Genomic DNA, 55499 nt, shown 5'->3' with positions numbered 1-55499 from the left:
TCTGGATGAAGTCGGTCACGGCCACGGCCAAGAAGCCGCCTACCACCACGTAGATCAGCACCGTCAGGGTGCCGACGATCATGCCCACGGCCGGCGACATGGCGCCCGCGGTCAGCACCGAGAATACCAGGCCCAGCGCCGTGATCTGGGCCGCGACCCAGCCCAGGTAGCTCATGATGATGGCCACCGAGCAGAATACCTCGATGCCCTTGCCGTAGCGCTGGCGGTAGTAGTCGCCGATCGTCAGCAGGTTCAGTTTATACAGGCGGGCGGCGAAGAACATGCCGACCAGGATCAGGCACATGCCGGCCCCGAACGGATCCTCGACCACCGCGTTCAGGCCGCCCTGCACGAACTTGGCGGGGATGCCCATCACGGTCTCGGCGCCGAACCAGGTGGCGAATGTGGTGGTGATCACCATGATCAGCGGCAGGCTGCGGCCGGCGACGGCGAAGTCGCTGGTGTTCTTGATCCGCGTGCCCGCCCACATGCCCAGGGCAAGCGTACCCAACAGGTAGAGCACGACGAAAGAGATCAGGGTGATATTCATGCTGGTGAATGCTCCGAAGTCCAGGAATTATTATCGGGCGGAAAATCCGCGATTATAAATGCAGAAGCCGGCGGCAGGACCAACTTTGCCGTTTTGCCGGTCGATGTTGTTTTGATGGTAGGGCGCCTAGATCGACATATCGCGCAGCAGCTTCGAGGCTTCGCGGTTGGCGCCGATGCAGGCGCCGTCGCGCATGAAAATCTGCAGTTGCGACTGCTCGTCGGCGCGCATCGATTCGACGAAATCGAGATTCACCAGCGCCGAACGGTGCACGCGGATGAAGCGGTGCGGGTCGAGCTGCGTCTCCAGTTCCGAGATCCCGATGCGCACCAGGAAGTGCTGGCCGCGCGCGACGATCACCGTATACTTCGAATCGGCCTTCATGTATTCGATCTCGCCCACGGCGAGCGGGAAGATGCGGCCGCGGTCGCGCACCAGGATGCGGTCCAGCCGCGCCGGACCGCTCTCCACGCGCGCCAGCGCATCCTCAAGGCCGGCGCGATCCTGCTGCTGTTCGGCGCCTTCGAGCAGGCGCGCCACGCTGGCCGCGAACCGCGCACGGGTAAACGGCTTGAGCAGGTAGTCGACCGCGTGCAGCTCGAAGGCGGTCACCGCGTACTGGTCGTAGGCGGTGGTGAACACGATTTGCGGCAGGTAGTCGAGCCGGCGCAGCACCTCGAGGCCAGTCATCTCGGGCATCTGGATGTCCATGAACACGACATCGGGCCGTAGCTGTCCGATGCGTTCGAGCGCGCTGGCGCCGTCGGCGGCTTCGCCGACCAGGCGCAGGTCAGGGTGGGCATAGATGGCGTCGCGCAGCACGTCGCGCGCGAGCGGTTCGTCTTCGGCGAAGAATACAGTCTTGGTCATGGTTTCAGCAGGCACAGGGCAAGGTGACGCAGGCGGCAAAGCCGGCGCCGGGGCGGGAATCGATCGTTAATGCGGCGCGTCCCGCGTAATCGAGTTCGAGGCGGCGGCCGATGGTGCGGATGCCCAGGCCGGGAGAAGCGTCTATCGTCTCTTGCGCGGCGCCCGGACCGTCGTCGCTCACGGTCAGGCGCAGCGTTCCGGCCTGCGGGTCGCGCCGGCTCTCGATGCGCAGCAGGCCGGGTCGGGTGTAGGGATTGAAGGCATGCTTGATGCTGTTCTCGATCAGCGGTTGCAGGGTCAGGGCTGGCAGCACAAAGTCGCCTGCGTCGGGATCGAGATCCCATTGCACCTGCAGGCGCGGCCCGAGGCGCAGCTGCTCCAGCTCCAGGTAGTCGCGCACGAACTGCAGTTCGGCGTCGAGCGTGACGCGGTCGACACCGGCGCGTTCGGTGTCCAGCACGTAGCGCAGCATGTCGGAGAACTGAAACAGCGCCGTCTCGGCTGCGGCCGGATCGCGCTGGGTGAGGGCGATGATCGAGTGCAGCGTGTTGAACAGGAAGTGGGGATTGAGCTTGCTGCGCAGCGCGCCCAGTTCGGCGGCCACCAGCAAGGTTTGCGCCTGCTGGGCGGCCAGGGCCTGGCGCTGGGCGGCGGCATTGGCGCGCACGGTCTGGAAGATACCGGCCATCAGGGCGTAGCCCATCAGGCTGTACATCAGCGGCCAGGCGTGCCAGGACAGCGGTCGTCCATCTCCCTTCTGCAGCGACAGGACGATCAGATGCGCGAAGATGGCGAAGGCGACGGCCGCCACCAGATGGATGGCGAGACGGGTCACGGTCGCCAGGCCACGCCGCTCCATCCAGCCGGTGAGCGGCCACACCAGTGCGAGCAGGACGCCGCCGGAACCCGTGGTGACGAAGGCATAGGCGATCATCATCGGATCGAACTGGCCGGTAGCCAGTTCGTCGGCCTGCACCACGAGGCCGACCAGGACGACGTACGCGATCCAGGCGCCGATATAGATGCGCCACATGGGGGAGGGGAAAGCGGGCTTGGTCTGGTTCATCTGCAAAGTATCGTCGAGATTGCGTCGCTTGCGCCATGCCATGCGCTCGGTTGCAGGAAATACGGCGCCAGTTGCGACTTGGATGCCACGACGAGCATCCATGCGTGTTTTTGCATGTTGTTGCGTGAATTTGCATGTTTGTGTAAAGTGACGCATCAACCGAACTGGAGCGAAATCATGCAATTGCCGGAAGAACGGCGCCAGGCCATCGTCGACGCGGTCGAGCGCGAGGGGCGGGTATTGGCTGCCGAGCTGGCAGGGCGGCTGGCGACGTCCGAAGACACCATCCGACGCGACCTGCGCGACCTCGACGCGGCCGGCCTGCTGCGGCGCGTGCACGGCGGCGCGGTGCGGCTGCGGCGCGCGGCCAGTTTCGGCGAGCGCGCCGAGGCCGACCTGCCGCGCAAGATGCTGCTGGCGCACGGCCTGCGCGCATGCATCCGCCCGGACGACACGGTGCTGATCGACGCCGGCTCGACCCACCTGGCGCTGGCGCGCCTGCTGGAAGACGGCTGCGCGGCGGCCATCGTCACCAACAGTCCGCAGATCGCGCTCGCGCTGGGGCATTTCAGGCGTACGCGCATCGTGCTGCTGGGCGGGACCTATCACCCGGACGAAGGCGCGACCTATGGCGCCGCCACCCTGGCCGAGGTCGGGCGCCTGCGCCCCGACCTGGCGCTGGTGGGCGTCTGCGGCGTGGACGTCGACCGTGGCCTGGCAGCCTCGAATCCCGAGGAAGCGGCGCTCAAGGAAGCAATGCTGGCGGTGAGCGCGCGCTGCGCGGCCGCGGTGCTCAACGAACGTTTCGACGAGCGCGCCGCCTTCATGTTCGGCGCGCTGGAGCGGATCGACCAGCTGGTGCTGGAATCCGATGCGCCGCCGCAGGCCGTTGCGCGCCTGCGCGAACGCCATCCCCAACTCGATCTCACATTGACTGCAAAGGCCGAAGCATGACCCATGTCACCAACGCCATTCCCCGCAGCGTCGAAGCCGGCCGCTGGGCCATCTCGACCGTCTTTTTACTCAACGGCGCCGGCATCGGCCTGTGGGCGGCCCACGTGCCGACCGTGCAGGCGCGCATGGGCATCGATACCGGCATGCTCAGCCTGGTGCTGCTGACGATCGCCGGCGGTGCCCTGATGGCGATGCCGCTGATGGGCGGCCTGACCGGCCGCTTCGGCACGCGCCGCATGGTGCTGCTGTCGGGCTTTGCCTTCGCACTGATGACGGCCGTGATCATGGGCATGCCGAGCCTGCCGCTGCTGTTCATCGCGGCCTTCCTGTTCGGCGTGGCCAACGGGGCGCTGGACGTGGCGATGAACGCCAACGCCAGCGAGGTCGAGACCGCACGCGGCCTGCCCACCATGTCCTCGTTCCACGGCTTCTTCAGCCTGGGTGGCCTGTTCGGCGCGAGCCTGGGCGGCGTGCTGGTCGGCCAGGGCCTGGGGCATGGCGAAGGCGCGCTGATGGTGGCGGTGGCGAGCGCCGTGGTGCTGGCCTTGACGGCGCCGCGCGTGCTGGGCTTCGCCGCGCATGCGAGCGGCAGCCATTTCATGCTGCCGCGTGGCGCCGCCCTTGGCCTCGGCCTGCTGGCGCTGCTGTGCTTCGCGGTCGAAGGCGCGCTGGTCGACTGGAGCGCGCTGCTGTTGGAGGAGCGCACCGGCGCCTCGCCGGCGTCGGCGGCGCTGGGCTACTCGGCGTTCTCGATCGCGATGGCGGCCTGCCGCTTCGCCGGCGACCGCATCATCCTGCGCGTCGGCGCGACGCGGGTGATGGTGATCGGCGGCCTGGCCATGTTCGCCGGCCTGGCGCTGGCGGTCCTCAGCACCAATTTCGTGATGTCCAGTTGCGGCTTCGCCCTGGTCGGCCTGGGCGCGGCGAACGTGGTGCCGCTGCTGTTCGGCGCCGCCGCGCGCATCCCCGGCATGCATCCCGGCGCGGGCGTGGCGGCGGTGGCCACGCTGGGCTATGGCGGCCTGCTGCTGGCGCCGCCGGTGCTGGGCTGGGTGGCGGTGCACTCGAGCGTGATGGTGGCGCTCGGCGCGCTGTCGCTGTCGGGGATCGTGATCGCGCTGAGCGCGCGGGTGCTCAAGAAGTAAGGCGCATTAACTGTATTCGCGCAGGACGGTGTAGACGCCGTCGCGCGATTCGACCAGCGCGTATCTGTCGGCCTGCCACGTGATCGGCGGACCGTTCTCCGGCACGGCGACGCCGCCGGCGCGGCGCGCCATGGTGACGTGCGGCCGATAGCTGCGCTGTTCCGGCTGCAGGCCGAGGCCGACCAGAGGACGTGGGGTCAGGTCTGACATTCGGACACGGGCTCGACAGTGGGTTTTTCTTGATAAGGATGAGGTCGTGTCCGAATGTCAGACCTGACCCCGCTTCTGTGACCCCGCTTCTGACCCCGCCTCTGCATCCCCGGCATGCATCCCGGCGCGGGCGTGGCGGCGGTGGCTATGCTGGGCTATGGCGGCCTGCTGCTGGCGCCGCCGGTGCTGGGCTGGGTGGCGGTGCACTCGAGCGTGATGGTGGCGCTCGGCGCGCTGTCGCTGTCGGGGATCGTGATCGCGCTGAGCGCGCGGGTGCTCAAGAAGTAAGGCGCATTAACTGTATTCGCGCAGGACGGTGTAGACGCCGTCGCGCGATTCGACCAGCGCGTAGCTGCCGGCCTGCCACGCGATGGCCGGACCGTTCTTCGGCACGGCAACGCCGCCGGCGCGGCGCGCCATGGTAACGTGCGGCCGATAGCTGCGCGTCTCGGGCTGCAGGCCGAGACCGACCAGCGCATCCGCCAGCCGCGCGTGCAGCGCCAGCAGTTCGGGCGGTACGGCCAGCGGTTCGAGCACCGCGATCCCGTGCGGCCACAGTACTGGCGTGCCGAGATCGATCCGGAATGCTTCGAACGGGACTACGAATCCATCGAGGAGTTCGGGCAGGCGTTCGGAGGGAACGTCGCCCAGGAAGTGCAGGGTGAGGTGCAACTTGTCGGCATGGACCGGCGTTGCTTCACGCGGCCAGGGCCAGGCATCGCGCCAGATGCGCAGCTCGTGGCGCACGGCGGGATCGGGCCACAGGGCCAGGAACAGACGTGACGTCGATTGCTGGCCCATGACGCTCACCCTAGAAGCAGTGCTCCGGCGCCGGGAAGCTTCCGTCCTTCACGGCCGCCACATAGGCCATGACGGCCGCGTCGATGCTGGTCTGGCCATCCATGAAGTTCCTGACGAAGCGCGCCTTGCGGCCCGGGAATACGCCCAGCAGGTCATGCATCACCAGCACCTGGCCCGAGCAATCGGGACCGGCGCCGATGCCGATGGTCGGTACCGACAGCATCTCGGTGACTTCGCGGCCCAGGGCCGCCGGTACCGCTTCGAGCAGCACCACGGCGGCGCCGGCCGCCTGCAGCGCCAGCGCGTCGTTCTTCAGGCGCTCGGCGCCTTCGCCGGTCTTGCCCTGCACCTTGAAACCGCCCAGCTGGTGCACGAACTGCGGGGTCAGGCCGATGTGCGCGCACACCGGGATGCCGCGCTCGACCAGCAGGCGCACAGTGTCGGCCAGCCAGGCGCCGCCCTCGATCTTGACCATGTGGGCGCCGGCGCGCATCAGCTGCACCGCGCTGTCATAGGCCTGCTGCGGGTTGCCATAGCTGCCGAAGGGCATGTCGGCCAGCACCAGTGCGTTCTTGTTGCCGCGCGCGACCGAGGCCGTGTGGTAGACCATGTCGGCCACCGTCACCGGCAGGGTCGAGTCGTGGCCGGCGCAGACCATGCCCAGCGAATCGCCGATCAGGAGGATCTCGACGCCGCAGCGGTCCATCAGCGAGGCAAAGCTGGCGTCGTAGCAGGTCAGCATCGCGATCTTGTCGCCGGCTGCGCGCTTGGCGAGCAGCGCGGGAACGGTCACGGCCTTCGGCAATGCGGGCACCGGCGTCGGCACCGTGGCGGCGCCGGTCGCGGCCATATCGTTACCCTGCAAATAAGAGCTCATACAAATCCTTTGGTAAAACTGGAACGTCCAGATCCGCGTAGTGTAATGCGGCGCCCGCGAAGCTGCAGGCAAATGGTCATGAACGGAAGATGAAGTAGACGGCGCCGACCAGGCACAGGCCCGCCCAGACGTAATCGAGCTTGAACGGTTCGTTCATGTAGAACATCGCGAACGGGACGAACACGGTCAGGGTGATCGCCTCTTGCATGATCTTGAGCTGGGCCAGCGAGAACTGGGTGTGGCCGATGCGGTTGGCCGGCACCTGCAGCAGGTATTCGAACAGCGCGATGCCCCAGCTGATCAGGGCCGCCACGTACCAGGCGCGGTGCTGCAGGCCTTTCAGGTGGCCGTACCAGGCGAAGGTCATGAAGACGTTCGACAGGATCAGGAGGCCCGTGGTCTGGGCCCAGACGGGCAGGTTCATGGCGTGCGCTTTCTACGCGAGCTTGGCGATGGTCTGGCCGGCCACCAGCGCCGCAAAATTGCGCGCCGGGCCGTGGCCGGGGATGACGATGTCGGGGGCGATCTCGAGCAGCGGCTGCAGCACGAAGGCGCGTTCATGCATGCGCGGATGCGGCACGCTCAAGCTTGGGCTGGCGATGACTTCGTCGCCGTACAGCAGCAGGTCGAGGTCGAGCGTGCGCGGCGCGTTGTGGTAGGGCCGCTCGCGGCCATGGGCCTGTTCGATGCCCTGCAGCGCCGTCAAGAGGTCGTGGGGCGCCAGGGTGGTGTCGAGGCAGGCCACGGCATTGATGTAGTCGTCGCCGCTCGAATCGATCGGGGCGGTGCGGTACAGGCTCGAGGTGTGCAGCAGCGTGCTGCCACCCATCCGCGCCAGGCGCGCCAGCGCGTCGAGCACGTTCGCCTGCGCGTCGCCCAGGTTGGCGCCGATCCCGACCCAGGCGATCATTCTTCGCTACCGCCTGCTGGCGCCGGGCTGCCTTCGCCGCCGCCTTCACCAGTATTCTTGCGCGGACCGCGGCGCGGACGACGCTTCTTGGGCGCGCCATTGGCGGCGCCGCCTTCGCGCTCACGCGTGCTGGCCGAGGCCACCAGGCGCTCGCGGTCGCCGCCCTCGGCCGCATAGAACTCGGTCCACCACTCGCCCACTTCTTCCGGCAGTTCGCCCGAGGCGCAGCGCAGCAGCAGGAAGTCGTAGCCGGCGCGGAAGCGCGGGTGTTCCAGCAGCTTGTATGGCGCGCGGCCGGCGCGGCGCTCGAAGCGCGGCTGCATGGCCCAGATGTCGCGCATATCGGTGGCGATGCGGCGCTGCAGGGCCAGGTTCTCGGTTTGCGTTTCCAGCACGGCGTCGGCCGCCAGGTGCAGCGCGGGGATCGGTGCTTCGCCGGCGGCGCGGTAGGCGGTCCATTTTTCCAGCACCTGGTGCCACAGCAGCGATGCGAACAGGAAGCCGGGCGAGACGCCCTTGCCGGCTTTTACGCGCGAGTCGGTGGAGTCGAGCGCCAGGGTCACGAACTTCATGCCGATCGGCTGCTCCAGCACCACGTCCAGCAGCGGCAGCAGGCCGTGGTGCAGGCCGGCCGAGCGCAGCTCCTTGAGGCAGGCCAGGGCGTGGCCCGACAGCAGCAGCTTGAGCATCTCGTCGAACACGCGCGCCGCCGGCACATTGTCGATCAGCGGGGCCATGACGGGGATCGGCGCGCGCGTGGTCGGCTCGATCGTGAAGCCCAGCTTGGCCGCGAAACGCACCACGCGCAGCATGCGCACCGGATCTTCGCGGTAGCGCGCTTCCGGCATGCCGATGATGCGCAGCAGCTTGGCGCGGATGTCTTCCATGCCGCCGTGGTAATCGAGCACGCTCTGGCTGGCCGGATCGTAGTACATGGCGTTGATGGTGAAGTCGCGGCGCGCCGCGTCTTCGTGTTGCGGGCCGAAGCTGTTGTCGCGCAACACGCGGCCGTGTTCGTCCTTCGGTGCGTTGTCGCTGCCGTTGCCGCGGAAGGTCGTTACCTCCAGCAGGTCCTGGCCGAACATCACGTGCACGATCTGGAACCGGCGCCCGATGATGAAGGCGCGCCGGAACAGTTTCTTGACCTGCTCGGGCGTGGCGTCGGTGGCGATGTCGAAGTCCTTGGGCTTCACGCCCAGCAGCAGGTCGCGCACGGCGCCGCCGACCACGAAAGCCTTGAAGCCGGCTTCCTGCAGGGTTTGCGTGACGCGTATCGCGTTGGACGAGACGTTCTTGGGGTCGATGCCATGTTCTTCCGGGCCGAGGATGGTCGGTTCGGTTGCGTCGCGCTGGTCTTTCACACCCAGGATTTTACGGATGAATTTTTTAATCATTGAATAGTTGGATGGTTGGCCAGCCCTGTTGCTGCGCGTGGCTCGCGAGCGCGGCGCTCGGATTGGTCGCGACCGGATGGGAGACGATGGACAGCAGCGGAATGTCGTTGTGCGAATCGCTGTAGAAATGGCTGCGGCCGAAGCTGCCGAACGGCTGCCCCAGGCGCTCCAGCCAGGCGTGCATATGCGTGATCTTGCCTGGGCCCGAGGTCGGGGTGCCGGCCAGGCGCCCGGTCAGATTGCCGTCGGCGTCGCGCTCGGGCATGGCCGCGATATGGTGCTCGACGCCGAAGGCGGCCGCGATCGGCGCCGTGAGGTAGTGGTTGGTGGCGGTGATGATCGCCACCAGGTCGCCGGCGTCCTGGTGCTCGCGCACCAGCCTCAATGCTTGCGGCTTGATCGCGGGCTCGATCACTTCGCGCATGTAACGCGCGTGGAGCGATTCGAGCTCGTGGCGCGGAAAGCCCGCCAGGGTGCCGAGCGCGAACTCGAGGTATTCGACCGGGTCGAGCACGCCGGCGTTGTACTGGGCGAAGAAGGCGTCGTTGCGGGCGCGGTAGGCAGCGCCGTCGACCGCGCCGACCCGCGCCAGGAATTCGCCCCATTCGTGGTCCGAATCGAGCGGCAGCAGGGTGTGGTCGAGGTCAAACAGGGCAAGGTTTTTCATTCTTTGGGTTCAAGCGGCAGGTTCTCTTGCAACAGCAGGTCGCGCAGCAGGGGCAGCGTGACCGGGCGCTGGGTTTCGAGCGAATACTGGTCCAGCGCGTCCAGCATGGTCGACAGGGAACGCATGTCGCGTTTGAAATGAGACAACAAATAGGGTAACACGCTGGCCGACAAGGTCAAACCGCGCAACTCGGCGGCGTGCGTCAGGGCGGCGATCTTCTGGTCGTCCGACAAGCCGTGGATCTGGTACACCAGGCCCCAGCCCATGCGCGTGCGCAGATCTTCGCGCACTCCCAGCACCGCTGGCGGCACCGGACCGGTGCAGACCATATAGGCGCCGTGCTCGCGGATCTGGTTGAACAGGGCGAAGGCGTCGATCTGGCGCTGCGGGCTCAGGCGGTCGCAATCGTCGAGCAGGTAGAGCGTGACGTCTGGCGCGTGCAGGAAATCGGCGGCAGGCGCGTCGGCCGCGATATAGCGTGCGCCGGGGCTGGCCGCCAGCCCGTGCAGCAGGTGGGTCTTGCCGGCGCCGGTATCGCCCCACAGGTATGCGAAGTGCTCGCGCGAGCTGCGCTCGGCGAACAGGTGCATCAGGTGCGCCATCTCGGCATTCGCCCCCACCTGGAAGGTGTCGAGGCTCTGGGCCGGTTCGGCGCCTAAATCGAGCACCAGCTGTTTCATGGCGTGGGCCGTTTCATGCCTGACGTGGGGAAAAATGGCATGCCAGTAAGGTCAAGTTTCGATGTTATATTCGTTAAACGGGATATTGGATGAACCGTTTTGCTAAAATAGTGGATTGACCAGTTTTGCCGGTCGCCTCCTATTTTACCGCCTCCGCTGCCAAATACCATGAGCCAACCATCTAATGTTTCTCTCTCCTACCGCGACGCGGGTGTCGACATCGATGCCGGTGACGCCCTGGTCGAAGCCATCAAGCCGCTCGCCAAGCGCACCATGCGCGAAGGCGTGCTGGGCGGGATCGGCGGCTTCGGCGGTCTGTTTGAGATCAGCAAGAAGTTCAAGGAACCGGTCCTGGTCTCGGGCACCGACGGCGTGGGCACCAAGCTCAAGCTGGCGTTCGAACTGAACCGCCACGACACGGTTGGCATCGACCTGGTCGCCATGAGCGTCAACGACATCCTGGTGCAGGGCGCCGAGCCGCTGTTCTTCCTCGATTACTTTGCTTGCGGCAAGCTGGACGTGGCGACCGCCACCGCCGTGGTCTCGGGCATCGCCAAGGGCTGCGAAGAGTCGGGCTGCGCGCTGCTGGGCGGCGAAACCGCCGAAATGCCGGGCATGTATCCGGACGGCGAATACGACCTGGCCGGCTTCGCCGTCGGCGCGGTCGAAAAATCGCAGATCATCGACGGCTCAAGAATCGTCCCGGGCGACGTGGTGCTGGGCCTGGCCTCGTCGGGGATCCACTCCAACGGTTACTCGCTGGTGCGCAAGATCATCAGCGTCGCCAAGCCCGACCTCGAGGCAGACTTCCACGGCCGCAAGCTGTCCGACGTGCTGATGGCGCCGACCCGCCTCTACGTCAAGCCGCTGCTGGCGCTGATGGCCTCGATGGAAGTGAAGGGCCTGGTGCACATCACCGGCGGCGGCCTGGTCGAGAACATCCCGCGCGTGCTGCAAGACAACCTCACTGCGGTGCTGGACGCGTCGTCGTGGACCATGCCGCCGCTGTTCAAGTGGCTGCAGCAGCACGGCGGCGTGGCCGATGCGGAGATGCACCGCGTGTTCAACTGCGGCATCGGCATGACCGTGATCGTCTCGAAAGAGAACGCGGACGCCGCCTTCGCCCAGCTGGAAGCGGCCGGCGAGACCGTGTACCGCATCGGTGAAATCCGCGCCCGCGAAGAAGGTCAGGCGCAGACCGTCGTCCTGTAAGGGCACGTCTGCCGGAAGCGAAACGGGCGCCCGAGGGCGCCCGTTCTTCGTTTGGCGCTGTTGTTATCGCGCGGCGCCGCTGCCGATATGGCGGTCGAGGAATTTCTCGACCCGCGTATAGAAGTCGATGCGGTTCTTTTCCAGCGCCCAGCCGTGGCCTTCCTCGGGATACTGGACCCACTCGACCTGCTGGTTGGTGCGCATGACCGCGTCGCGCAACTGCGTGCCATGGTTGAGCGGCACCCGTTCGTCGACCCCGCCATAGGCCAGCAGCAGCGGCCGGGTAATGCGCGCCGCCTGCTGGATCGGCGAGGTCGCCTTGAAGCGCTCCGCATCCTTGACCGGGTCGCCCAGCATCTGCGGCAGCTGGTAGGCCTTGATTTCATCGGTCGCGTCCGAGCTGTACATCCAGCCGTTGTCGAACAGCAGTCCCAGGTCGGTGACGCCGACCCAGTTGATGCCGCATTTGTACAGCTCGGGATCGTTGACCAGGCCCATCAGGGTGGCATAGCCGCCGTAGCTGGGGCCGGCGATGCAGATGCGCTGCGGATCGACGATGCCCTTGTCGATCGCCCAGCGCGCGCCGTCGGCGATATCGTCCTGCATCTTGAGCCCCCATTGCTTCAGGCCGGCCTGGAAGTGGTGAACGCCGAAACCGAGGCTGCCACGGAATTCCGGTTCGAGTACCGCATAGCCGCGCGAGGCGAGGAACTGCGATTCCGCACCCCAGCCCCAGGAATTGCCGCGCACATAAGGGCCGCCATGCACCAGCACCACCAGCGGCAGGCCACCCGGTTTGGCGCCGGCTGGCAGGGTCAGCAGGGCGGGAATCTCGAGGCCGTCGCGCGCCTTGTAGCGCACGAATTCCTGGCGGCCCATCTGCGCGGGAACGATGCCGGGACGGGAATCGGCGACCTTGTTCACTTGCCCGGTCTGGCGGTTGTACAGGTTGTAGACAAGCGGGATCCGGTCCGAGTACGAGGTCACCAGCGCCCACGGCGAATCGGCCTGGGCCGGCACCGACAAGACGTTGATGGTGGCCGGCAGCGCCTTGTCCACGGCCGCCTGCAGGCTTTTCATGCCGGAATCGAACCATTCGTTCGAGATCGCATCGGTGCGGAGCGTCATGCCGAGGATCCTGTCGCGGTTGACCACCAGGCTGCCATCGACGTCGTAGCCGCCCGCGCTCAGCAGCGGCTCGGCGCCGAGCTTGCGGGTGGCCACGTCGTAGGCATACAGCGACAAGAACTTCTTGCCGCCGCGCGCGAGCACGTAGAGCGTGCCGTCCGGGCCGAAGCCGACTGGTTGGATAGCGTCCTGGCCGTTGCCGAAGCTCGCGTAGCTGGCCAGCTCGCGCCAGTTGCCGTCGCCGGGCTCGCGGTAATGCAAGGTGATGCGGCCGTCCTCGCTGGTAATGGCAAGGCGCGGCTCGCCCTTGTGGTCGAGCAGCCAGCCCTTCGCGTTGCCCGGCCGCGGCACGGCCTGGGTCGAGCCGGTGCGGGTATTCAGGCGCAGCAGATTCACGTAGCGGACCTCGCGCTTCATGTCTAGGGCTGGGCTAATGATGTAGACGTGGTCCGAATCCTGGGCGCCGGGCTGGCCCAGCATGAAGGTATGCCAGGGCAGCAGCCGCCGGCCCTTGGGGCCGCCGGTGACGATGCCGCCGCCGGTGCGCTCGGCCAGTTGCACGAATTGCGCGCCGTCGTGGTCCACCGCATACAGGCCGGGCGCCTTGCTGGTGTCGCCCAGGCCGAGGCTGCGGTCGCGGGTATTGAAGATCAGGCGCTCGTTGTTGACCCACTCGAAATCGCCGACGTCGGCATCGCTGTACGAGGCGACGATCTTGCCGCTGTTGTCCTGCAGGTCGACCACGACCAGGAAATCGCGCTGGCCCTTGGTGCTGGAGCGCGCCGCCAGGTAGCGGGCGTCGGGCGACAGTTTGGCGCCGCCGAAGGCGGCATTGGCGAAGAAGGCGGAGATTGGCGGCGGCGAGGTGGCGGCTGGCGCCTGGGCCAGGGCAGCCGGCGCGCCGCACAGCACGAACGCGGCCATGGCGGCGACGCGAACGGCGCGGGTAAAGACGAGCATGGTTTTTCCGTGAAAAGATCGTTGTTATATTGCCGATGTCGGCAAGAACGAGCCTAACATTCGGCTACCGTCTGGAATCTCATCAATTTTCACGGAAGGGCGCCGGTTGTCCCTCCGCTGATCGGCTACTCCGGCGCCCGGATATAGTCCACCATCCCTTCGCTGCCGCGGCTGGGCCGGGGCGTGAGCAGGCTCACCGCGACGATCGTCAATAGCCCGGCCGGTACCCCGAACACGCCGGCCGCCATCGGCAGGATCCCGAACCAGGCGGCATCCAGGCTGCCGCCCAGGGCGGGACTCGCGCGCAGCATGTAATACAGGCAGACCGCGAAGCCGGCCAGCATGCCGGCGATTGCCCCCTGGTGGTTGGCGCGTTTCCAGAACACGCCGAGCACCAGCACAGGAAAGAGCGTCGAGCCCGCGAGCGAGAACGCCGCGGCGACCAGTGACAGGATGTCGGCCGGCTTCTGCGAGGCCACATAGGCCGCGATGAAGGCCACCCCCAGCAAGAGCAGCTTGGAGATCGTCACCCGCTTCTGGGTCGAGGCGCTCGGGTTGACCATCTTGTAGTAGACATCGTGCGACAGCGCGTTGGAGATCGCCAGCAGCAGGCCGTCGGCGGTCGACAGCGCCGCCGCCAGGCCGCCGGCCGCGACCAGGCCCGCGATCACGTAGGGCAGGCCGCCGATTTCCGGCGTGGCCAGCACCAGCACGTCGGCGTCGATCGCGAATTCGGCCAGTTGCACGATGCCGTCGCCGTTGATGTCGGCCACGCTCACCAAGGGATTGGCCTTGTCCACGTTGGCCCAGTACGAGATCCAGGTGGGCAGCGCCGAGAAGTCGCTCCCTACCAGCGAGGTATAGATGTCGTACTTGGCCAGCACCGCCAGCGCCGGAATCGTCAGGTACACCAGCAGGATGAAGAACAGGGTCCAGAACACCGAGACCCGGGTGTCGTTCACCGACGGCGTGGTATAGGCCCGCATCAGGATGTGGGGGAGCGCCGCGGTGCCGAACATCAGGCAGAACACCACCGCCAAAAAGTTGTTGCGGCGGTTATCCGATTCTTCTTTCGTGGCGCCGGGGAAGGGCTCGGCGTGCGGCTCGGGCGGCCGTGCGCGCGCCAGGTTGGCGTCGCGCCGCTCGCTCCATTGCGAGCGCGCCTCGTCCACCGAGTTCGGATAGGTGGCCAGTGCACGCTCGGCCTGGCGCACCTCGGTCAGCGAGGCATTGCGCGCGCGCGCCGCCGCCAGCTGGCGCTGGGCTTCCAGCTTGCCGCTCTCCCACGATTCGGGCAGCGCTTCCAGCCGCGCCGCGTACTGCTCGGCGCGGCGGCGGAACTCGGCGCGCACCTGTTCTTCGCGCGGGTCCCTGGCCAGTTCGGCTTCGCGCGCGGTCAGCTTTGGCATCAGCGAGCCATAGGCCACCGCGGGGATCGGGTTGTCGGCATGCTTGGCCGACAGCCACATGGTCGGAATCAAAAAGGCGACCAGCAGGATGATGTATTGCGCCACCTGGGTCCAGGTGATCGCCCGCATTCCGCCCAGGAACGAGCACACCAGGATGCTCGCCAGGCCCAGGAAGATCCCGACCGAGAAGTCGACGCCGGTGAAGCGCGAGGCGATCAGGCCGACCGCGTAGATCTGCGCCACCACATAGGTGAACGAGACCAGGATGGTGGCGCCGACCGCCAGCGCGCGCACCGGGGCGCCGCGTCCACCGGCGCCACCGCCGTAGCGCGCCGCCAGAAAATCGGGCACGGTGTACTGCGCGAACTTGCGCAGATAGGGCGCGATCAGCAGCGCAACCAGCACGAAGCCGCCGGTCCAGCCCATGATGAAGGCCAGGCCGTCGAAACCCTGCAGATAGAGGCCGCCGGCCAGGCTGATGAAGCTGGCCGCCGAGATCCAGTCGGCGGCGGTGGCCATGCCGTTGAACATGGCCGGCACGCGCCGTCCGGCGACGTAGTATTCGGTGACGCTCGAGGTGCGGCAGATCACGCCGATGATCGCGTACAGGGCAATGGTGGCGAACATGAACAGGTGGCCGATCCACAGGCGCGGCATGCCTTCCTGCTCGAGCAGGGCGACGGCGATCAGGAACAGCGCGAAGCAGCCGGTGTACCAGAGATAGTAGCGCGCCAGCTTGCTGAAATAGGGTGGCTTGCCGCTCATCGTGGAGCATCCCCGGCCTTGGCCGCAGCATTGGCAGCAGCGTCGCGGTCCAGCCGCCGCATGCGCCAGGCATAGAAGCCGATGATCGCCAGCGACACCAGCGAGGCGCCTTGCGCCGCCATGTAGAACGACAGGGGCCAGCCGAACACTTCGAAGTGCGCCAGCTCGCGCGCGAAGAACACGGTGCCGAAGCCGGTCGCCAGCCACAGCGCCAGCAGCAGCAGCGTCATCTTGCGGGTGCGTTCCCAATGCGTGGCGTTGGCGACGCGGCGGCGCGCCGCGTCGTCATGGTGGGGGTCAGGGGGCGGCGTCGGGTTCATGGAGCGGGGGCGGGAATGTGAGGCGGAACAGGCTGCCGGGGAAGCGCTTGGACTGAGTGCGCGGGTTGTTGAAGATGTCGATCTCGGCGCCGTGCTGCTGCGCGATCTCGCGCACGATCGCCAGGCCCAGGCCGCTGCCCTGGGTATTGCTGCCCAGGATGCGGTAGAAGCGCTCGAACACGCGTTCGCGCTCGTTGGGGGCGATGCCGGGGCCGGTGTCCTCGACCTCGAGCAGCGCCCGTTCGCCGTCGCGGCGCACGCGCACCGTGACGCTGCCGCCGGCCGGGGTGTAGCGCAGCGCATTGTCGATGAGGTTCGACAGCAGTTCGCGCAGCATCAGCGGCTGGCCGGCGATGACGACCGGGCCTTCGTCGGCGGCCGGCGGCTCGAAGCCCAGGTCGATCTGGCCCGCGAACGAGGCTTGCACCCAGTCCCGCACCGTCTCGCGCGCGAGCACCGGCAGGTCGATCTCGGCGAAGGCGAGGCCGGCCTGCGGTTGATTTTCGGCGCGCGCCAGCGCCAGCAGCTGGTTCACCAGGCGCGTGGCCGATTCCGAACTCTTGGCCAGCTGCTCCAGCGAACGGTGGATCTCGGCCGGGTCGAGCTGGCGCAGGGCCAGTTCGGACTGCATGCGCATGCCGGCCAGCGGGGTCTTCATCTGGTGCGCAGCGTCGGCGATGAAGCGCTTCTGCATCGCCATCGACTCACCCAGGCGTTCGAGCATGTCGTTGAAGGAGCCGACCAGCGGCGAGATCTCTTCCGGCACCTGGCGCGGATCGATCGGCGACAGGTCGTCCCGGGGCCGCGCGCGGATGCGCTGCTGCAGCTCGGCCAGCGGGGTCAGGCCGCGCGACAGCGCAAACCACACCAGCGCCAGGATCACCGGCAGGATGATGAACTGGGGCAGGATCACGCCCTTGATGATCTCGCCCGCCAGGTGCGCGCGCTTGTCGAGCGTCTCGGCCACCTGCACCAGCGCAAGGGGTGGTTCGAGCGGCGGCTGCAGGGAACGCTCATGCAATGGGTCGAGGTTGATATAGGTGTAGGCGACCCGGATCGGCGTGCCGTGGATGGTGTCGTTGCGGAACTCGACCGCGCCGCTGCGCGCATGCTCGTCGGACGCATTCATCTGCGGACGCGGCAGGTCGCGGTCGCCATCCAGCAGTTCGCCATCGGGCCCGGCCAGCAGGTAATAGACGCTGTCGACGTCGTCGGCGCGCAGGATGTCGCGGCCGGACGGATGCAGTTGGCCGGCGGCCTTGCCGCCCACGCTGCGGATCTGCTGGCCGAGCACCGTGACCCGGTCTTCGAGCGCGTCGTCGAAGGGCTGGTTGGCGATCGACTTGGCGACCAGATAGGTGATGGCGATGCTCATCGGCCACAGCAGCAGCAGCGGGGCCAGCATCCAGTCGAGGATCTCGCCGAACAGCGAGTGCCGGATGTTTTCGTCCGGCTCGGGATTCGGCGGGACGTAGGTCGGCTCGGCCGCCGTGGCCGGGGTGTACTCGGGTCCGGCCGTGGAACCGGCGTCGCGTTCGTTCACCTGTCGGCGACGGTTGCCGTTGACGTTGCCGTTGCTGCGGCGCGTTCAGCCGAGGCCGCCGCGGCAGCCTCGGAGAATTTCTCGAGGCAGTAGCCCAGGCCGCGCACGGTGGCGATGCGCACGCCGCCGACCTCGATCTTCTTGCGCAGGCGGTGCACATACACCTCGATCGCGTTGTTGGAGACTTCTTCTCCCCATTCGCACAGATGGTCGACCAATTGTTCTTTGGATACCAGGCGGCCGGTGCGCGCCAGCAGCACCTCGAGCAGGCCGAGCTCGCGCGCCGACAGGTCGAGCATCTGGTCGTTGATGTAGGCGCTGCGGCCGACCTGGTCGTAGACCAGCGGACCGTGGCGCACCACGGCCGGGCCGCCGCCGGCGCCGCGGCGGGTGAGGGCGCGCACCCGCGCCTCGAGTTCGGACAGGGCGAACGGCTTTGCCATGTAGTCGTCGGCGCCCAGGTCGAGGCCTTCCACGCGCTGCTCGACGGAATCGGCGGCGGTGAGGATCAGGACCGGCAGCAGCGAGGCGCGGGCGCGCAGGCGGCGCAGCACTTCGAGCCCCGACATCTTCGGCAGGCCGAGGTCGAGGATGAGCAGGTCGAACTCCTGGGTGGATAGGGCGGTGTCGGCATCCTGGCCGTTCTTGACGTAATCGATGGCGTAGCCGGACTGGCGCAGGGAGCGCGTCAGGCCGTCGGCAAGTACGCTATCATCTTCGGCGAGCAGAATTCGCATGGTGGCACCTCGGTTATAGGTTGATACGTCGTTCCCGCGCAGGCGGGAACCCAATCCGTATGCACTGTGACTGCGGTTGTCGCTAGCGGTTGGTGCAGAACTTGGATCCCCGCCTGCGCGGGGATGACGTGTATTGTGTTTGATTTGTCGCAACAATGCGAGCCTCAGCCCACTTATTGACAAAATGGTCACGCATTAGTGCTTGCAAAAACCACTGGATTTTTATACAGTAGTGGCTATTGAAGTGCGCGTGCGCGCCCTCACCTTGCCTACTCCACGATTGAAAGTACACCATGGACGACAAAAAATCCGCATTGAACGCCGCTGAAAAGGGCAAGGCGCTGGCAGCCGCCCTGGCGCAAATCGAAAAGCAGTTTGGCAAGGGCTCGGTCATGCGCATGGATGCCAATGCGCCGGTCGAAGAAGTGCAGACTGTTTCCACCGGCTCGCTGGGCCTCGACATCGCCCTGGGCGTCGGCGGCCTGCCGCGCGGCCGTATCGTCGAGATCTACGGCCCTGAATCGTCGGGTAAAACCACCCTGACGCTGCAAACCATCGCCCAGATGCAAAAACTGGGTGGCACCTGCGCCTTCATCGACGCCGAGCACGCGCTCGACGTCACCTATGCCCAAAAACTGGGCATCAACCTGAGCGACCTGCTGATCTCGCAGCCGGATACCGGCGAACAGGCACTTGAAATCACCGACGCCCTGGTGCGTTCGGGCAGCGTCGACCTGGTGGTCATCGACTCGGTGGCGGCACTGACCCCGCGCGCCGAGATCGAAGGCGATATGGGCGACTCGCTGCCGGGCCTGCAGGCACGCCTGATGTCGCAAGCGCTGCGCAAGCTTACCGGTTCGATCAACCGCACCAACACGCTGGTGATCTTCATTAACCAGATCCGCATGAAGATCGGCGTCATGTTCGGCAGCCCGGAGACGACCACCGGCGGTAACGCACTGAAGTTCTACGCCTCCGTGCGCCTGGACATCCGTCGTACCGGTTCGATCAAGTCGGGCGACGAAGTGATCGGTAACGAAACCAAGGTCAAGGTCGTCAAGAACAAGATCGCGCCACCGTTCAAAGAGGCCCACTTCGACATCCTGTACGGGGCCGGCACCTCGCGCGAAGGCGAAATCCTGGACCTGGGCGCCGACAACAAGATCGTCGAGAAGTCGGGCTCGTGGTACAGCTATAACGGCGAGCGCATCGGCCAGGGCAAGGACAATGCCCGTCAGTTCCTGGTGGATCGCCCAGCCCTGGCGCGTGAGATCGAGAACAAGGTCCGTGCCGCCCTGGGCGTGCGCGAACTGCCGCCGGCGGCAGCCGGTGGCGACGACAAGCCGAAGCTGCAGGCAGTTGGTGAGTAATCGCCTGGCGAGGGCGGCGCGGCAGGGTAGCGCCGCGGGTTTCTACCCGTTCGTTCTCGCCATGTTGTCGATCACGGTGTCCCCATGCCAGCACCTGCACTAAGCCTCAAGGCGCGCGCGCTGCGCTACCTGTCGCAGCGCGAGCACAGCCGGTTCGAGTTGCGGCGCAAGCTGGCCAAGTATGCCCAGGAAGACGACGACGTCGACGCCCTCCTGGATTTCCTTGAAAAGAATAACTGGCTGTCGCAGGAACGTTTCGCCGAATCCCTGATCAACCGTAAGGCCAGCCGCTACGGCAATAGCCGTGTGGTGGCCGAGCTGCAAAGCCATGGCGTCACCGGCGATGCGCTGGTCGAGATCAAGGCCGGGCTGTCCGACAGCGAGACGGCGCGCGCCGTCGAAGTCTGGCAGCGCAAGTTCGGCACGGTCGCCACCGACGCGGCGATGCGGGCCAAGCAGATGCGCTTTCTGTTGCAACGCGGCTTTTCCCAGCGTGCGGCACGGGTGGCGATGCAGGGTAGCCCTGCGGACGATGAGTTCGATGTGAGCTGATGGATGGCGGTTCATCGGCCCGATTGCTCCAGGCGCCAGCGTGGAGCGTCATCCCCGATATGCTTAAAAGCATATTCCTCAACGGGCGATGGCGCTGCACGCTGGCGCTTTTTGTCGTCTGGCCATCCCGGCCATTGACTGACCCTATCCCAAATACATATCTTATATTCATGATGTGAATGGATGGTGACGCTCATTAAAGACAGGCGAATAATATAAGCGGCAAACGCGCCGTCATATTCCCTTGAAGTCCCTTCATCTCCTCGTAGTATCCCTTACCGACCTTTCTTTCCCATGCGCCGCTGTGGACGCTGTGCTAAACTTTGCGGGTTTAAGCAGCGCCGCATGAGCGGTTGTTGTCGCAGAAGCTGCGGCAACGTGCAAGAAGCACACCGGCTGCATCACTAACCGCCGTCTCGACGGCACTGGTATTTATGCCTTTGTCACCTCCCGTATCGCGCTCGCTCCGGCATACGCGCGCCATCACAGTCGAAGCGTTCGCGCGCGACGATGGCTTGTGGGACCTCGATGCCAGCATCCGCGATGTGAAAACGCGTACTGTCGCGCTTGCTTCCGGCGAACGGCCCGGCGGCACGCCGGTGCACGACCTCAAGCTGCGTGTGACCATTGACCGCGAGCTCAACATCGTCGATGCCGAAGCCGCATCCGATGCCGTCCCGTATCCGGGCTACTGCGATACCATCGGCCCTGCCTACAAGAAGTTGATCGGGCTCTCGCTCGTGAACCATTTCCGGTTGCATCTGAAAGACCGCCTATCCGGCGTGCTCGGCTGCACCCATTTGACCGAATTGGCCCAGGTGCTGCCGACCGCAGCCTTGCAAGCCTTTGCTGACGACAATGTCGACGCCCCAGGTGGGCTCGGCGGTTCGTCAACCGACCGTCCATTTGAGCTCGACCGTTGCCATGCACTGCGCAGCGACGGCCCTGCCGTGGCCAAATACTACCCACGCTGGTCGATCAAGGCCGTCTCGGGTTAGCGTTCGTCGTTTTTATCTTTGTAGTTCAACCGTATTTCTAATTCAGTAATAGAAGAAGGGAAGCCAGCATGAAGATCCATGAGTACCAGGGCAAAGAGATCCTCCGAAAATTCGGAGTGACCGTTCCGCGCGGCATTCCGTGCATGTCGGTCGAAGACGCTGTCAAAGCCGCTGAAGAGCTGGGCGGTCCGGTCTGGGTCGTCAAGGCACAGATCCACGCTGGTGGCCGCGGCAAGGGCGGTGGCGTCAAGGTCGCCAAGTCGATCGAGCAGGTCAAGGAATACTCCGAGCAGATCATGGGCATGCAGCTGATCACCCATCAGACCAGCCCTGAAGGCCAGAAAGTGCGTCGCCTGATGATCGAAGAAGGCGCCGACATCAAACAAGAGCTGTACGTGTCGCTGGTCACCGACCGCGTCACCCAGAAAGTCGTGCTGATGGCCTCGTCGGAAGGCGGCATGGACATCGAAGAAGTCGCGCACAGCAACCCAGAAAAAATCCACAATGTCGTGATCGACCCTAAAGTCGGCCTGACCGATGCACAGGCTGACGATGTCGCCGCCAAGATCGGCGTGCCTGCTGGCTCGATCGCCGATGCCCGCGCCAACCTGCAAGGCCTGTACAAAGCCTACTGGGAAACCGACGCATCGCTGGCCGAGATCAACCCACTGATCGTCACCGGCAGCGGCAAGATCATCGCCCTGGACGCGAAGTTCAACTTCGACGCCAACGCCCTGTATCGCCGTCCAGAAATCGTCGCCTACCGCGACCTGGACGAAGAAGATCCAGCTGAAGTCGAAGCATCGAAATTCGACCTGGCCTACATCTCGCTCGACGGCAATATCGGCTGCCTGGTGAACGGCGCCGGCCTGGCCATGGCGACCATGGACACCATCAAGCTGTTCGGCGGCGAGCCGGCCAACTTCCTGGACGTGGGCGGTGGCGCTACGGCCGAGAAAGTGACCGAAGCCTTCAAGATCATGCTGAAGAACCCTGACCTGAAAGCTATCCTGGTCAACATCTTCGGCGGCATCATGCGTTGCGACGTCATCGCCGAAGGCGTGATCGCTGCTTCGAAAGCCGTGTCGCTGCAAGTGCCACTGGTCGTGCGCATGAAGGGCACCAACGAAGACCTGGGCAAGAAGATGCTGGCTGAATCGGGCCTGCCGATCATCGCCGCAGACACGATGGAAGACGCAGCGAAGTCGGTCGTTGCCGCCGCCGCTGGTAAAGCCTAATTCGCTAAGGAAATAAAAATGTCGATTCTGATCAACAAAGATACCAAAGTAGTCACCCAGGGCATCACCGGCAAGACCGGCCAGTTCCACACCCGTATGTGCCGCGACTACGCGAACGGCAAGGAAGCCTTCGTTGCTGGCGTGAACCCGAAGAAAGCCGGCGAAGATTTCGAAGGCATTCCAATTTTCGCTAACGTTGCTGAAGCCAAGAAAGAAACCGGCGCCAACGTGTCGGTGATCTATGTCCCACCAGCAGGCGCAGCAGCTGCCATCTGGGAAGCCGTCGAAGCCGAGCTGGACCTGGCAATTTGCATCACCGAAGGCATCCCTGTCCGCGACATGATGGAAATCAAGGATCGCATGGCCAAAGCCGGTTCCAAGACCCTGCTGCTGGGCCCGAACTGCCCAGGCCTGATCACCCCTGACGAAATCAAGATCGGCATCATGCCAGGTCACATCCACAAGAAGGGCCGTATCGGCGTCGTGTCGCGTTCGGGCACCCTGACCTATGAAGCAGTCGGCCAGCTGACCGCACTGGGCCTGGGCCAATCGTCGGCAGTCGGCATCGGCGGCGACCCGATCAATGGTCTGAAGCACATCGACGTCATGAAGATGTTCAACGACGATCCTGACACCGACGCGGTCATCATGATCGGCGAAATCGGCGGCCCGGACGAAGCCAACGCGGCTTACTGGATCAAGGACAATATGAAGAAGCCAGTCGTCGGCTTCATCGCTGGCGTCACCGCGCCTCCAGGCAAGCGCATGGGCCACGCCGGCGCGCTGATCTCGGGCGGCGCAGACACCGCGCAAGCCAAGCTGGAAATCATGGAAGCCTGCGGCATCACCGTCACCAAGAACCCGTCGGAAATGGCGCGCCTGCTGAAGGCGATGCTGTAATCCTGACGGTCTCTTGATCGGCAGCTAAGACGGGGAGCTTCGGCTCCCTGTTTGTATTTACGAGTCCATTTTTCGTCGACAAACTTCGTCGCCTGACAAAAATTGCCATGCGGCACTGACAAATTTTGTCACCCGAGGCGTCAAATTTTGTCGCGGCACAGGGTTTTCTTATCTCAGGATTAATAAAATCGACCGTTTCTTGCTGCTTTCGGGCTGGCACGCCGCTTGCATATAGGAAAGCGTAGCAGCTGAGCAGCACAAGACACGTAGTCCTAACTTTTGAAATACCACCCTGGAGAGAAAAATGAACTTCAAGCAAATGCAGACCAAAAAAGCCGAAGGCGGCTTCACCCTGATCGAACTGATGATCGTCGTTGCAATCATCGGTATCCTGGCAGCCGTCGCCATCCCTGCCTACCAGAACTACGTCGCCAAGGCGAAATTCTCGGCCGCTCTGGCTGAAGTGTCGGGTGGTAAGACCGGTTATGACGTCGCAATGAATGAAGGCGCCGCTCCAGCAGACGTCGCCGCTGCAGGTCTGGTAAATGATCCAAGCACCAACTGCGATTTCGACCTCGTGGAAGCCGGCGGCCTCTCCTGCTCGATCGTTGGCGGTCCTACATCCGTTGCTACTAAGACCATCACTCTCAACCGTGACACCGAAGGCGCATGGACCTGCTCGACCGACGTCGAGGCAGACTTCACTGGCAATGCCTGCGTTACCGCTGAGTAATCGCTAGTTAAGCCATAAAAAAACCCGCCTCGGCGGGTTTTTTTGCTTTAGGGCTTCTGCTTCAAATACTGATCCAGCCACCCCACCACAGTGTGATGCCACTGCACCGAGTTCGCCGGCTTGAGCACCCAGTGGTTCTCATCCGGGAACACCAGCAGCTTGCTGTCGACACCCATACGCTGCAGCGCGGTGAAGGTCCCCAGCGCCTGCGCGGTAGGAATCCGGAAGTCCAGATCACCCTGGATCACCAGCATCGGCGTCTTCCACTTGTTTACGTGATGAACCGGATTGAAGCGCTCATGGTTCTCCGGCACCTTGAAGTAAGGTCCGCCGCTCTCCCAGTCGGTAAACCACTGTTCCTCGGTCGAGTACGCCATGCCGCGCGTATCGAACACGCCGTCGTGATTCACGATGCACTTGAACTCATCCGACCAGTTGCCCGCGATCCAGTTCATCATATAGCCGCCGTACGACGCCCCCAGCGCGCAATCGCGTGAACGATCGAGCCACGAGAATTTCTGCACCGCCGCGTCATAGCCCTTCTGCAGGTCGACCAGCGGCTTGCCGCCCCAGTCGTTGCTGATCGAGTCCGTGAACTTCTGGCCATAGCCGGTCGAGCCGTGGAAGTCGATGAACACGGCCGCGTAACCCGCGCCCGCATACACCTGCGGATTCCAGCGATAGCTCCAGCTGTTGCCGAAGCTGCCTTGCGGGCCGCCGTGGACGATGAAGGCGACCGGATACTTTTGGCCCGGCTGCGCATTCCACGGCTTCATCACGTAGCCATACACGGTCTCGCCATTGGCGCCGGCAAACGAGAACTGCTCCGACTCGCCAAAGCGCACGTCCTTCAAGCGTTCCGTGTTCACATCGGTCAGCTGCTTCGGCTTGCCGCCCAGCTTCATCGAGAACAGTTGCGCGCCCGACTGCAGGTTGGCATGCGTATAGACCAGGGTATCGCGCCGCAGGTCATAGGCGCCGACCGCGCCCTTGTCGGTCAGCGGCGTCACCTTGCCGTTGGCGACGTCGATCGAGAACAGGCGATGCTGGCCGATGTCTTCGGCATCGACGATCAACGCCTTGCCGTCCGCACGCCACACCAGGCTGCCGGCCGAGCGGTCCCAGTCGGCCGCCAGCTTGCGCTTCTGGCCGCTAGCCACGTCCATCAGCATGACCTGGTAGCGGTCGGCCTCGAAGCCGGGACGCGCCATCGCGAGATACGCCAGGGTGCGGCCATCCGGCGAGAAAGTGCCCTTGGTATCCCAGGCCGGATTGTCCTGGGTCAGGTTGCGCGGCGCCGCGCCGCCCACGGCTGGCACGCTGTACAGGTCGAAATTGGTCGACCAGGCTTCGGTCTTGCCGGCGATGCGCGCCGAGAATACGATGGTCTTGCCGTCCGGGCTGAAACGGTATTCCTCGCGGTCGCCGAAAGGCTTCGACGGCACGTCGCCGTCAAGCGAGCCGGACAGGCTGACCGGTTCGCTGCCGACCTTGCCATCCGCACCCAGCGGCGCCGAGAACAGCACCGCATTGCGGTGGTCGCCCCAGGTATCCCAGTGGCGCACGAACAGGCGGTCATAGACCTTGCCGGTGGCCTTGTCCTTCTCTTTGGCATCCAGGCGCGACTTGGTGCAGGCCAGGTCGGCGCAGTCGCGGAACACGGCCACGCTGAAGGCCAGGCGGTCGCCGCTCGGGGCGAGGCGGAAGTTGTCGACGTCCAGCGCCAGGTTCGTCACCTGCACCGGCTCGCCGCCGGCCACCGGCTGGCGCCATACCTGCGACGACCCCGAGCGCGCCGACAGGAAATAGACGGCGTCGCCCGACGGCGACCATTCCGGATCGCTGCTGCTGGACGCATGCTGGCTCAGGCGCTGCGGCGCCGGCTTGGCGGCGCGCAGGTCGACCATCCACAGTTGGGTATTGCCGCGGTTGTTTTCCATGTCCGTGCTGCGCACGGTATAGATCACGCGCGTGGCGTCCGGCGACACGGCCGGGCTGCCGACCCGTTCCATATTGACCAGGTCTTCCACGGTAAAGCCGCGCGGCGCGGCCGTCGCGGTGGTGGCGGCCAGCAGGGCCGCTACCATCGTCAGCAAACGAAATTTCATTCCATCCTCGTCGATCAGTGCCGCAGCCGGGTGCCGCAGGCAAGCCGGCAATTTACCACGATGTCATCAGGCATGAAGCCGACATATTCCCATCGCCGGAAATGAACGGGATGGGAACTAATCTCGACGAGGAGGCCAGGTTTACTTCGGCATGATGACCGTATCGATCACATGGATCACACCATTATCGGCTGCGATGTCGGTCTTGGTGACGGTTGCCTTGTCGACCATGACCTTGCCGCCCGCAACTTTTACTGCGAACGCGCTACCCTCGACGGTCTTGACGTCGCCAGGCTTGACGTCGGCAGCCATGACTTTTCCCGGCACCACGTGATAGGTCAGTACCTTGGACAGTGCTGCCTTGTCTTTCAGCAGGGCGTCCAGCTTGGCTTTCGGGATTTTTGCAAAGGCGGCGTCAGTCGGGGCAAAAACAGTGAATGGACCCGGACCTTTCAGGGTATCGGTCAGGCCGGCAGCTTGTACCGCAGTGACCAGGGTATTGAAGGTGCCGGCGGATTTCGCGGTATCCACGATGTCCGCCGCCTGGACGGATGTGAAGGCGAACGCGAGGGGCAAAGCAATCAAGATCTTTTTCATGTTGGCTCCAGAAGTTGGGTTGAACAGGTTCGCAACGAACCGATCTGAAGCCAATTTACGTGGATTTAGTATCGTAGTCTAATGTGTGAATCGAATCTGTCCTATAAAATGGGTTCAAACCTTGTTCATTTGATGTGATCTCAACACAGGGGAGCACTCGTGCGCGAGCAACTGGTCAGACTGCCGGGTACTGTTGAATACGTAACCGTCATTTTCTTCAGTGTATGACAGCATTCGTCGTCAATATCTGGTTCAATTTGGGACACTTAATCATGGATTCATTCAAAACGGGACAAGAGCGGATCATGTACCGCACTGGCGCAGCGGCACGGTTAGCCGGCTTGCCAGTTGAAACACTGCGCGTATGGGAGCGCCGCTACAGTCTGTCGGATGCCCAGCGCTCCGAGCGTGGCCAGCGCCTCTACTCGGCCGAACAGGTCGCGCGCCTCGGCCTGCTCAAGCAGCTGGTCGACCAGGGGCACTCGATCGGTGTCCTTGCTGGCCTGAGCCGTGATCAGTTGCAATCGATGCTGGGCCTGGATGGACAGGCACGGGCCCTGCAGGCAGCGCCGGTGCGTGTGCTGCTGGTGGGCGCCATGCTGGCGCGGCGCGTCGCCGCCATGGGGCAGGGCGCCCTCGGCCTGGATGTACGCGGCAACGCCGCGGGCCTTGCAATGGCGGAAGAGTTACCACGTGACGCAGGCGCCGACGTACTGGTGATCGAGCAGTCCGAACTCGATGAACGCGTGATGCCGGCCATTGCCGCCGCGCGCGAGGCGAGCGGCGTTGCTGCGGTCGTCGTGCTGTACCGCTTCTGCTCGAGCGCCACGATCCGCACCCTGCGTGCGCAAGGCTGCCTGGTCGCGCGTATTCCGGCCGACCTGAACGAACTGGCGCTGCTATGCCAGTCTGCCCTGACCGGCCATCGCCCGCCGCTACAGGAGCCGGTGGCCGCCGCCGTCGCCCCGCCGCGTTTTGCCGACGAAGACCTGGCCAATATCGCGGCCGCTGGTAACCGCCTGACCTGCGAATGCCCGCGCCACTTGACCGAATTGCTGATGATGGTGGGTAGCTTCGAGCGCTACAGCCAGCATTGCGCGTCGCGTAATCCGGAAGACGCGGCCCTGCACGCCGAATTGGCGCTGGCTTCGGGCCGCGCGCGGGTCGTGCTGGAAGCGGCGATGGAACGCCTGGCTCTCCAGGAAGGATTGCCGCTGCCAAAAGGCTGGGCCTGAAAGACCAGCGAAGTCGAACGCCCCGGCTCAGCTCAGGTTCATCTGCCAGGACACGCCAAAACGGTCATTCAGCCAGCCTCGCCGCTTTTGTAGTGCTCGATCTGCTTGACTTCGGAACGGGCGAACAGCGAGACATAGAAGCGCATCGCTTCCTCGGCCGCACCTTCGAACATCAGGAATGGCGTGATGCTGCGTGCCATCGACGACTCCTTTCGAAAGAATGATGAAGCGGGGCGCTCAGCGCGCGGGTTTCCAGCCGGACGTCATGGCGTCGGCAAAGCTCTGGCCCATGATCTCGACCGCCTTCTGGTTGGCGCTGATGAGCCGGCTGAATGACTGTTGCTGGACCGACACGGCATTCCTGGTCAAGGCTTCGGCGCACGACTGCGATGCGGCGATGAAGGCCTTCATCGTCTCTTCCATGATGATCTTGGATGAGCTGATCCAGAGCTGCTCTACGCTGGCGCGGGTCGAATCCGCGTAGACATTGGCGATTTTCAGGAATGTATCTTGATAGGGCAGGGCGTTCAGCTGGGCGGTCGCTGCGGTGAACTGCGGGTATGCGGTCGTCATGACACATCCTCTCGGGCAGATAGCAGGTTGGAGTGGGGAAAGACGCATTGCGCGTCGCCCATCAGTATAGGCCGAGTATTGACGTTGTCTACAGTGTTGGGCAAGTTGTCGAACTGGTCAGGCGTCGATATCGGCTGTCCAGTCCCCGCTCTTGCCCCCGTGCTTCTCCATCACGCGAACATCCGTCATCACCATCCCGCGATCCACCGCCTTGCACATATCATAGACAGTCAACAGGCCCACCTGCACCGCAGTGAGCGCTTCCATTTCGACGCCAGTCTTGCCGATGGTTTCCACCTGCGCCCGGCAATGCACGCTATTGGCCGCCTCGTCGATCTCGAAATCCACCGCCACGCGCGTGATCGGCAGCGGATGGCATAGCGGCACCAAGTCGCTGGTGCGCTTGGACGCCATGATCGCGGCGATGCGCGCGATCCCGATCACGTCGCCCTTCTTGGCATTGCCCGAGATGATCAGGGCCAGCGTCTCCGGCTTCATGCGGATGGTCCCGGCCGCCACCGCGGTGCGGTGCGTGTCCTGTTTCGCGCCGACGTCGACCATATGGGCCTGGCCGGTGGCGTCGAAGTGGGTCAAGTGGTCTGCGGTCGGGATTGGATTCGTCATTACTAGGTCGGTGTGTTCGGATTACAAAAAGGTTCGCTGAGCAGCAACATGCACGCGGATGCAGGTATGATAGCACCGTGAAATCCGTCGTCCGTCCAGCAATGGTGCGCCGCTGGCGCTCCTCCTTGTCCGTCATGGCCTTGTGCATGGCGACCGCCTTCCCCGTCGCAGCGCAGTCCGACGTGTTCAGGCGGCCCGATTCGACCCGCCTGCCCACGCTCGGCGATACGGCGCGCGGCGACCTGTCGCCTGTCGTCGAGCGCAAGCTGGGCGAGGAGTTCATGCGCGACGTCCGGCGCGATCGCGATTACCTCGACGATGAGCCAATCTCCGAATACCTGAACAATTTCGGCAATGGCCTGGTCGCCGCCGTGCCCGGCGCGCGCGGCGAGACCAATGCCGACTTTCACTTCTTCGCCGTGCGCGATCCGGCCCTGAACGCATTCGCGATGCCGGGCGGTTTCATCGGCGCCCACTCGGGCCTGATCATCGCGGCCCAGACCGAATCGGAACTGGCCGGCGTGATGGCGCACGAGATCGGCCACGTCACCCAGCGCCACATCGCGCGCAGGATCGGTCAGCAGCGCCAGGATATCCTGCTGCCGCTGGCGTCGATGATCCTGGCGGCGCTGGCGGCTCGCGCCAGCTCGGATGCGGCAATGGGCGTGCTGATGGGTGGCCAGGGCCTGGCTGTCCAGCGCCAGCTGAACTTCAGCCGCGACGCCGAGCGCGAGGCCGACCGCGTCGGCTTCCAGATCATGGAGGCGGGCGGCTACGATACCACCGGCATCGTTGCTTTCTTCCGGCGCCTGCAGGCCGCCTCCAGGCTGTATGGCGACCTGCCGCCCGGACTGGCCAGCCTGAGCAGCCACCCGCTGACTCAAGACCGGATCACCGACATGCAGGCGCGCATCCGCGAGATTCCCAAGAAACAGCGCGTCGACAGCCTCGATTTTCATCTGGTGCGGGCGCGCGCCCGCGTGCTGCAGGACGGGAGCGAGCAGGGCCGGCGCGACACGCGCAGCGCCTTCGAGGCCCAGCTCAGGGATCAGCCCCACCGCCAGTGGCAGGCCGGGGCCCAGTATGGCCTGTCCTACCTGGCGCTCAAGGAGAACGACCTGGCCGGCGCCCAGCGCTGGCTCGACAGGGCGCGCGAGACCATGAAGCCACGTGAAGGGGTGCTGTCGGCGGCGCCGTCGAACGTGGGCGATGGCGCGACCATGTTCGCCGGGCTGGCGCTGGAGATCAAGATGGCGCCGGGCCAGCCGAGGTCCGTGCTGGAAGAGGCGGTCAAGGAAGCGGATGCGGCGCGCCAGCGCTACCCGCTGTCGCGCTCGCTCGCGCACCAGTATGCGCAGGCCCTGATCGCGACCGACCGCTTCGACGAGGCGGCGCTGTTCCTGCGCGACCAGGCCCAGCAGTATCGGGAAGAACGCAAGCTGCACGACATGCTGGCCAGGACCTATGCCAAGCAGGGCAAGATCGCGCTGCAGCACATGTCGCTGGCGGAGTCGTATGTGCTGGCCGGCGCCGTGCCGGCGGCAGTGGCCCAGCTCGAACTGGCGCGCAAGGCCAGCGATGCGTCGTTCTACGACCAGGCCGTGATCGACGCGCGCGTGCGCGAACTGGAGGAGAAGCAGAAGAAGGCGAAGGAAGAAGCCGAAGAGCGCTGATCGCGCCTACGGCGCCGGCGTCCGGTTGAATCCGAACCTGGCCGGTATCTCTTCTTCTACCACGCGCTCGACGGCAAACGGCTTGCCGTTCCATGGCAGGACCAGGCGGCCGCTGCCACTTTCCAGCCACGCCATCACCGCCTCGTCCGAGGCCGCGGCGCCATCGAGCTCGAGCAGGCCCAACACCTGGGCCACGTCGCGGTCGTCCAGCTGCGCCACCGTCTCACCCGTCACGAACACCAGCGCGCCGGCGTCGCTCAGGCAGATCCGTTCGACCTCCGCCAGCGCCTGTCCGGTTTGCAGCACCAGCCCCCGCTGCGGATCGGTGCGCGCGATGAAGGGCGTCGCCTCGAGGTTCACGTACACGCGCTGCGGCCCGTTCTGGAAATACCAGTTGCCGCGCTCGTCGTGCAGGTAGTTGCGGTTGATGAAACCCACCAGCTTTTCATTGTTCAGCCGGTCGCCCGCCGCATTGGCGCGCTGGGCTGCTTCGTCGCGCATGCGCCAGCCGCCGCGCGCGTCGAGCGCGAGCCAGCCGTAGCAGTGGGGCACGTTCGGCCACTTGGCCATTGCCTGTTTTACGATTTCATCCATAGTGTTATGCAGCATCGCACGGTTCGGCGAGCGCCAGCGCGCGCGTGCTGCCTACAGTGTCGAAATGGTGGAGGATGCGCCGCGGCAGCCAGTCGATTCGTCCCGGGAGCGGGCCCATGGCAAAGCCGACATGTCCGCCCTGCGCAGGATACTCGAGCGTGACCGCGCTCGACGCCGACGTCGGCAGGTGGATGCCCGGCAGGAAGGGGTCGTTGCGGGCATTGAGCACCAGGGTTGGCACCGTGATGTCGTGCAGAACGTGGCGGGCGCTGGCGCGGTGCCAGTAGTCGTCGGTATCGCGGTAGCCGTGCAGCGGCGCCGTGACGACGTTGTCGAATGCATACAGATCGCGCGCAGCGAGCAGGGCGGTGCGGTCAAATAGCCCAGGAAATTGCTCCAGCTTGGCCAAACACTTCGGCTTGAGCGTCTGCAGGAACATCCGGGTATACAGCAGATTGAAGCCGGACGACAGCGCCTCTCCGCCGCGCGCCAGGTCGAGTGGGGCCGACACGGCGCAGGCGGCATCGACGATCTCGGCGCCGTGGCCGGATTCACCCAGCCAGCGCAGCAGCGCATTGCCGCCCAGCGAGACGCCGGCCGCATACAGCGCGCCTCGATGGGATGCGCGCAGCTTGCGCACGATCCAGTCGACTTCGCTCGCATCGCCCGAGTGATAGAAGCGCGGCGCCAGGTTGGCTTCGCCGGAGCAGCCGCGAAAATGCGGCACCACGCCCGACCAGCCGCGCGCGGCGAGCGCCGCCATCAGGCCGCGGGCGTAGTGGCTATTGGAACTGCCTTCCAGGCCATGAAACAGCACCACCAGCGGTCGGCCGGGCTGGCCATCCACGAAGTCGAGGTCGACGAAGTCGCCGTCCGCGCTGTGCCAGCGCTCGCGGCGGTAGGCGACCGGGGGCTTGGCGATGCAGGTCGCCGGATAGATGGTTTGCAGGTGGCCGCCAGGCAGCCACGTGGGGGCGGGATAGTGCATGAAAAAGAGGCACCGCAGTGCCTCGTGGGAGCAAAATCAGTGGTGCTTGAGCACAGTGCCCGGCGCCAGGCGATACCCGGTGCCGCAGTAGGGGCACTTGGCTTCGCCGTGGTGGTCGAAGTCGAGGAAGACGCGCGGGTGCGAGGACCACAGCGGCATTGCCGGGTTGGGGCAATAGGCCGGCAGGTCCTTGGCCGTGAGCTCCACCACAGGCATCGTCTTTTGATTCATCTGTTTCTCCGTCAGGCAAGTTAGGCAAAGACTGGATTTTAACGGATTCGCTCTATTGCCGAAATGACCGTAAAATAATGCGCTCAGCATAAAGAGCTAGAGCAACGCCTGTTATATTGGGCGTCTCACCCGTGCCACATCCATCCATGCGTTTCATGCCCGACCGTTTCAAGCCTGCCGCCTTCCCAGACATCCTTGGTCGCCGTTGCAAGAATGCCACACGTTTTGTTGTGATGCGTGCTGTGCTGAGCGCTGCATGAGCGCGGCTGACGATCCGGGCCAGCTTACCGCAGCCATCGGCGACGCGCCGAACCGCGATGCCTGGAACGAAGGTTTCAAGACCGGCCTGCCAACCCTGTTCGGCATCGCCGCCTGGGGCCTGGTGGTCGGCATTGCCATGGTCAAGAGCGGCCTGTCCGTGCCGCAGGCGATGGGCATGACCTTGCTGGTGTTCGCCGGCTCGGCCCAGCTGGCCTCGCTGCCGCTGATCGCCGCCCAAGCCCCGATCTGGGTCATCTTCGCCACCGCCCTGGTGGTCAACCTGCGCTTCGTGATCTTTTCGGCGCTGCTGGGACCGCACTTCGCCCACTTGCCGTGGAAGCAACGCTTTTATCTTGGTTATATCTCGGGTGACCTGACCGTTGCGCTCTTTTTGCAGCGCTATCCAACCCTGGCGCCGGTGGCGGGCAAGCTGTCCTATCTAAAAGGCTTGATGTATCCGAACTGGTTTGCCTGGCAAATCGGTTCCTGCATCGGCATTTTCCTCGGCAGCGCGGTGCCGGCCGAATGGGGACTCGGCTTTGCCGGCACCCTGGCCATCCTGTGCATCATGGTGCCGCTGATGATCAATCACGCGGCCCTGTGCGGCGTGCTGGTGGCGGGGGCGATCTCGGTGCTGGCCTACGACTTGCCCTATAAACTGGGACTGCTGCTGGCGGTGCTGGTGGGGATGGTCACCGCGATGGTGATCGAAGAAACGCTGGCGAAAGCGAAGGTGCGCCGTGGCTGATTGGGAAATCTGGGTCGTGATCGGCGTGCTGTGCGTGGCCACCGCCGCCACCCGCAGTTCGTTCTGGATGATCGGCCACCGCGTGACGATCCCGCCACGGGTGCAGGAAATGCTGCGCTACGCTCCGGCCTGCGCGCTGGCGGCCATCATCGGGCCCGACTTCCTGATCGATACGCAGGGGGACGTCCAGTTCACGCTGGCCAACCCGAAGCTGCTGGCCGGCGTTGCCGCCTTCGCCTTTTATATGTGGCGTCGTAACATGCTGCTAACGATTTTATTCGGCATGCTTGTATTTACGGTGCTGCGCATACTGCACGTTTTCGGCCCCGTCAGCTAATGTACAATGACGTTTTTTTACTATTGCCACGCCGACCAAATGGACGCTCTCCGTTTCACCCGCCTGCAAGACCTGATCGACCAACAAGCGCTGCAGGGCAAGCGCGTCTTTATCCGCGCTGACCTGAACGTCCCACAAGATGACGCTGGCAATATCACCGAAGACACGCGCATCCGCGCTTCGGTGCCGGCGATCCAGGCTGCATTGAAGGCTGGCGCGGCGGTGATGGTGACGTCCCACCTGGGCCGTCCGACCGAGGGTGAATTCAAGCCGGAAGACAGCCTGGCGCCGGTCGCCAAGCGCCTGTCCGAGTTGCTGGGCCAATCGGTTGAACTGAAACAGGACTGGGTGGACGGCGTCGACGTCGCTCCCGGCTCGGTCGTGCTGCTGGAAAACTGCCGCGTCAACAAAGGTGAGAAGAAAAACAGCGACGAGCTGGCGCAGAAGATGGCCAAGCTGTGCGACGTATATGTGAACGATGCCTTCGGCACCGCCCACCGCGCCGAAGCGACCACCCACGGCATCGCGAAGTTCGCCCCGGTCGTGGCCGCCGGCCCGCTGCTGGCCGCCGAACTGGACGCCCTCGGTAAAGCCCTGGGCCAGCCGCAGCGTCCGCTGCTGGCCATCGTCGCCGGCTCGAAGGTATCAAGCAAGCTGACCATCCTGCAAAGCCTGGCCGATAAAGTGGATAACCTGATCGTCGGCGGCGGCATCGCCAACACCTTCATGAAGGCCGTGGGCCTGAACATCGGCAAGTCGCTGGTCGAGAACGACCTGGTCGACGAAGCCCGTGCCATCATCGAGAAAATGTCCCAGCGCGGCGCTCAGGTGCCGATTCCCGTCGATGTCGTGTGCGCGAAGGAATTCGCCCCGACCGCAGCGGCCACCGTCAAGGACGTGGCTGACGTTGCTGACGACGACATGATCCTCGACATCGGCCCGAAAACCGCCGCCATGCTGGCCGAGCAGGTCGCCAAGGCCGGCACCATCGTCTGGAACGGTCCGGTCGGTGTCTTCGAATTCGACCAGTTCGCCGAGGGCACCAAGACCCTGGCGCTGGCCATCGCCCAGTCCCGGGGCTTCTCGATCGCCGGTGGCGGCGACACCCTGGCCGCGATTGCAAAATATAAGATTGCCGACCAGATCGGCTACATTTCGACGGGTGGCGGCGCCTTCCTGGAATTTTTGGAAGGAAAAACCCTGCCAGCTGTCGACATCCTGCTGCAACGCAGCGCTCACTAGAACTATCCTGAGACCCTAGCGCAGCCAGTCTGCGCTTTGTTTTTATACAAGGACAATCCATGTACCGTGGCACCAAGATCGTCGCAACCATCGGCCCTGCTTCGACCGACTTCGATATTCTCGTCAAAATGATCCGCGCCGGCGTCGACGTCGTGCGCCTGAACTTCTCGCACGGCAAGGCGCAGGACCATATCGATCGTGCTGCCCTGGTACGACGCGCCGCCGAGGAATGCGGCCGCGAAGTGGCCATCATGGCCGATATGCAGGGTCCGAAGATCCGCGTCGGCAAGTTTGAAGAAGGCAAGGTCCTCTTGAGCAATGGCGACCGCTTCATCCTGGATGCCAAATGGGGCGATGACGGCGAGCTGGGCAACCAGGAACGCGTCGGCCTGGACTACAAGGCGCTGCCGCGCGACGTCAAGCCGGGCGACAAGCTGCTGCTGAATGACGGCCTGATCGTCCTGATCGTCGACCGCGTCGTGGGCCACGAGATCTACACCACGGTCAAGGTTGGCGGCGAACTGTCGAACAACAAGGGCATCAACCGCCAGGGCGGCGGCCTGACCGCGCCGGCGCTGACCTCGAAGGACATGGAAGACATCAAGACCGCGATGAGCTTCCAGGCCGACTACCTCGCCATCTCGTTCCCGAAAAGCGCGACCGATATGGAAATGGCGCGCCAGCTGGCGAATATCGCCGGCGAGCCGTATGGCCACAAGCCGATGATGATCGCCAAGATCGAGCGCGCCGAAGCGATTCCGCTGCTGCAAGAGATCCTGGACGCGTCGGACGGCATCATGGTCGCCCGCGGCGACCTGGCCGTCGAAGTCGGCAACGCCGCCGTGCCGGCGCTGCAGAAGCGCATGATCCGCATGGCGCGCGATTCGAACAAGCTGGCCATTACCGCGACCCAGATGATGGAGTCGATGATCGTCAACGCCGTGCCGACCCGCGCTGAAGTGTCGGACGTGGCCAACGCCGTGCTGGACGGCACCGACGCCGTCATGACCTCGGCCGAGACCGCATCGGGCAAGTACCCGATCGAGACCGTCGAGATGATGGCCGCGATCTGCGTCGAAGCCGAGCAGTCCGAATACAACAAGATCGACGTCGACTTCCTGAACAAGCAGTTCACCCGCATCGACCAGACCATTGCCTATGGCACGCTGTTCACCGCCCACCACCTGGCCGTGAAGGCGATCGTGGCGCTGACCGAGTCGGGTTCGACCGCCCTGTGGATGAGCCGTCACAGCATCGACACCCCGATCTTCGCCCTGACTCCGCTGCAGGCGACGCAGCGCAAGGCATCGCTGTACCGCAACGTGCGAGCATTCAATCTGCCGCAGGAAGGCGGCAGCCATGCCGTGCTGCGCAAGGCCGAGGAACTCTTGATGAAAGAAGGGTTCGTACGCAAGGGCGACCTGATCGTCGTCACCTGGGGTTCGCCGATGGGCCAGGCCGGTGGCACCAATGCGCTCAAGATCGTGCGCGTTGGCGAATATGATTAAAGGGAATCGACGAGTAGCCTGAGACGCGAACAGCGACATTTGCCCGGCGCCGTCCAGGACGGATGGCGCCGCGCTCGGCATTCGGGATTCCCGAACAAGTTTCTTTATTGTTTTGGAGTACAACCATGGCACTCGTATCATTGCGTCAATTGCTGGACCACGCCGCCGAAAACGGCTACGGCCTGCCGGCATTCAACGTCAACAACCTGGAGCAGGTGCAGGCCATCATGGCTGCCGCCGATGCTGCCAACAGCCCGGTCATCATGCAGGCCTCGGCCGGCGCGCGCAAATACGCGGGCGAAGCCTTCCTGCGCCACCTGATCGACGCCGCCGTCGAAGCTTACCCGCACATCCCGGTCGTCATGCACCAGGACCACGGGCAGTCGCCAGCCGTCTGCATGGCCGCGATCCGTTCGGGTTTCAGTTCTGTGATGATGGACGGTTCGCTCGAAGCCGACGGCAAGAGCGTCGCCAGCTATGAATATAACGTTCAGGTGTCGCAAGAAGTCGTCAAGTTCGCGCACTCGATCGGCGTGACCGTCGAAGCCGAGCTGGGCGTGCTGGGCTCGCTGGAGACCATGCAAGGCGACAAGGAAGACGGCCACGGCGCGGATGGCAAGATGACCCGCGAACAGCTGCTGACCGACGTCGACCAGGCGGCCGACTTCGTCAAGCGCACGCAATGCGACGCTTTGGCGATCGCAATTGGCACCTCGCACGGCGCCTACAAGTTTACGCGCAAGCCGACCGGCGACATCCTGGCGATCGACCGCATCAAGGAAATCCACGCCCGCATCCCCAACACCCACCTGGTGATGCACGGCTCGTCGTCGGTGCCGCAGGAACTGCTGGCTATCATCCGCGAATTCGGCGGCGACATGAAGGAAACCTATGGCGTGCCTGTCGAAGAGATTCAAGAGGGCATCAAGCACGGCGTCCGCAAGATCAATATCGACACCGACATCCGCCTGGCGATGACGGCCGCGATCCGCAAATACATGTTCCAGAACCCGTCGAAGTTCGACCCGCGCGACTACCTGAAGCCGGCGCGCGAAGCGGCGATGGAAGTGTGCAAGGCGCGCTTCCTGGCGTTTGGCTGCGAAGGCCAGGCTGGCAAGATCAAGCCGATCCCGCTGGACAAGATGGCCGAGCGTTACAAGGCCGGCGAACTGGCGCAGATCGTCCAATAAGCCAGACCCGCGCCTTCAGCACGTCGTTCCCGCGAAGGCGGGAACCCCAGTCTTACGCGCAGTGGTAGTAGTAATCTTCGCCACAATGCATGCGTACTTGGGTCCCCGCCTTCGCGGGGAGTCCTTTCCGTCAATGACGGAAAGGACGGTATTCAGGCGAAATTGACGTAAAATATCGTATTGGACAGGCCAACCAGGCCTGACTTTCTCAACCGGCGGCCTTTGTCGCCGGTTTCCGCTTTCCTGATAGCCCATCTATGAACAGCCTCTACCAATCCTCCATCCAGTCCCTGCCACTGCTCGGTCACGGCAAGGTGCGCGATAACTACGCCGTCGGCGACGACAAGATCCTGATCGTCACCACCGACCGCCTGTCGGCCTTTGACGTGGTCATGAACGAGCCGATCCCGGGCAAGGGCATGGTGCTGAACCAGATGAGCGATTTCTGGTTCGAGAAGCTCGGTCACATCGTGCCGAACCACCTGACCGGCGTGGCGCCGGAGAGCGTGGTCGCCGAGAACGAGGTGGAGCAGGTGCGCGGCCGCGCCGTCGTGGCCAAGCGCCTGAAACCGATCATGGTCGAAGCCGTCGTGCGCGGCTACATCATCGGCTCGGGATGGAAGGACTACAGCCAAAGCGGCGCGATCTGCGGCATCCAGCTTCCGGCCGGCCTGCGCCAGGCCGACAAGCTGCCGGAGCCGCTGTTCACCCCGGCCGCCAAGGCCGATATCGGCGAGCACGACGAAAATATCTCGTTCGCCCAGATGGAAGAAAAGATCGGCGCCGAACTGGCCGCCAAGATGCGCGATATCAGCATCAAGCTGTACACCGCCGCCGCCGAATATGCCGCCACTAAAGGCATCATCATCGCCGACACCAAGTTCGAATTCGGCCTCGATGACAACGGCGTGATGCACCTGATGGACGAAGTCCTGACCGCCGACTCGTCGCGCTTCTGGCCGGCCGACTCGTACGCGCCGGGCATGTCGCCGCCGTCGTTCGACAAGCAGTTCGTGCGCGACTACCTGGAAACCCTGACCGACTGGGGCAAGACCGCACCGGCGCCAGCGCTGCCGGCGGACGTCATCGAGAAAACCCAGGCCAAGTATTTCGAAGCCATCGAACGCCTGACCGGCGAGAAGCTGAAGGCGTAAGCAGATGACGGATCAAACCAAGCCGTTGGTCGGCGTGATCATGGGTTCCTCGTCCGACTGGGATGTGATGCAGAACGCGGTCGCCATCCTGAAGCAATTCGGCGTGCCGTTCGAAGCGCAAGTGATCTCGGCCCACCGCATGCCGGACGAGATGTTCACCTATGCCGAACAGGCGCGTAGCCGCGGCCTGCGCGCCATCATCGCCGGCGCCGGCGGCGCGGCCCACCTGCCTGGCATGGTGGCTGCCAAGACCATCGTGCCGGTGCTGGGCGTGCCGGTGCCGTCGAAATACCTGCGCGGCGAGGATTCTCTGCTGTCGATCGTGCAGATGCCGAAAGGCGTGCCGGTGTCGACCTTCGCCATCGGCGAAGCCGGCGCCGCCAACGCGGCCCTGACCGCGGTGGCGATCATCGCCGCCAACGACGATGCACTGGCTGACAAGCTGGAGCAGTTCCGCCGCGACCAGACCGCCGCCGCCCAGGCCATGACTCTTCCCCTGTAAGTCAATGACTCAACCCGCATTGTCCCCAATCCTCCCATCCGCCGATCCGTCGACCTGGCTTGGCGTGATGGGCGGCGGCCAGCTCGGCCGCATGTTCGCCCACGCCGCCCAGGCCATGGGCTACAAGGTCGCCGTGCTCGAGCCGAGCGCCGATTGCCCGGCCGGCCAGGTGGCCGACCGCACCATCGAAGGCGATTACACCGATGGCGACGCCCTGGCCACGCTAAGCGCACTGTGCGCGGCCGTCACCACCGAATTCGAGAACGTCCCGGCCGACAGCCTGGCGCAGCTCGCCGCCGACAGCTTCGTCGCGCCATCGAGCCTGTGCGTGCAGATCGCGCAAGACCGCATCCTCGAGAAAAAGTTCTTCGTCGATTGCGCGCCGACCTCGAAGGTGCTGCCGGCGCCGCACAAGACCATCGCCTCGCATGCCGATATCGACGACGTCAAGGACGATCTGCTGCCGGGCATCCTCAAGACCGTGCGCATGGGTTACGACGGCAAGGGCCAGGTCCGCGTGCGCTCGCGCGACGACGTGCGCGCCGCCTTCGACAGCATGGATGGCGTGACCTGCCTGCTGGAGAAGATGCTGCCGCTGGCCTACGAGGTCTCGGTGCTGACCGCGCGCGGCCACGATGGCGAGTCGGTCGTCTACCCGATCGCCGAGAACGTGCACCGCGACGGCATCTTGTTCACCACCACCGTGCCGGGACCGAACGTGTCCGCGGCCTGCGCGCAGCAGGCCCAGGATGCGGCGCGCGCCATCGTCGCCCAGCTGGGTTATGTGGGCGTGCTGTGCATCGAGTTCTTCGTGCTCGAAGACGGCACGCTGGTCGTCAACGAGATGGCGCCGCGGCCGCACAACAGCGGCCACTACACGATCGACGCCTGCATCACCAGCCAGTTCGCGCAGCAGGTCCGTGCGATGGCGCGCCTGCCGCTGGGCGACGTGCGCCAGCATTCGGCCAGCGTCATGCTCAACATCCTGGGCGACGTCTGGTTTGAAGGGGATAGCGAAGACGCACGCGAACCGGCCTGGGACCGGGTGCTGGCGCTGCCTGGCGCCAACCTGCACCTGTACGGCAAGAACGACCCGCGCCGCGGCCGCAAGATGGGCCACGTGACCTTCGTCGCGCCGACGCTGGCCGAGGCGCAGGGCAATCTGCGGGCCGCCTGCGCGATCCTGGGAATCGAGCCCTAAGATGGACACGCAGCAGTTCGACCCGGCCGCCATCGACGCCGCCGCCCGCGCACTCGAAGCGGGCGCGCTGGTCGCCTTCCCGACCGAGACCGTGTATGGCCTGGGCGCCGACGCCGAGAATCCGGCGGCGGTGGCCGCCATCTACGCCGCCAAGGGCCGTCCGCAAGACCATCCGGTGATCGTGCACCTGGCGCCGGAGGCGCCGCTCGACTACTGGGCCTGCGACATCCCGCCGCAGGCGCAAGCGCTGGCCGCTGCCTTCTGGCCCGGCCCGCTCACCATGATCCTCAAGCGCGCCCCGAACATCCCGGACGCCGTCAGCGGCGGCCAGGACACGGTCGGCCTGCGCTGCCCGGCGCACCCGGTGGCGCTGGCGCTGCTGCGCGCCTTCAAGGGTGGCAAGGGCGGCGTCGCTGCGCCGTCGGCGAATAAATTCGGCCACGTCAGCCCGACGCTGGCCGAGCACGTGCAGCAGGAATTCGGGAGCGATGGCAGCGTGGCCATGGTGCTCGATGGCGGCCCATCCCAGGTCGGCATCGAATCGACCATCGTCGACCTGTCGCGCCTGGATACGCACGGCCCGGTGCTGCTGCGTCCCGGCCAGATCAGTGCCGAGGCGATCGCCGCCGTGATCGACCAGATGCCGGCCGCGCCGGATGCTGCGGCGCCGCGCGCCTCTGGCACGCTCGAATCGCATTACGCGCCGCACACGCCGGTGGCGATGCAGGAGCGGGCGACCCTGCTGGACACCGTGGCCGCGCTGCACGGCGCCGACCGCAAGGTGGCCCTGATCCATATGAGCGATATGCCGGCCACCCACGCCGCGCTGCGCCTGCCGGCCGCGCCCGACGGCTTCGCCCACGCGCTGTACGCCGCGCTGCGCGCGATGGACGGGCAGGGCGCCGACGTGATCCTGGTCGAGGCGCCACCGCAGGGCGGAGACTGGCTGGGCGTGAATGACCGCCTGCGCCGCGCAGCCCATGGCTCGACGGGCATTGTGCACGGTTTGCTCAACAGCCAAGCAAAAGTTTAATTTATATCAATAAAGCGAATGACGGAGATCAAACGCTCCGCGTTTCGCACTCCTCCGTTACAAATTCGTCTCTTTCTACAAAGAAAACGCTGGTTATAATCCCTTCCCTCTAGCTTACCCATCTCTTTTGATAGGTGTGGTAGCCAAATGCCAACGCGCAATGGAATTTGCTATACAAGCGGTTTCAACGCTGGCATAGTTATCATGATGCGAATAGCACGGGCGTTCGTTTCACAATAATTTCAATCCAGGAGACACAATGCGTCATACCAAATTCGCGCTGGCCGTTCTGACGGCCGCGCTCCTGACCGCATGCGGCGGCGGCACCAGCCCAGCCGGCGGCGACCAGACCGTCAAGCTCACCTTCACCAATATGGTGTCGTTCGGCGATAGCCTGTCGGACGTGGGCACCTACCGCGTCGGCGCCGTGGCGGCGGCCGGCGGCGGCAAGTTCACCATCAATGGCGACAGCACTGCCAAGAACGTTGACCTGAGCGGCAAGATCTGGCTCGACTTCATGGCCGCCCAGCTCAAGCTGCCGGCGCCGTGCGCCGCCCAGACCGGCCTGCAGGGCGATGCCTCGCTCGGCTTCAACGTGCCGATCGTGAACCATGCGAATTGCTTCAACTATGCGCAAGGCGGTTCGCGCGTGGTCAATCCGATTGGCCCGGGCAATGCCGCGACCGGCTCGCCGATCGGCGAAATGACCACGCCGATGGTGACCCAGATCGCCAATCACCTGACCAAGACCGGCAACAAGTTCAGCGGCACCGAACTGGTGACCGTGCTGTCGGGCGGTAACGACGTGCTGATGCAGCTGGCCGCCGTGACGGGTGCCGGCACCGCCGCCGGCGCGCAAGCCTTCGCCACCGCCCTGGCCACCCGCCTCGCGGCCGGCGCGACCAATCCGCAAGCCGCGGCGCAAGCCATCGGTGCGGCGATCGCCACCGAGAACGCACGTCCGGGCAAGACCGACCAGACCGTGGTGCAGGCCGCCGTGCGCGCCGCCGCGACCCAGCCGGGTAACCAGGCTGTTGCCCAGCCGGCCGTGCATGGCCCGATCGTGGCCGCCGCCCAGGCCGACGGCACCGCCGCCGGCAATACCGCGGCCGGCGCCTATGCCACCGCCAACGCGACCGCCATGGTCACCGCACTCGGCACCGCCGGCGCGCAAATGGCCGGCCTGGTCAAGAGCGAACTGCTGGCCAAGGGCGCCAAGTACGTCATCGTCGCCAATCTGCCGGACGTCGCCAGCACCCCGACCGCCAAGTCGCGTCCTGTGGCGATCCAGCAACTGGTGACCGCCATGGTCAACGCTTTCAATACCCAGCTGAAAGCCGGCCTGGGCGCCGACGATGCGCGCGTGCTGTACACCGACCTGTACACCGTCAGCAACGACCAGGTGAAGAACCCCGGCCCATACGGCCTGACCAACACCAGCGCCCCGGCCTGCGCCGAAAACGCGCTGGGCACCACCTCGCTGATCTGCACCGCGAACAACACGGTCGCAGGTGATGTGAGCCGCTACATGTTCGCCGACGGGATCCACCCGACCCCGTTCGAGAACGACCTCATCGCCCGCTACGTCTTCAAGGACATGGCAATCAAGGGCTGGCTGTAAGCAGCGGCAGGCCCGCCTCGATGGCGGGCCTCATCACACACATCAGGAGATAGTATGAATATTCGTTTCAACAGCATGATCAAGGTGCTGGGTGTGGCTGCCGGGCTGGCATTCGCGTCCGGCGCATACGCGCAATCGGCCGGCCAGATCACGGCCAAGGTCGGTTTCAACCGCTTGATGCCGAAGGTCGAGAGCGGCGACATCAGCGCCCCTGCGCTGCCGGGCACCAAGGCCGACGTCGGCAACGACATGCAGCCGGTGCTGATCCTGTCGTACAGCCTGACCGACAATATCTCGGTCGAAGGCGCGCTCGGCACGCCGTACAAGCACAGCATCTACGGCGCCGGCGCGATCGATGGCACCGGCAAGCTGGGCGAGGTCGAGGCGCTGCCGCCGACCGCCTTCGTGCAATACCGCTTCGGCGCGCCGACCTCGACCTTCCGTCCCTTCATCGGCTTCGGTCCGACCTATGCCTACTTCATGAAGGAACGCGGTTCGACCAAGATGACCGCGATCACCAATCCGGGCAGCGACGTGCCGACCACCTTCAAGATCGACAACAAGCTGACCTATAGCGCGCAAGTCGGCGTGGCGATGAACTTCGACGAGCGCTGGTTCGCCGACGCCACCGTCATCAAGACCCGCCTGCGCACCGACGTGCACTTCTCGACCGGCCAGACCCAGTTCATGAAACTGGATCCGGTGGCGATCGTGCTGGCGGTGGGTTACAAGTTCTAAGCGTTTTCGTTAGCTTCAATACGTCGTCCCCGGGTAGGCGGGGACCCAAGTTTTCCAGTGCAGTGGCTACGTAAAACGTAGTGGTTGCGCGAAGGGCTTGGGTCCCCGCCTGCGCGGGGACGACGACGTTTACAGGCCAACTATATTCGCGAGGGTTAATGCACGCTCCGCGCGTACTGCGTGAAATGCTCGGCGCTGAGGGCATGCTGGTACAGGAAACCCTGGTAGAGATAGCAGCCGGCATCCGACAGGAACTGCCGCTGCCCCAGCGTCTCGACCCCTTCGGCAATCACCTGCAGTCCCAGGCTGTCGCCCAGCGCAATGATTGAGCGCACGATCGAGGCGTCGTTCTGGTCGGTCAGCACGTCGCGCATGAAGGAGTGGTCGATCTTGAGCTGGTCGAGCGGCAGCTTGCGCAGGTAGGCCAGCGATGAGTATCCGGTGCCGAAGTCGTCCAGCGAAAAGCTCAGGCCGCGCCGCTTGAGCGTGGCCATGGTATGCGCGGTCTGGGTGAAGTCGGTGATGACCAGGCTTTCGGTCAGCTCGAGTTTCAGGCCCGAGGGCTGCACCCCGCTGTGTTCGAAGATCCCCTGCAGCATGGGCACGAAATCCGGCTGGTTGAACTGGCGCGCGCTGACGTTGACCGACAGGGTCAGGCCGGCCGTGTCGGCCGAGCGCTGCCAGCGCGCCAGCTCGGCGCAGGCGGTGCGCAGCACCCATTTGCCGATCTCGACGATGATCCCGCTTTCTTCCGCGGCGCGGATGAACTCGGCCGGATACAGCACCTTGCCATTGGGCAGGCGCCAGCGCAGCAGCGCCTCGGCCCCGAGCACCCGGCCCGAGCGGTCGAGCTGGGGCTGGTAGTGCAGTATGAACTCGTCTTGTTGCAGCGCGCGCCGCAGGCTGCCTTCGAGCTCGGCGCGCGCCGACCAGGCGGCCTGCACCGCCGGATCGTGGAAGCGGAAGGTGTTGCGGCCCGCGGCCTTGGCCTGGTACATCGCGCCGTCGGCCTGGCGCAAGGTCGATTCCACCGTGTCGTGGACACCGCACAGCGTGACCACGCCAATGCTGACCGACACCGAGTAATTCAGGTCGCCCAGCTGGAACGGCGCGGCCAGCGCCGCCACCACCTTGGCGGCGACGATTTCGGCCTGGTTCGCGGCCAGTTCGCGCGTGTCCTCCACCGGCTGGATCAGCACCACGAACTCGTCGCCGCCCAGGCGCGCCACCATGTCGGCCTCGCGCACGCAGTGCTCGAGACGGCGCGCCACCGCCTGCAGCAGCTGGTCGCCGGCCGCATGGCCCTGGCTGTCGTTGAGGAATTTGAAGTTGTCGAGGTCGCAGAACATCAGCGCGCCCCACTTTCGCGTGCGCGTGCTGGTGAGCAGGGCGCGGCGCAGATGGTCGAGCAGGTTGGCGCGGTTGGGCAGATCGGTCAGGTGGTCGAAGAAGGCCAGGTGGAAGATCCTGGCTTCGTTGATCTTGCGTTCGCTGATGTCGGTGCCGATCACCAGGATCTTCTGGCAGGCGTCGAGGGTGTGGTCCGCGCCCAGCAAGGTCCAGCTGGTATCGGTGTCGACCGTCGAGCCGTCGCGCCGGATATGGGCCAGTTCTCCCGCCCACTCGCCCGATTCGAGCGTCTGCCTGAAGGCGGCCTCGTAGAGTGCGGGCTTGTCGCACAACAGGTCGCAGAAGCGCTTTCCCAGCGCCTCCTGGGCGCTCCAGCCATACAGGCGCTCGGCGCCATGGTTCCAGTAGCTGATGACGGAATGCATGTCCATCGCGATGATGGCATCGCGTGCCCGTTGCAGGAACGAGGCCTGCTCCTGCATCTTGAGGTCGGCCTTCTTCAGGCGCGTGAAGTCGGAGAGAAACCCTTCCAGCATGCCGGGCGCGCCGCCCGACAGGTTGAGCGAACCCTGTTCGCAGATCCAGCGTATGTCGCCGCTCGCGGTGCGGATCCGGTAGGTCACCTGGTAGGCGCGGCCCTGGGCCAGCGCCAGGGCGACCGCAGCATCGACCAGGGCGCGATCTTCGGGAAAAATGATGGAGCCGAAGGGAAGGCTGGGCCGCGCGGTGAAGGCGGCTGGGGAGTAGCCGGTCAGCTTTTCGACGCCGTCGCTGATGAATTCGATGGTCCAGTCGCGGTCGTTATGACAGCGATAGACGGCGCCCGGCAGGTTACTCAGCAGCAGGTCGAGTGACAGGGCGCCCGACTGCTCGGGCAGGGAAGGATCAGGCTGCGTCGTACTGGTCTGCGCACTCATTTTTCCCCACGCCCAAGAAGTAGAGACTGGCACGATCTCCACGCATCGTGCATTGATGGTAGCGTAAATATCCATGCACACAGAGTGGACCTGAGGCTGATAGCGCTAAAGATTGTCAAATGAGAACGCAATACCACGGAATGTGACATGTTCAACAATCACTTTCACAGTCACAACCCATGGTGCATGGAATGGCGGTTATATTTTCTTTTTAACAACCTGCATGCTAGACTGCCCGGCCCCCATCCCGAGCGATTCCTCTGACGTGATCCTGCGCCGACTTGTTATCCTGCTTGCCGCCTTGCTTGGCGCCGGCGCCGCGCATGCATCCGACGACCGCGACGGTCTGCGCGCATTGCGCATCGGCACGCCCGAGGCGCCGGCCATCGACGGCGTGCTCGACGAGGTGGTCTGGCAGCGGGCGCCCGTGTACGACGATTTCCACAAGCATTTGCCGCGCGACGGGGAACCTGCCCGAGGGGGCTTGCGCACCACGGTGCAACTGCTGGTCGACGATGGCGCGCTGGTATTCGGCATCCGCGCCTGGGATCCGGCGCCCGAGCGGCGCCGCGGCCAGCTGGCGCGGCGCGACAAGATCGCCCCCGACCAGGACTTCATCGGCCTCTGGATCGACCCGGCCGGCCACGGCCGCTCGGCCCAGTTCGTGCGCATCAATACCCTGGGCGTGGTCAGCGACGGCATCCACCGCGCGGACGACGACGAATCCGACCTGGGCCCGGACTTTCCGGTCGAGACCGCCGTCAAGCTCCTGCCCGACGGCTACAGCATGGAAGTGCGCTGGCCGTTGTCGAACCTGCGTTTCCCGTATGCGGACGGACGCAACTGGCGCATGATGGTCGAGCGCAGCGTCCCGCATGCGCAAGGAGCGTTGCTGGTGACGGCGCCGTTCCGGATCGACGCCCTGAGCCACCTGAGCTTTTTGCAGGAGATCGCGGGCATGGACGCCACCGTCGAAGCGGTGCGCGACCGCGGCTTCGTCGAGCTGCGTCCCGAGCTGACCGTGCGCAGCGCACGCGCCTGGAGTCCGGGCCAGCGGATGCGCGGCTCGCAGGCCGAGCTGGGACTGGAGATCAATGCCCGCCCGCGCGCCGACTGGGTGTTCAATGCCACCATCAACCCGGATTTCTCGCAGGTCGAGATCGACGAGCCGGTGTCGCAGGGCGCCAGCAACGTGGCGCTCAGCCTGCCCGAGAAGCGCGGCTTCTTCCTGGAGAGCGCCGACGTGCTGGGCCTGCCGCTGCCGGCCTTCTATTCGCGCACCGTGAACGATCCCGAATACGGCCTGCGCGCGACCTGGCGCGGCGCGCACATGGACGCCACCGCGATGAGCCTGCGCGACGAGCCGGGCGGCCTGGTGCTGCGCGGGCGTCCCTACGAAACGCTGCAGTACGCGCAGACCCTGCGCACGATGGCCAGCCTGGCGCGTGCGCGCTGGCACCAGGACGGCCTGCTGCTGGGCGCCTTCGTCTCGCAGCGCGACTACCACCGCTTCGGCAGCAACGAGGTGCTGGGCCTCGATGCGCAATGGCGTGGCGAGACCGACGGCGGCGTCCAGCACCAGCTGTCCGGCGTGGCAATGGCCTCGCGCACCACCGCCGGCTTCATCGACGACGACGTGCCGGCCAAGGTGGATGCAGAGTCGGGCGGCTACCTGTGGGGCAAGTACCTGCACAAGACCGCACGCTGGTGGCACGAGGTCGAGGTGGAAGCGATCGCGCCGGGCTTCGTGAACGACAACGGCTTCGTGCCGCAGGCCGGCATCGCCCGCATCACGGGATCGATGAACCGCATCCTGGGCCCGCAATCCCTCGGCGCGCTCGAGCTGTACGAATTCGAGACCTATCTGATCGTGCACGAGATGCGCACCCTGTCCGACAACATCAGCGGCCAGCGCGGCGGCGAGACCGTCGAGCGCAAGTTGCGGCCGGGCGTGTGGATGGCGGCGCCGCTGCAGACCGGCCTGTGGGTCGAGCTGGGCTTCGACCGCCAGCGCGCCGGGCCGGGCGGGCGCCTGCACGATACCCGGGTCGTCAACTTCGGCGTCGAGACCACGCCGGCGCCGTGGGTCTCGAAGATCGCGATGGAGGTCGCGCTCGGACGCCAGCTCGACGTCGACGCCGATCGGGTGGGGCCGGGCGGGAACGTGATCCTGGACGTGGGGCTGCGCTTCCCATTGCGTCGCGGCTGGTCGCTGGAGCTGGACCACCACGTGAACCGGGCCTGGGTGCAGGGCACGCTTGGCCAGCCCGCGTTCTCCGACACCGCCTGGCGCTGGCTGGCGATGCTGCATTTTAGCTCACGTGATTCACTGCGCCTGCTGGCCCAGAACACCTGGGCCGCGCGGCGCGACGACGGCGTGACCCAGCTGGAGGCGTGGAACGACCGCCAGATCCATCGCTCGCTGCTGTACCGTCACCAGTGGCGGGTCGGCAGGACGGTGTCGTTCGGCGTCGTGGACGACAAACTGCCGCTGGCGGATGAGCGCAGCAGGTCGTTGACGTTCAAGCTGCAGTGGGAAGTGTAGGGGCGATCCGTTCATCGCGCCACGCCGCCACTCGACCCGGCGCCTCGTCATTTCGTCCGATTGCATGAGCAAGCCGCCGGCCGTGCTGGCATAGTGCCGTGCATTCGATCACGAGGAGCGAAGCATGGACAAGGGATTGCTGGCGGCATGCCTGATGGCGGCAAGCGCCATGGCTTGGGGCGCCGATGACGGCCAGGACCGGGCGCACCTGGCGGCGGACATCATGACCGCCGATGCGCGCCTGTTCGGCGGCATCAATGCGCGCGACATCGGGCCGATGAAAGAAGGCTTCAGCCGGCGCCTCGAGTTCTATCACGACCGCAGCGGCGTCACCGGCTATGACGAGAATATCTCCGCCTTCGAGAAGATGTTCAAGGCGGCGAACCGGGTCCGGCGCGAGGCCCTGCCGGAGACCGTGGAGGTCTTCCCTTCCGGGCCGGATCACGCCATGCACATCGGCAAGCACCGCTTCTGCAACAAGCCGTCGGCCAGCGAGCCCGAAGCCTGCAGCGTCTATCGCTTCTCGATGGTGTGGGCGCGCGAGGACGGCGCCTGGAAGTTGCTGCGCGTGCTCAGCTACGATCACTGACACCGCGCCGTGCGCGCCGGTGATATGCTGGCGCCATGACTACCGAATCCGACATCGAACTGTCCGGCGCCTTCCAGGCCAAGGATGGGCAAGGCCGTACCCTCGACGTGAAGAACATCACCATCTTCGACGAGGGCTACGGGATTATTGACGTGTACGTGAAGTTCGCGGCCAAGCTCGAACCGGGCGCCTACAAGGACACGGTCCTGGTGCGCCAGCTTGTCGACCGCCTGCGCGCGGTCGGCTACAAGGGGCCAGACTTCGGCCACAGCGATCCGGGCCTGCAAGAGAGCCGCCTGATCGTGCTCGAAGCGCCCGAGGAATTCGCGGCCTTCGCCAAGAGCCGCGGCTGGAAGAACCTGGCCGAAGACTTCGACGAATAAGCCAGATTGAAAAGGGCCGGGATCGCTCCCGGCCCTTTCTACATCATGCGCCCAGGCGCAGTTCCAGCCCGGTCGCGGTATAGGTCGGCGTCACCGTGTATCCCTCGACCGTGATGGTCTCGAACTTGCCTTTCAGGCTGCCCGCCGTGATCACTTTCAGCGTCGCGCCAGCCGCCGGCTTGTAGCCGTTCTGGAACACGATGCGCAAGGTGCCGCCGCCGATGGTCACCGCGCCGCTGACGCTCAGGTGGCCGTGGGTCACGGCGCCGACGCGCATTTCCAGCGTGGCGCCCTTGAGCTGGGTGTACTGCTTGGCCAGGGCCAGCGTGCCCGCCGTATTGTTCACCACCGTGGCGCCGCTGGCCACGTACACGTCGCCGGTGCCGAAGGCCGTCATCGACAGGGCTTCGAGCGTGCCGCCTTCGACCTGGGCGCCGCCGGTCCAGCTGTTCCTGCCGCCCAGCTTCAGGTTGCCGCTGCCTTGCTTGACCAGCTTGCCGCTGCCCGAAATGTCGTTGCGCCAGCGGTCGACGGCGTTGAAGCCGCCCTTGCTCGCATCCATGTTCACGACCACGTTGCCGGTGAAGACGGCGTAGCCCTCGCCCGCGGCGAACAGATTAAGGCGGCCCCAGCCTTCAGGATCGTCCAGCACCGGATAGCCGGAAGGGATCGCGGTCGTCTTGAGCACCACGCGGCGCTGCGCCTCGTTCAGGTAGGGCAGGCGGGTTTCCAGCATCACCTCGGCGCCTTTCGGCACGACGGCCGGCGCGGTGGTCGAGCCGATCTGCGGCAGGCCGTAGGTCATACGGCGCAAATAATTGGCCTTGCTGGTCGCATAGTCGGCGAAGCGGTCGTTGGCCGGCGTGCCGGAAACGGCATAGTTCGCGAAGTTACCGGCATTGGTATCGGTCAGCTTCATCAGCGTGGTCTGGGCCTGGGCGCGGGCGGCGGCGCGGGTGGTGGCGCCGGCGGCGATCAGGTTGGCGGCCGCGACAGCTTGCGCCTGCACGCGGCCGCTGATCACGTCCAGCGGCGAGTGCATGCCGGCGAAGATGCGGCTCTCGCCCAATTCGAGGCCGCGGCCGACCAGTTCCTGGAAGCGTTCCGGCACCACATAGGCCATGGCGACGGCGTTGCGGGTCGCCTCGGCCGAGTGGCCGCTGGTGAAGCCGCCGTCGGTGCCCGGCGTCGTGCTCTTGGCCGGTTCCAGCTGCGGCACCACCTGCACCGCGCTGCTCCAGCGGTAGGGGCGCGCGTATTTGTAGAAGCGCTTGGCCGGCTCGGTCGAGCCGTTGGCGCCCATCGCGTTGACCAGGTCGATCACCTTGCCGAACTCGGGATTGGCATCGCCGCCGACGCCGTTGTTGTTGCCGCCGTCTTCGTATTTGACGGTGACGGCGTCCTGCGGCATGTCGTTGATGGTGGTGGTCTGGCGCGAGGCGCTGCGCCAGGCGGCGGTCAGCGGGCCCATGCCCGAGGCGGTGCTGTAGCCCTTGCCGCGGCGGTCGTCCAGGTAGGCCAGCAAGGTCTGCTCCGGCGTACGGCTGGCGGTGGCCTTGACCACGTAGTCGATGTTTGCGTTGTGCACCTGCGCGTTGACGATCGTGCCGCCGTTGGTGCCGTCGTTCGGCACGCCGGTCCAGGTCGAGGCGACGATGGCCGGGAAACCGTCCACGGCCGGCGCGGTCACGCCGGCATCGACAATCTCGGCCACCGGCTTGAAGATGTCGAGCATGCCGCCCAGGACGCGCACGCCGGCGTTGGTGGCCAGCGTGGCGTAGCGCGCGTCGCCGCGCTGGTTGGTGGCGACGGTGTCGACGAAGGCCGTGACGCCCGGCACCGGCGCGCTGTCGGCCGCGCCCTGGTCGGCCGGCGCCGGGGGGATGACGACGACGACGTAGGCATCGTCATCATGGTCCGAGCCGCCGCAGGCAGAGAGGGCGAGGACGGCGCCGATGGCGATGGCGAGGGGAAGACGGCGCAGCTGGACTACCTAGTGCATGTGAAATCCTTCATTGAATTGTGAAACACAAAAATTGAAGGGATGATATGAATGCGCCATGACATGTTGATGACGGGATCACCAGGAGGAATGAATGCTCGATGCGGTACGCGATCTGATGCAGCCCCCGGCGGGCATGGCCTTCGACTTCAGCCAGCCGGCGGGCGAGGCGGCGCTGGCGCCGCATGACGGCGTCTCGTGGCAGGTGTTCGCCAATCCCATTGGCCTCTTTGTTGGCGGCGTCACGGCGGTGCTGCTCGAACTGGCCGAACCGTCGGTGCGCTCCGGCGTGTGGGACCACAGCAGCTTCCAGCGCGATCCGGGCACGCGCCTGCGCCGCACCGGTTTCGCGGCGATGATGACGGTGTACGGCCCGCGCTCGGCGGCCGAAAAAATGATCGCGCACGTGGTGCGCATGCATGGCCGGGTCAAGGGCACTACGCCCGATGGCGTGGCCTACCAGGCCAACGATCCGCGCCTGCTCGACTGGGTGCAGGCGACCGCCTCGTTCGGGTTCACCGAGGCCTACCACCGCTATGTGCGCGCGCTGTCCGATGCCGAGAAGGACGCCGCCTTCGCCGAGTCGGAACCGGCCGCGCGCCTGTACGGCGCGACCGGCGCCCCGGGTTCATGGAAGGAGTGGGAATCGATGCTGGAGAAGACCGCGCCCGGACTGGAAGGCTCCGATATCCTCGCGGACTTCATGCGGATCATGGGCGAGGCGCCCATCCTGCCGGCGCCCTTGCGCCCATTGCAGCGGCTGCTCGTGCGCGCCGCGGTGGAGATCACGCCCGAGCCGGTGCGCTCGCTGCCGCAGCTGCGCGGGCGGGGATTGCGCTGGGGCGAGGCGACGCTGGTGCGTACGCTGGCCAGGGGCGCGGCGCTGGCGCCGCTGGGCGACACGCCGCAGGCCCAGGCCGCGCGGCGCGTCGCCCGCCGGTGATCAGAACGCGGCGATGCCGGTCTGGGCGCGGCCCAGGATCAGGGCGTGGATGTCGTGCGTGCCTTCATAGGTGTTGACCACCTCGAGGTTGACCATGTGGCGGATGATGCCGAACTCGTCCGAAATGCCGTTACCGCCCAGCATGTCGCGCGCGACGCGGGCGATGTCCAGCGACTTGCCGCAGGAGTTGCGCTTCATGATCGAGGTGATCTCGACCGCCGCCGTGCCTTCGTCCTTCATGCGGCCCAGGCGCAGGCACCCTTGCAGGCCGAGGGTGATCTCGGTCTGCATGTCGGCCAGTTTCTTCTGCACCAGCTGGTTCGCCGCCAGCGGCTTGCCGAACTGGGTGCGGTCCATCGTGTACTGGCGCGCGGTGTGCCAGCAGTCTTCAGCCGCGCCCAGCGCGCCCCACGCGATGCCGTAGCGCGCCGAGTTCAGGCAGGTGAACGGGCCCTTCAGGCCGCGCACTTCCGGGAAGGCGTTTTCTTCCGGGCAGAACACTTCGTCCATGACGATTTCGCCGGTGACCGAGGCGCGCAGGCCGAACTTGCCGTGGATCGCCGGCGCCGACAGGCCTTTCCAGCCTTTCTCGAGCACGAAGCCGCGGATTGCGCCTTCGTCGTCCTTGGCCCACACCACGAACACGTCGGCGACCGGCGAGTTGGTGATCCACATCTTGCTGCCGGTGAGGCTGTAGCCGCCATCGACCTTGCGGGCGCGGGTGACCATCGAGGCCGGGTCCGAGCCGTGGTTGGGTTCGGTCAGGCCGAAGCAGCCGATCCATTCGCCGGTGGCCAGCTTCGGCAGGTATTTCTGGCGCGTCTCTTCATTGCCGAATTCATAGATCGGCACCATGACCAGCGAGGATTGCACGCTCATCATCGAGCGGTAGCCGGAGTCGACGCGCTCGACTTCGCGCGCGATCAGCCCATAGGCGACGTAGTTGAGGCCGGGACCGCCGTACTGCTCGGGAATGGTCGGTCCCAGCAGGCCCAGGTCGCCCATTTCGCGGAAGATCGAGACGTCCATCGTTTCATGGCGGAAGGCCTCGAGGACGCGCGGCTGCAGCTTGTCCTGGCAATAGGCGGCGGCCGCGTCGCGCACCATGCGCTCGTCATCTAGCAGCTGGCTATCCAGCAGCAGCGGGTCATCCCAGTGGAAGGAAGCTTTCTTGGACGAGTTGGTACGGGTCATCGCAAAATCCTGTCTCTAAGTTCTAGTTCGGTAGGTGCCGTGTAAGGCGCGCCTGAACATTATAGAAACGTGCCGCCCACGTATCTTTTGAAACTGCGACAGGAATTTCTATTTTTGACCAGCCGTGCTGCCGAATTTGCCGCCATGGAAGATCAGGGCCGATTGTGGATGGACCTGGCACTCCTCGACCTCGCCCACGAAGATGACGTGGTCGCCCTCGGGATAGCGGCTGCGGTTGTGGCATTCGAACCACGCCGACACGCCTTTGAGGATCGGCAGGCCGGTGCGCGACAGTTCGTACTCGACGCCGTCGAACGGATTCTCGGTGCGGCGCGAGAAGCGCAGCGCCAGTTCTTCCTGGCCGGCGGACAGCACGTTGATCACATAGTGCGAGTTGCCGCTGAAGATGGGCAGGCTGTTGGCGCCGGCGCCCAGGCTCCACAAGACCAGTGGCGGGTCGAGCGAGACCGAGTTGAACGAGCTGGCGGTGAGACCCCGGAAGCTGCCGTCGGCGAGGCGCGTGGTAATGACGGTCACGCCGGTCGCGAATTGCGACAGGGCGTGGCGGAAATGTGTTGTATCGAAGCCGCGCGTCGTTGCGCGGGAGGACAGTGTATTCATGCGGTTCCTGAACGTTGGCGCTCATTATGCCATCGTCGGGGGTGTCCTTGCCGCGAGCGGGGCGTAACCGTAGTGACTATGCCGGCAGTTCAATGCAGAACAAGGTACTTTGCGCTACATTAAAGGTTATCTAATCTTACAAATGTCAAGGTGAACTATGAGTGAGCAAAAAGCAACCGAAGTAGCCATCCTGGGCGGCGGCTGCTTCTGGTGCACGGAAGCGGTGTACCTCGAGGCGCGCGGCATCACCCGCGTGGAATCGGGCTATATGGGCGGCCAGGTCGACTATCCGAGCTACGAAGCGGTGTGCAGCGGCACCACCGGCCACGCCGAGGTGGTGCGTCTCGAATTCGATCCCACCGTGATCGCCTACCGCGACATCCTCGAGATCTTCTTCACCATCCACGACCCGACCACCCTGAACCGCCAGGGCAACGACGTTGGCACGCAGTATCGCTCGGTAATCTTCACCACCTCGCCCGAACAAGACGAGATCGCGCACAAGGTGATCGGCGAGATGGGCCTGGTGTGGGATGCGCCGATCGTCACCGAGGTGAAGCCGCAGGAAACCTGGTACAAGGCCGAGGACTATCACCAGAACTACTTCGCCCAGCACCCGCTGCAGGGCTATTGCGCCTTCGTGGTGGCGCCGAAGGTGGCCAAGTTCCGCAAGACTTTCACGGATCGTTTGAAGGCATAAGCCGCATACGAGCAGCCCACGTCGTTCCCGCGCAGGCGCACTGCTGTCCGGGATAATTTGAGGGGAAATTGCTGGAAGGGTTGCAGGGACTGGTTTACCGGCGTATAC

At 65.1% G+C, this 55499-nt stretch carries 56 protein-coding genes (1 of these 56 running past the window's edge); 28 read left to right on the top strand and 28 right to left on the bottom strand.

The genetic code is table 11. The annotated features are described in order from the left end of the window. The 3 genes from FVD38_RS15410 to FVD38_RS15400 all read right to left on the bottom strand — a co-directional run. On the bottom strand, window positions 1–550 hold the 5' portion of the coding sequence (locus FVD38_RS15410; protein ID WP_147935631.1) for a high affinity choline transporter 1. 911 nt of this gene lie to the left of the window's left edge; 550 of the gene's 1461 nt are visible here — the first part of the coding sequence; its start codon is at window positions 548–550; its stop codon lies beyond the left edge, outside the window. 126 nt (window positions 551–676) lie between these two features. After that, complete coding sequence (locus FVD38_RS15405; RefSeq protein ID WP_147935630.1) at window positions 677–1420, bottom strand: LytR/AlgR family response regulator transcription factor; 744 nt, start codon at window positions 1418–1420, stop codon at window positions 677–679. 4 nt (window positions 1421–1424) lie between these two features. Next, window positions 1425–2528 carry a sensor histidine kinase gene (locus FVD38_RS15400; protein ID WP_229493709.1) on the bottom strand — a complete coding sequence of 368 codons (1104 nt, stop codon included), beginning with the start codon at window positions 2526–2528 and terminating at the stop codon, window positions 1425–1427. A 135-nt stretch (window positions 2529–2663) separates the two neighbouring features. Between FVD38_RS15400 and FVD38_RS15395 the strand changes: the two genes are divergently transcribed. Both FVD38_RS15395 and FVD38_RS15390 read left to right on the top strand, forming a co-directional pair. Beyond that, on the top strand, window positions 2664–3440 hold the full coding sequence (locus FVD38_RS15395; RefSeq protein WP_187271608.1) for a DeoR/GlpR family DNA-binding transcription regulator: 777 nt from the start codon (window positions 2664–2666) through the stop codon (window positions 3438–3440). Next, window positions 3437–4585, top strand: coding sequence for an MFS transporter (locus tag FVD38_RS15390; RefSeq protein ID WP_147935628.1), 1149 nt, complete (start codon window positions 3437–3439; stop codon window positions 4583–4585). The genes FVD38_RS15395 and FVD38_RS15390 overlap by 4 nt, the downstream gene beginning before the upstream one ends. Window positions 4586–4591: 6 nt before the next feature. On the opposite strand, the gene FVD38_RS15385 is transcribed toward FVD38_RS15390, so the two are convergent. Next, on the bottom strand, window positions 4592–4795 hold the full coding sequence (locus FVD38_RS15385; RefSeq protein ID WP_187271607.1) for a 2'-5' RNA ligase family protein: 204 nt from the start codon (window positions 4793–4795) through the stop codon (window positions 4592–4594). Window positions 4796–4909: 114 nt separating this feature from the next. Here FVD38_RS15385 and FVD38_RS15380 point away from each other — a divergent pair, with 114 nt between their 5' ends. Beyond that, a complete protein-coding gene (locus FVD38_RS15380) occupies window positions 4910–5083 on the top strand; it encodes a hypothetical protein (RefSeq protein ID WP_229493707.1) in 174 nt (57 codons plus the stop codon). Window positions 5084–5089: 6 nt separating this feature from the next. On the opposite strand, the gene thpR is transcribed toward FVD38_RS15380, so the two are convergent. The 7 genes from thpR to hda all read right to left on the bottom strand — a co-directional run bounded on the left by thpR (window position 5090) and on the right by hda (window position 10124). Next, the gene (gene thpR, locus FVD38_RS15375; protein WP_147935627.1) at window positions 5090–5596 is read right to left on the bottom strand and encodes an RNA 2',3'-cyclic phosphodiesterase; all 507 of its coding nucleotides are present in this window, start codon (window positions 5594–5596) and stop codon (window positions 5090–5092) included. A 10-nt stretch (window positions 5597–5606) separates the two neighbouring features. Then, on the bottom strand, window positions 5607–6473 hold the full coding sequence (gene panB, locus FVD38_RS15370) for a 3-methyl-2-oxobutanoate hydroxymethyltransferase (RefSeq protein WP_229493704.1): 867 nt from the start codon (window positions 6471–6473) through the stop codon (window positions 5607–5609). A 76-nt stretch (window positions 6474–6549) separates the two neighbouring features. After that, on the bottom strand, window positions 6550–6897 hold the full coding sequence (locus tag FVD38_RS15365) for a DMT family protein (RefSeq protein WP_005664942.1): 348 nt from the start codon (window positions 6895–6897) through the stop codon (window positions 6550–6552). 12 nt (window positions 6898–6909) lie between these two features. Beyond that, window positions 6910–7383, bottom strand: coding sequence for a 2-amino-4-hydroxy-6-hydroxymethyldihydropteridine diphosphokinase (gene folK, locus FVD38_RS15360; protein WP_147935626.1), 474 nt, complete (start codon window positions 7381–7383; stop codon window positions 6910–6912). Continuing rightward, on the bottom strand, window positions 7380–8777 hold the full coding sequence (gene pcnB / locus FVD38_RS15355; RefSeq protein ID WP_147935625.1) for a polynucleotide adenylyltransferase PcnB: 1398 nt from the start codon (window positions 8775–8777) through the stop codon (window positions 7380–7382). The genes folK and pcnB overlap by 4 nt, the downstream gene beginning before the upstream one ends. Then, on the bottom strand, window positions 8770–9444 hold the full coding sequence (locus FVD38_RS15350; protein WP_147935624.1) for an HAD family hydrolase: 675 nt from the start codon (window positions 9442–9444) through the stop codon (window positions 8770–8772). Before FVD38_RS15350 ends, pcnB begins: the two co-directional genes overlap by 8 nt. Next, on the bottom strand, window positions 9441–10124 hold the full coding sequence (gene hda, locus FVD38_RS15345) for a DnaA regulatory inactivator Hda (protein WP_147935623.1): 684 nt from the start codon (window positions 10122–10124) through the stop codon (window positions 9441–9443). The genes FVD38_RS15350 and hda overlap by 4 nt, the downstream gene beginning before the upstream one ends. Window positions 10125–10292: 168 nt before the next feature. Here hda and purM point away from each other — a divergent pair, with 168 nt between their 5' ends. Continuing rightward, a complete protein-coding gene (gene purM / locus FVD38_RS15340; protein ID WP_147935622.1) occupies window positions 10293–11336 on the top strand; it encodes a phosphoribosylformylglycinamidine cyclo-ligase in 1044 nt (347 codons plus the stop codon). Between the two features lie 63 nt (window positions 11337–11399). Here purM and FVD38_RS15335 read toward each other — a convergent pair whose 3' ends face one another. The 5 genes from FVD38_RS15335 to FVD38_RS15315 form a co-directional block, all read right to left on the bottom strand. Further along, window positions 11400–13424 (bottom strand): S9 family peptidase, encoded by a 2025-nt coding sequence (locus tag FVD38_RS15335; protein ID WP_147935621.1) that lies wholly within the window; start codon window positions 13422–13424, stop codon window positions 11400–11402. Between the two features lie 125 nt (window positions 13425–13549). Then, window positions 13550–15598 carry a sodium:solute symporter family protein gene (locus FVD38_RS15330; protein ID WP_147935620.1) on the bottom strand — a complete coding sequence of 683 codons (2049 nt, stop codon included), beginning with the start codon at window positions 15596–15598 and terminating at the stop codon, window positions 13550–13552. Then, window positions 15595–15918, bottom strand: a complete 324-nt coding sequence (locus FVD38_RS15325; protein ID WP_147935619.1) for a DUF4212 domain-containing protein — start codon at window positions 15916–15918, stop codon at window positions 15595–15597. The genes FVD38_RS15330 and FVD38_RS15325 overlap by 4 nt, the downstream gene beginning before the upstream one ends. Then, entirely contained in the window at window positions 15896–17461 is a 1566-nt protein-coding gene (locus FVD38_RS15320) for a sensor histidine kinase (RefSeq protein ID WP_147935618.1), read from the bottom strand. Before FVD38_RS15320 ends, FVD38_RS15325 begins: the two co-directional genes overlap by 23 nt. Next, window positions 17458–18198: a response regulator transcription factor gene (locus tag FVD38_RS15315; RefSeq protein ID WP_147935617.1), complete on the bottom strand. Its 741-nt coding sequence runs from the start codon at window positions 18196–18198 to the stop codon at window positions 17458–17460. Before FVD38_RS15315 ends, FVD38_RS15320 begins: the two co-directional genes overlap by 4 nt. A gap of 293 nt (window positions 18199–18491) precedes the next feature. On the opposite strand from FVD38_RS15315, the gene recA reads away from it, so the two are divergent. The 6 genes from recA (at window position 18492) to FVD38_RS15285 (ending at window position 23989) form a co-directional block, all read left to right on the top strand. Next, window positions 18492–19568, top strand: coding sequence for a recombinase RecA (recA, locus tag FVD38_RS15310; RefSeq protein WP_123069054.1), 1077 nt, complete (start codon window positions 18492–18494; stop codon window positions 19566–19568). Between the two features lie 84 nt (window positions 19569–19652). After that, window positions 19653–20120, top strand: a complete 468-nt coding sequence (gene recX / locus FVD38_RS15305) for a recombination regulator RecX (RefSeq protein WP_147935616.1) — start codon at window positions 19653–19655, stop codon at window positions 20118–20120. A gap of 434 nt (window positions 20121–20554) precedes the next feature. Beyond that, the gene (locus FVD38_RS15300; RefSeq protein ID WP_147935759.1) at window positions 20555–21118 is read left to right on the top strand and encodes a DUF2889 domain-containing protein; all 564 of its coding nucleotides are present in this window, start codon (window positions 20555–20557) and stop codon (window positions 21116–21118) included. Between the two features lie 68 nt (window positions 21119–21186). After that, window positions 21187–22356, top strand: a complete 1170-nt coding sequence (gene sucC / locus FVD38_RS15295) for an ADP-forming succinate--CoA ligase subunit beta (protein ID WP_147935615.1) — start codon at window positions 21187–21189, stop codon at window positions 22354–22356. Window positions 22357–22374: 18 nt separating this feature from the next. Continuing rightward, window positions 22375–23256, top strand: a complete 882-nt coding sequence (gene sucD / locus FVD38_RS15290; RefSeq protein ID WP_147935614.1) for a succinate--CoA ligase subunit alpha — start codon at window positions 22375–22377, stop codon at window positions 23254–23256. A 319-nt stretch (window positions 23257–23575) separates the two neighbouring features. Further along, complete coding sequence (locus FVD38_RS15285; protein WP_147935758.1) at window positions 23576–23989, top strand: pilin; 414 nt, start codon at window positions 23576–23578, stop codon at window positions 23987–23989. 47 nt (window positions 23990–24036) lie between these two features. Here the strand turns inward: FVD38_RS15285 and FVD38_RS15280 are convergent, their stop codons facing one another. Then, entirely contained in the window at window positions 24037–26097 is a 2061-nt protein-coding gene (locus FVD38_RS15280) for a S9 family peptidase (RefSeq protein WP_147935613.1), read from the bottom strand. Between the two features lie 141 nt (window positions 26098–26238). Then, window positions 26239–26694, bottom strand: a complete 456-nt coding sequence (locus tag FVD38_RS15275) for a fasciclin domain-containing protein (protein WP_147935612.1) — start codon at window positions 26692–26694, stop codon at window positions 26239–26241. A gap of 305 nt (window positions 26695–26999) precedes the next feature. Here FVD38_RS15275 and FVD38_RS15270 point away from each other — a divergent pair, with 305 nt between their 5' ends. Beyond that, complete coding sequence (locus tag FVD38_RS15270) at window positions 27000–27929, top strand: MerR family transcriptional regulator (protein WP_187271612.1); 930 nt, start codon at window positions 27000–27002, stop codon at window positions 27927–27929. 68 nt (window positions 27930–27997) lie between these two features. Here the strand turns inward: FVD38_RS15270 and FVD38_RS15265 are convergent, their stop codons facing one another. From FVD38_RS15265 to moaC, 3 genes are all read right to left on the bottom strand, one after another. Then, complete coding sequence (locus FVD38_RS15265) at window positions 27998–28129, bottom strand: VOC family protein (protein ID WP_229493702.1); 132 nt, start codon at window positions 28127–28129, stop codon at window positions 27998–28000. A gap of 37 nt (window positions 28130–28166) precedes the next feature. Further along, window positions 28167–28502 carry a hypothetical protein gene (locus tag FVD38_RS15260; protein WP_147935611.1) on the bottom strand — a complete coding sequence of 112 codons (336 nt, stop codon included), beginning with the start codon at window positions 28500–28502 and terminating at the stop codon, window positions 28167–28169. Between the two features lie 117 nt (window positions 28503–28619). Then, a complete protein-coding gene (moaC, locus tag FVD38_RS15255) occupies window positions 28620–29126 on the bottom strand; it encodes a cyclic pyranopterin monophosphate synthase MoaC (RefSeq protein ID WP_147935610.1) in 507 nt (168 codons plus the stop codon). A 101-nt stretch (window positions 29127–29227) separates the two neighbouring features. Here moaC and FVD38_RS15250 point away from each other — a divergent pair, with 101 nt between their 5' ends. Next, on the top strand, window positions 29228–30799 hold the full coding sequence (locus tag FVD38_RS15250) for a beta-barrel assembly-enhancing protease (RefSeq protein ID WP_147935756.1): 1572 nt from the start codon (window positions 29228–29230) through the stop codon (window positions 30797–30799). A gap of 6 nt (window positions 30800–30805) precedes the next feature. On the opposite strand, the gene FVD38_RS15245 is transcribed toward FVD38_RS15250, so the two are convergent. From FVD38_RS15245 to FVD38_RS15235, 3 genes are read right to left on the bottom strand one after another with little or no spacing between them, the layout of a single operon-like run. After that, window positions 30806–31393 (bottom strand): DUF2946 family protein, encoded by a 588-nt coding sequence (locus FVD38_RS15245; RefSeq protein WP_147935609.1) that lies wholly within the window; start codon window positions 31391–31393, stop codon window positions 30806–30808. Between the two features lie 4 nt (window positions 31394–31397). After that, the gene (locus tag FVD38_RS15240; RefSeq protein ID WP_147935608.1) at window positions 31398–32381 is read right to left on the bottom strand and encodes a YheT family hydrolase; all 984 of its coding nucleotides are present in this window, start codon (window positions 32379–32381) and stop codon (window positions 31398–31400) included. A 36-nt stretch (window positions 32382–32417) separates the two neighbouring features. Further along, complete coding sequence (locus tag FVD38_RS15235; RefSeq protein ID WP_109346137.1) at window positions 32418–32612, bottom strand: zinc-finger domain-containing protein; 195 nt, start codon at window positions 32610–32612, stop codon at window positions 32418–32420. Between the two features lie 256 nt (window positions 32613–32868). Here FVD38_RS15235 and FVD38_RS15230 point away from each other — a divergent pair, with 256 nt between their 5' ends. From FVD38_RS15230 to FVD38_RS15180, 11 genes are all read left to right on the top strand, one after another. Continuing rightward, window positions 32869–33621 carry an AzlC family ABC transporter permease gene (locus tag FVD38_RS15230; protein ID WP_147935607.1) on the top strand — a complete coding sequence of 251 codons (753 nt, stop codon included), beginning with the start codon at window positions 32869–32871 and terminating at the stop codon, window positions 33619–33621. Beyond that, window positions 33614–33958 (top strand): AzlD domain-containing protein, encoded by a 345-nt coding sequence (locus FVD38_RS15225; protein ID WP_147935606.1) that lies wholly within the window; start codon window positions 33614–33616, stop codon window positions 33956–33958. The genes FVD38_RS15230 and FVD38_RS15225 overlap by 8 nt, the downstream gene beginning before the upstream one ends. 39 nt (window positions 33959–33997) lie before the next feature. Then, entirely contained in the window at window positions 33998–35200 is a 1203-nt protein-coding gene (locus tag FVD38_RS15220) for a phosphoglycerate kinase (RefSeq protein ID WP_147935605.1), read from the top strand. A gap of 59 nt (window positions 35201–35259) precedes the next feature. Beyond that, window positions 35260–36708 carry a pyruvate kinase gene (gene pyk / locus FVD38_RS15215; protein ID WP_147935604.1) on the top strand — a complete coding sequence of 483 codons (1449 nt, stop codon included), beginning with the start codon at window positions 35260–35262 and terminating at the stop codon, window positions 36706–36708. A gap of 125 nt (window positions 36709–36833) precedes the next feature. Continuing rightward, window positions 36834–37898 carry a class II fructose-bisphosphate aldolase gene (gene fba, locus FVD38_RS15210; protein WP_109346142.1) on the top strand — a complete coding sequence of 355 codons (1065 nt, stop codon included), beginning with the start codon at window positions 36834–36836 and terminating at the stop codon, window positions 37896–37898. 257 nt (window positions 37899–38155) lie between these two features. Further along, a complete protein-coding gene (locus FVD38_RS15205) occupies window positions 38156–39052 on the top strand; it encodes a phosphoribosylaminoimidazolesuccinocarboxamide synthase (RefSeq protein WP_147935603.1) in 897 nt (298 codons plus the stop codon). Window positions 39053–39056: 4 nt separating this feature from the next. Beyond that, a complete protein-coding gene (gene purE / locus FVD38_RS15200; protein WP_147935602.1) occupies window positions 39057–39554 on the top strand; it encodes a 5-(carboxyamino)imidazole ribonucleotide mutase in 498 nt (165 codons plus the stop codon). Window positions 39555–39558: 4 nt separating this feature from the next. Then, window positions 39559–40755: a 5-(carboxyamino)imidazole ribonucleotide synthase gene (locus FVD38_RS15195; RefSeq protein ID WP_147935601.1), complete on the top strand. Its 1197-nt coding sequence runs from the start codon at window positions 39559–39561 to the stop codon at window positions 40753–40755. 1 nt (window position 40756) lies between these two features. Then, window positions 40757–41788: an L-threonylcarbamoyladenylate synthase gene (locus FVD38_RS15190; protein WP_147935600.1), complete on the top strand. Its 1032-nt coding sequence runs from the start codon at window positions 40757–40759 to the stop codon at window positions 41786–41788. A 259-nt stretch (window positions 41789–42047) separates the two neighbouring features. Further along, a complete protein-coding gene (locus FVD38_RS15185) occupies window positions 42048–43409 on the top strand; it encodes an SGNH/GDSL hydrolase family protein (RefSeq protein ID WP_147935599.1) in 1362 nt (453 codons plus the stop codon). A gap of 54 nt (window positions 43410–43463) precedes the next feature. Next, window positions 43464–44147 (top strand): OmpW/AlkL family protein, encoded by a 684-nt coding sequence (locus FVD38_RS15180; RefSeq protein WP_147935598.1) that lies wholly within the window; start codon window positions 43464–43466, stop codon window positions 44145–44147. 155 nt (window positions 44148–44302) lie between these two features. Here the strand turns inward: FVD38_RS15180 and FVD38_RS15175 are convergent, their stop codons facing one another. Next, the gene (locus FVD38_RS15175) at window positions 44303–46414 is read right to left on the bottom strand and encodes a putative bifunctional diguanylate cyclase/phosphodiesterase (protein WP_147935597.1); all 2112 of its coding nucleotides are present in this window, start codon (window positions 46412–46414) and stop codon (window positions 44303–44305) included. A gap of 223 nt (window positions 46415–46637) precedes the next feature. Here FVD38_RS15175 and FVD38_RS15170 point away from each other — a divergent pair, with 223 nt between their 5' ends. The 3 genes from FVD38_RS15170 (at window position 46638) to FVD38_RS15160 (ending at window position 49931) form a co-directional block, all read left to right on the top strand. Continuing rightward, on the top strand, window positions 46638–48959 hold the full coding sequence (locus FVD38_RS15170; protein WP_229493700.1) for a DOMON domain-containing protein: 2322 nt from the start codon (window positions 46638–46640) through the stop codon (window positions 48957–48959). Window positions 48960–49083: 124 nt separating this feature from the next. Further along, window positions 49084–49548: a nuclear transport factor 2 family protein gene (locus FVD38_RS15165; protein WP_147935596.1), complete on the top strand. Its 465-nt coding sequence runs from the start codon at window positions 49084–49086 to the stop codon at window positions 49546–49548. Window positions 49549–49583: 35 nt separating this feature from the next. Continuing rightward, window positions 49584–49931: a hypothetical protein gene (locus tag FVD38_RS15160; protein ID WP_147935595.1), complete on the top strand. Its 348-nt coding sequence runs from the start codon at window positions 49584–49586 to the stop codon at window positions 49929–49931. 43 nt (window positions 49932–49974) lie between these two features. On the opposite strand, the gene FVD38_RS15155 is transcribed toward FVD38_RS15160, so the two are convergent. Further along, entirely contained in the window at window positions 49975–51915 is a 1941-nt protein-coding gene (locus tag FVD38_RS15155) for a phosphatase PAP2 family protein (RefSeq protein WP_147935594.1), read from the bottom strand. A gap of 112 nt (window positions 51916–52027) precedes the next feature. On the opposite strand from FVD38_RS15155, the gene FVD38_RS15150 reads away from it, so the two are divergent. Then, window positions 52028–52876, top strand: a complete 849-nt coding sequence (locus FVD38_RS15150; protein WP_147935593.1) for an oxygenase MpaB family protein — start codon at window positions 52028–52030, stop codon at window positions 52874–52876. Here FVD38_RS15150 and FVD38_RS15145 read toward each other — a convergent pair whose 3' ends face one another. Continuing rightward, window positions 52877–54070, bottom strand: a complete 1194-nt coding sequence (locus FVD38_RS15145; RefSeq protein ID WP_147935592.1) for an acyl-CoA dehydrogenase — start codon at window positions 54068–54070, stop codon at window positions 52877–52879. 108 nt (window positions 54071–54178) lie between these two features. Beyond that, window positions 54179–54691 carry a flavin reductase family protein gene (locus FVD38_RS15140; RefSeq protein ID WP_147935591.1) on the bottom strand — a complete coding sequence of 171 codons (513 nt, stop codon included), beginning with the start codon at window positions 54689–54691 and terminating at the stop codon, window positions 54179–54181. A gap of 157 nt (window positions 54692–54848) precedes the next feature. Between FVD38_RS15140 and msrA the strand changes: the two genes are divergently transcribed. Next, window positions 54849–55391: a peptide-methionine (S)-S-oxide reductase MsrA gene (msrA, locus tag FVD38_RS15135; protein WP_147935590.1), complete on the top strand. Its 543-nt coding sequence runs from the start codon at window positions 54849–54851 to the stop codon at window positions 55389–55391. The last annotated feature ends 108 nt before the right edge of the window (window positions 55392–55499 follow it).

It is taken from the genome of Massilia arenae, from assembly GCF_008014745.1.
Taxonomy (GTDB): Bacteria; Pseudomonadota; Gammaproteobacteria; order Burkholderiales; family Burkholderiaceae_D; genus Telluria; species Telluria arenae.
The sequence above is the reverse complement of the archived record's forward strand: the minus strand, read 5'-3'. Positions and strand labels throughout refer to the sequence as shown.

Excerpts from the sequence above, each read along its gene's own strand:
- FVD38_RS15405 (WP_147935630.1), bottom strand. The coding sequence starts at position 1,420 with ATGACCAAGACTGTATTCTTCGCCGAAGACGAACCGCTCGCGCGCGAC.
- FVD38_RS15400 (WP_229493709.1), bottom strand. The coding sequence starts at position 2,528 with ATGGCATGGCGCAAGCGACGCAATCTCGACGATACTTTGCAGATGAAC.
- FVD38_RS15395 (WP_187271608.1), top strand. The coding sequence starts at position 2,664 with ATGCAATTGCCGGAAGAACGGCGCCAGGCCATCGTCGACGCGGTCGAG.
- FVD38_RS15390 (WP_147935628.1), top strand. The coding sequence starts at position 3,437 with ATGACCCATGTCACCAACGCCATTCCCCGCAGCGTCGAAGCCGGCCGC.
- FVD38_RS15385 (WP_187271607.1), bottom strand. The coding sequence starts at position 4,795 with ATGTCAGACCTGACCCCACGTCCTCTGGTCGGCCTCGGCCTGCAGCCG.
- FVD38_RS15380 (WP_229493707.1), top strand. The coding sequence starts at position 4,910 with ATGCATCCCGGCGCGGGCGTGGCGGCGGTGGCTATGCTGGGCTATGGC.
- thpR (WP_147935627.1), bottom strand. The coding sequence starts at position 5,596 with ATGGGCCAGCAATCGACGTCACGTCTGTTCCTGGCCCTGTGGCCCGAT.
- panB (WP_229493704.1), bottom strand. The coding sequence starts at position 6,473 with ATGAGCTCTTATTTGCAGGGTAACGATATGGCCGCGACCGGCGCCGCC.
- FVD38_RS15365 (WP_005664942.1), bottom strand. The coding sequence starts at position 6,897 with ATGAACCTGCCCGTCTGGGCCCAGACCACGGGCCTCCTGATCCTGTCG.
- folK (WP_147935626.1), bottom strand. The coding sequence starts at position 7,383 with ATGATCGCCTGGGTCGGGATCGGCGCCAACCTGGGCGACGCGCAGGCG.
- pcnB (WP_147935625.1), bottom strand. The coding sequence starts at position 8,777 with ATGATTAAAAAATTCATCCGTAAAATCCTGGGTGTGAAAGACCAGCGC.
- FVD38_RS15350 (WP_147935624.1), bottom strand. The coding sequence starts at position 9,444 with ATGAAAAACCTTGCCCTGTTTGACCTCGACCACACCCTGCTGCCGCTC.
- hda (WP_147935623.1), bottom strand. The coding sequence starts at position 10,124 with ATGAAACAGCTGGTGCTCGATTTAGGCGCCGAACCGGCCCAGAGCCTC.
- purM (WP_147935622.1), top strand. The coding sequence starts at position 10,293 with ATGAGCCAACCATCTAATGTTTCTCTCTCCTACCGCGACGCGGGTGTC.
- FVD38_RS15335 (WP_147935621.1), bottom strand. The coding sequence starts at position 13,424 with ATGCTCGTCTTTACCCGCGCCGTTCGCGTCGCCGCCATGGCCGCGTTC.
- FVD38_RS15330 (WP_147935620.1), bottom strand. The coding sequence starts at position 15,598 with ATGAGCGGCAAGCCACCCTATTTCAGCAAGCTGGCGCGCTACTATCTC.
- FVD38_RS15325 (WP_147935619.1), bottom strand. The coding sequence starts at position 15,918 with ATGAACCCGACGCCGCCCCCTGACCCCCACCATGACGACGCGGCGCGC.
- FVD38_RS15315 (WP_147935617.1), bottom strand. The coding sequence starts at position 18,198 with ATGCGAATTCTGCTCGCCGAAGATGATAGCGTACTTGCCGACGGCCTG.
- recA (WP_123069054.1), top strand. The coding sequence starts at position 18,492 with ATGGACGACAAAAAATCCGCATTGAACGCCGCTGAAAAGGGCAAGGCG.
- recX (WP_147935616.1), top strand. The coding sequence starts at position 19,653 with ATGCCAGCACCTGCACTAAGCCTCAAGGCGCGCGCGCTGCGCTACCTG.
- FVD38_RS15300 (WP_147935759.1), top strand. The coding sequence starts at position 20,555 with ATGCCTTTGTCACCTCCCGTATCGCGCTCGCTCCGGCATACGCGCGCC.
- sucC (WP_147935615.1), top strand. The coding sequence starts at position 21,187 with ATGAAGATCCATGAGTACCAGGGCAAAGAGATCCTCCGAAAATTCGGA.
- sucD (WP_147935614.1), top strand. The coding sequence starts at position 22,375 with ATGTCGATTCTGATCAACAAAGATACCAAAGTAGTCACCCAGGGCATC.
- FVD38_RS15285 (WP_147935758.1), top strand. The coding sequence starts at position 23,576 with ATGCAGACCAAAAAAGCCGAAGGCGGCTTCACCCTGATCGAACTGATG.
- FVD38_RS15280 (WP_147935613.1), bottom strand. The coding sequence starts at position 26,097 with ATGAAATTTCGTTTGCTGACGATGGTAGCGGCCCTGCTGGCCGCCACC.
- FVD38_RS15275 (WP_147935612.1), bottom strand. The coding sequence starts at position 26,694 with ATGAAAAAGATCTTGATTGCTTTGCCCCTCGCGTTCGCCTTCACATCC.
- FVD38_RS15270 (WP_187271612.1), top strand. The coding sequence starts at position 27,000 with ATGTACCGCACTGGCGCAGCGGCACGGTTAGCCGGCTTGCCAGTTGAA.
- FVD38_RS15265 (WP_229493702.1), bottom strand. The coding sequence starts at position 28,129 with ATGGCACGCAGCATCACGCCATTCCTGATGTTCGAAGGTGCGGCCGAG.
- FVD38_RS15260 (WP_147935611.1), bottom strand. The coding sequence starts at position 28,502 with ATGACGACCGCATACCCGCAGTTCACCGCAGCGACCGCCCAGCTGAAC.
- moaC (WP_147935610.1), bottom strand. The coding sequence starts at position 29,126 with ATGACGAATCCAATCCCGACCGCAGACCACTTGACCCACTTCGACGCC.
- FVD38_RS15250 (WP_147935756.1), top strand. The coding sequence starts at position 29,228 with ATGGTGCGCCGCTGGCGCTCCTCCTTGTCCGTCATGGCCTTGTGCATG.
- FVD38_RS15245 (WP_147935609.1), bottom strand. The coding sequence starts at position 31,393 with ATGGATGAAATCGTAAAACAGGCAATGGCCAAGTGGCCGAACGTGCCC.
- FVD38_RS15240 (WP_147935608.1), bottom strand. The coding sequence starts at position 32,381 with ATGCACTATCCCGCCCCCACGTGGCTGCCTGGCGGCCACCTGCAAACC.
- FVD38_RS15235 (WP_109346137.1), bottom strand. The coding sequence starts at position 32,612 with ATGAATCAAAAGACGATGCCTGTGGTGGAGCTCACGGCCAAGGACCTG.
- FVD38_RS15230 (WP_147935607.1), top strand. The coding sequence starts at position 32,869 with ATGAGCGCGGCTGACGATCCGGGCCAGCTTACCGCAGCCATCGGCGAC.
- FVD38_RS15220 (WP_147935605.1), top strand. The coding sequence starts at position 33,998 with ATGGACGCTCTCCGTTTCACCCGCCTGCAAGACCTGATCGACCAACAA.
- pyk (WP_147935604.1), top strand. The coding sequence starts at position 35,260 with ATGTACCGTGGCACCAAGATCGTCGCAACCATCGGCCCTGCTTCGACC.
- fba (WP_109346142.1), top strand. The coding sequence starts at position 36,834 with ATGGCACTCGTATCATTGCGTCAATTGCTGGACCACGCCGCCGAAAAC.
- FVD38_RS15205 (WP_147935603.1), top strand. The coding sequence starts at position 38,156 with ATGAACAGCCTCTACCAATCCTCCATCCAGTCCCTGCCACTGCTCGGT.
- purE (WP_147935602.1), top strand. The coding sequence starts at position 39,057 with ATGACGGATCAAACCAAGCCGTTGGTCGGCGTGATCATGGGTTCCTCG.
- FVD38_RS15195 (WP_147935601.1), top strand. The coding sequence starts at position 39,559 with ATGACTCAACCCGCATTGTCCCCAATCCTCCCATCCGCCGATCCGTCG.
- FVD38_RS15190 (WP_147935600.1), top strand. The coding sequence starts at position 40,757 with ATGGACACGCAGCAGTTCGACCCGGCCGCCATCGACGCCGCCGCCCGC.
- FVD38_RS15185 (WP_147935599.1), top strand. The coding sequence starts at position 42,048 with ATGCGTCATACCAAATTCGCGCTGGCCGTTCTGACGGCCGCGCTCCTG.
- FVD38_RS15180 (WP_147935598.1), top strand. The coding sequence starts at position 43,464 with ATGAATATTCGTTTCAACAGCATGATCAAGGTGCTGGGTGTGGCTGCC.
- FVD38_RS15175 (WP_147935597.1), bottom strand. The coding sequence starts at position 46,414 with ATGAGTGCGCAGACCAGTACGACGCAGCCTGATCCTTCCCTGCCCGAG.
- FVD38_RS15170 (WP_229493700.1), top strand. The coding sequence starts at position 46,638 with ATGCTAGACTGCCCGGCCCCCATCCCGAGCGATTCCTCTGACGTGATC.
- FVD38_RS15165 (WP_147935596.1), top strand. The coding sequence starts at position 49,084 with ATGGACAAGGGATTGCTGGCGGCATGCCTGATGGCGGCAAGCGCCATG.
- FVD38_RS15160 (WP_147935595.1), top strand. The coding sequence starts at position 49,584 with ATGACTACCGAATCCGACATCGAACTGTCCGGCGCCTTCCAGGCCAAG.
- FVD38_RS15150 (WP_147935593.1), top strand. The coding sequence starts at position 52,028 with ATGCTCGATGCGGTACGCGATCTGATGCAGCCCCCGGCGGGCATGGCC.
- FVD38_RS15145 (WP_147935592.1), bottom strand. The coding sequence starts at position 54,070 with ATGACCCGTACCAACTCGTCCAAGAAAGCTTCCTTCCACTGGGATGAC.
- FVD38_RS15140 (WP_147935591.1), bottom strand. The coding sequence starts at position 54,691 with ATGAATACACTGTCCTCCCGCGCAACGACGCGCGGCTTCGATACAACA.
- msrA (WP_147935590.1), top strand. The coding sequence starts at position 54,849 with ATGAGTGAGCAAAAAGCAACCGAAGTAGCCATCCTGGGCGGCGGCTGC.